54 protein-coding genes, 1 pseudogene, 1 riboswitch and 2 other annotated features (1 of these 58 running past the window's edge) are annotated in these 57,671 nt (G+C 27.6%); of the genes and pseudogenes, 7 read left to right on the plus strand and 48 right to left on the minus strand.

Features of this window, described 5'->3' with window-relative positions; genetic code table 11:
* Window positions 1-91: 91 nt before the first annotated feature.
* The 6 genes from EIH23_RS10845 to trkA form a co-directional block, all read right to left on the minus strand.
* Entirely contained in the window at window positions 92-622 is a 531-nt protein-coding gene (locus EIH23_RS10845; RefSeq protein WP_122640316.1) for a hypothetical protein, read from the minus strand.
* Between the two features lie 77 nt (window positions 623-699).
* A complete protein-coding gene (locus tag EIH23_RS10850) occupies window positions 700-1,362 on the minus strand; it encodes an amino acid ABC transporter ATP-binding protein (RefSeq protein WP_122640317.1) in 663 nt (220 codons plus the stop codon).
* A gap of 9 nt (window positions 1,363-1,371) precedes the next feature.
* Entirely contained in the window at window positions 1,372-1,983 is a 612-nt protein-coding gene (locus EIH23_RS10855; protein WP_122640318.1) for an amino acid ABC transporter permease, read from the minus strand.
* 34 nt (window positions 1,984-2,017) lie between these two features.
* Window positions 2,018-2,797, minus strand: coding sequence for an amino acid ABC transporter substrate-binding protein (locus EIH23_RS10860; RefSeq protein ID WP_122640319.1), 780 nt, complete (start codon window positions 2,795-2,797; stop codon window positions 2,018-2,020).
* A gap of 146 nt (window positions 2,798-2,943) precedes the next feature.
* Window positions 2,944-3,206, minus strand: a binding site (T-box leader).
* Between the two features lie 88 nt (window positions 3,207-3,294).
* Complete coding sequence (locus EIH23_RS10865; protein ID WP_122640320.1) at window positions 3,295-4,737, minus strand: TrkH family potassium uptake protein; 1,443 nt, start codon at window positions 4,735-4,737, stop codon at window positions 3,295-3,297.
* Window positions 4,738-4,746: 9 nt separating this feature from the next.
* Window positions 4,747-6,096, minus strand: coding sequence for a Trk system potassium transporter TrkA (gene trkA, locus EIH23_RS10870; protein WP_122640321.1), 1,350 nt, complete (start codon window positions 6,094-6,096; stop codon window positions 4,747-4,749).
* A 227-nt stretch (window positions 6,097-6,323) separates the two neighbouring features.
* On the opposite strand from trkA, the gene EIH23_RS10875 reads away from it, so the two are divergent.
* A complete protein-coding gene (locus tag EIH23_RS10875) occupies window positions 6,324-6,713 on the plus strand; it encodes a 4Fe-4S binding protein (protein ID WP_122640322.1) in 390 nt (129 codons plus the stop codon).
* Between the two features lie 122 nt (window positions 6,714-6,835).
* Here the strand turns inward: EIH23_RS10875 and EIH23_RS10880 are convergent, their stop codons facing one another.
* From EIH23_RS10880 to nifV, 4 genes are all read right to left on the minus strand, one after another.
* Window positions 6,836-7,459, minus strand: coding sequence for a hypothetical protein (locus EIH23_RS10880; RefSeq protein ID WP_122640323.1), 624 nt, complete (start codon window positions 7,457-7,459; stop codon window positions 6,836-6,838).
* Window positions 7,460-7,701: 242 nt separating this feature from the next.
* Complete coding sequence (locus tag EIH23_RS10885) at window positions 7,702-7,914, minus strand: hypothetical protein (protein ID WP_122640324.1); 213 nt, start codon at window positions 7,912-7,914, stop codon at window positions 7,702-7,704.
* A gap of 199 nt (window positions 7,915-8,113) precedes the next feature.
* Window positions 8,114-9,109 (minus strand): isocitrate/isopropylmalate dehydrogenase family protein, encoded by a 996-nt coding sequence (locus EIH23_RS10890; RefSeq protein ID WP_122640325.1) that lies wholly within the window; start codon window positions 9,107-9,109, stop codon window positions 8,114-8,116.
* Between the two features lie 15 nt (window positions 9,110-9,124).
* Window positions 9,125-10,282: a homocitrate synthase gene (gene nifV / locus EIH23_RS10895; RefSeq protein WP_122640326.1), complete on the minus strand. Its 1,158-nt coding sequence runs from the start codon at window positions 10,280-10,282 to the stop codon at window positions 9,125-9,127.
* A gap of 326 nt (window positions 10,283-10,608) precedes the next feature.
* A riboswitch (SAM riboswitch) is annotated at window positions 10,609-10,714 on the plus strand.
* Between the two features lie 85 nt (window positions 10,715-10,799).
* On the opposite strand from nifV, the gene EIH23_RS10900 reads away from it, so the two are divergent.
* Complete coding sequence (locus tag EIH23_RS10900) at window positions 10,800-11,627, plus strand: MetQ/NlpA family ABC transporter substrate-binding protein (protein ID WP_122640327.1); 828 nt, start codon at window positions 10,800-10,802, stop codon at window positions 11,625-11,627.
* Between the two features lie 62 nt (window positions 11,628-11,689).
* On the opposite strand, the gene EIH23_RS10905 is transcribed toward EIH23_RS10900, so the two are convergent.
* Window positions 11,690-12,973: a methionine gamma-lyase family protein gene (locus tag EIH23_RS10905; RefSeq protein ID WP_122640328.1), complete on the minus strand. Its 1,284-nt coding sequence runs from the start codon at window positions 12,971-12,973 to the stop codon at window positions 11,690-11,692.
* 205 nt (window positions 12,974-13,178) lie between these two features.
* On the opposite strand from EIH23_RS10905, the gene EIH23_RS10910 reads away from it, so the two are divergent.
* On the plus strand, window positions 13,179-14,558 hold the full coding sequence (locus EIH23_RS10910; RefSeq protein WP_122640329.1) for a GntP family permease: 1,380 nt from the start codon (window positions 13,179-13,181) through the stop codon (window positions 14,556-14,558).
* Between the two features lie 60 nt (window positions 14,559-14,618).
* On the opposite strand, the gene hfq is transcribed toward EIH23_RS10910, so the two are convergent.
* The 6 genes from hfq to EIH23_RS10940 all read right to left on the minus strand — a co-directional run bounded on the left by hfq (window position 14,619) and on the right by EIH23_RS10940 (window position 21,984).
* Window positions 14,619-14,879 (minus strand): RNA chaperone Hfq, encoded by a 261-nt coding sequence (hfq, locus tag EIH23_RS10915; protein WP_122640330.1) that lies wholly within the window; start codon window positions 14,877-14,879, stop codon window positions 14,619-14,621.
* 84 nt (window positions 14,880-14,963) lie between these two features.
* Window positions 14,964-15,905, minus strand: coding sequence for a tRNA (adenosine(37)-N6)-dimethylallyltransferase MiaA (gene miaA / locus EIH23_RS10920; RefSeq protein ID WP_122640331.1), 942 nt, complete (start codon window positions 15,903-15,905; stop codon window positions 14,964-14,966).
* A gap of 16 nt (window positions 15,906-15,921) precedes the next feature.
* Window positions 15,922-18,042, minus strand: a complete 2,121-nt coding sequence (gene mutL / locus EIH23_RS10925) for a DNA mismatch repair endonuclease MutL (RefSeq protein ID WP_122640332.1) — start codon at window positions 18,040-18,042, stop codon at window positions 15,922-15,924.
* 17 nt (window positions 18,043-18,059) lie between these two features.
* Window positions 18,060-20,897, minus strand: a complete 2,838-nt coding sequence (gene mutS, locus EIH23_RS10930; protein ID WP_122640333.1) for a DNA mismatch repair protein MutS — start codon at window positions 20,895-20,897, stop codon at window positions 18,060-18,062.
* Between the two features lie 105 nt (window positions 20,898-21,002).
* Complete coding sequence (locus EIH23_RS10935; RefSeq protein WP_122640334.1) at window positions 21,003-21,707, minus strand: hypothetical protein; 705 nt, start codon at window positions 21,705-21,707, stop codon at window positions 21,003-21,005.
* 16 nt (window positions 21,708-21,723) lie between these two features.
* The gene (locus EIH23_RS10940) at window positions 21,724-21,984 is read right to left on the minus strand and encodes a hypothetical protein (protein WP_122640335.1); all 261 of its coding nucleotides are present in this window, start codon (window positions 21,982-21,984) and stop codon (window positions 21,724-21,726) included.
* A gap of 483 nt (window positions 21,985-22,467) precedes the next feature.
* On the opposite strand from EIH23_RS10940, the gene EIH23_RS10945 reads away from it, so the two are divergent.
* Complete coding sequence (locus EIH23_RS10945) at window positions 22,468-23,523, plus strand: NAD(P)H-dependent flavin oxidoreductase (RefSeq protein ID WP_122640336.1); 1,056 nt, start codon at window positions 22,468-22,470, stop codon at window positions 23,521-23,523.
* A gap of 97 nt (window positions 23,524-23,620) precedes the next feature.
* Here EIH23_RS10945 and EIH23_RS10950 read toward each other — a convergent pair whose 3' ends face one another.
* The 22 genes and pseudogenes from EIH23_RS10950 to EIH23_RS11055 form a co-directional block, all read right to left on the minus strand.
* Entirely contained in the window at window positions 23,621-24,076 is a 456-nt protein-coding gene (locus EIH23_RS10950) for a MarR family winged helix-turn-helix transcriptional regulator (protein WP_122640337.1), read from the minus strand.
* 108 nt (window positions 24,077-24,184) lie between these two features.
* On the minus strand, window positions 24,185-24,994 hold the full coding sequence (locus EIH23_RS10955; protein WP_122640338.1) for an acetyl-CoA carboxylase carboxyltransferase subunit alpha: 810 nt from the start codon (window positions 24,992-24,994) through the stop codon (window positions 24,185-24,187).
* A complete protein-coding gene (accD, locus tag EIH23_RS10960) occupies window positions 24,984-25,856 on the minus strand; it encodes an acetyl-CoA carboxylase, carboxyltransferase subunit beta (protein ID WP_122640339.1) in 873 nt (290 codons plus the stop codon). Before accD ends, EIH23_RS10955 begins: the two co-directional genes overlap by 11 nt.
* On the minus strand, window positions 25,849-27,201 hold the full coding sequence (locus tag EIH23_RS10965; protein WP_122640340.1) for an acetyl-CoA carboxylase biotin carboxylase subunit: 1,353 nt from the start codon (window positions 27,199-27,201) through the stop codon (window positions 25,849-25,851). The genes accD and EIH23_RS10965 overlap by 8 nt, the downstream gene beginning before the upstream one ends.
* A gap of 9 nt (window positions 27,202-27,210) precedes the next feature.
* The gene (fabZ, locus tag EIH23_RS10970; protein ID WP_122640341.1) at window positions 27,211-27,633 is read right to left on the minus strand and encodes a 3-hydroxyacyl-ACP dehydratase FabZ; all 423 of its coding nucleotides are present in this window, start codon (window positions 27,631-27,633) and stop codon (window positions 27,211-27,213) included.
* Entirely contained in the window at window positions 27,634-28,152 is a 519-nt protein-coding gene (gene accB / locus EIH23_RS10975) for an acetyl-CoA carboxylase biotin carboxyl carrier protein (protein WP_122640342.1), read from the minus strand.
* 12 nt (window positions 28,153-28,164) lie between these two features.
* A complete protein-coding gene (gene fabF / locus EIH23_RS10980) occupies window positions 28,165-29,400 on the minus strand; it encodes a beta-ketoacyl-ACP synthase II (protein ID WP_122640343.1) in 1,236 nt (411 codons plus the stop codon).
* A gap of 9 nt (window positions 29,401-29,409) precedes the next feature.
* Window positions 29,410-30,150 carry a 3-oxoacyl-[acyl-carrier-protein] reductase gene (fabG, locus tag EIH23_RS10985; RefSeq protein ID WP_122640344.1) on the minus strand — a complete coding sequence of 247 codons (741 nt, stop codon included), beginning with the start codon at window positions 30,148-30,150 and terminating at the stop codon, window positions 29,410-29,412.
* 23 nt (window positions 30,151-30,173) lie between these two features.
* Window positions 30,174-31,124, minus strand: coding sequence for an ACP S-malonyltransferase (fabD, locus tag EIH23_RS10990; RefSeq protein WP_122640345.1), 951 nt, complete (start codon window positions 31,122-31,124; stop codon window positions 30,174-30,176).
* Complete coding sequence (fabK, locus tag EIH23_RS10995) at window positions 31,121-32,050, minus strand: enoyl-[acyl-carrier-protein] reductase FabK (RefSeq protein WP_122640346.1); 930 nt, start codon at window positions 32,048-32,050, stop codon at window positions 31,121-31,123. Before fabK ends, fabD begins: the two co-directional genes overlap by 4 nt.
* A 24-nt stretch (window positions 32,051-32,074) precedes the next feature.
* Window positions 32,075-32,311, minus strand: a complete 237-nt coding sequence (locus tag EIH23_RS11000; RefSeq protein ID WP_122640347.1) for an acyl carrier protein — start codon at window positions 32,309-32,311, stop codon at window positions 32,075-32,077.
* A 94-nt stretch (window positions 32,312-32,405) separates the two neighbouring features.
* Entirely contained in the window at window positions 32,406-33,383 is a 978-nt protein-coding gene (locus EIH23_RS11005) for a beta-ketoacyl-ACP synthase III (protein WP_122640348.1), read from the minus strand.
* Window positions 33,384-34,080: 697 nt separating this feature from the next.
* Window positions 34,081-38,223, minus strand: coding sequence for a bifunctional 2',3'-cyclic-nucleotide 2'-phosphodiesterase/3'-nucleotidase (locus tag EIH23_RS11010; RefSeq protein ID WP_122640349.1), 4,143 nt, complete (start codon window positions 38,221-38,223; stop codon window positions 34,081-34,083).
* Between the two features lie 301 nt (window positions 38,224-38,524).
* Window positions 38,525-40,171 carry a peptide ABC transporter substrate-binding protein gene (locus EIH23_RS11015; protein WP_122640350.1) on the minus strand — a complete coding sequence of 549 codons (1,647 nt, stop codon included), beginning with the start codon at window positions 40,169-40,171 and terminating at the stop codon, window positions 38,525-38,527.
* A 66-nt stretch (window positions 40,172-40,237) separates the two neighbouring features.
* A pseudogene (locus EIH23_RS17120) lies at window positions 40,238-41,208 on the minus strand (ABC transporter ATP-binding protein).
* 1 nt (window position 41,209) lies between these two features.
* A complete protein-coding gene (locus tag EIH23_RS11025) occupies window positions 41,210-42,223 on the minus strand; it encodes an ABC transporter ATP-binding protein (RefSeq protein ID WP_122640351.1) in 1,014 nt (337 codons plus the stop codon).
* A 13-nt stretch (window positions 42,224-42,236) separates the two neighbouring features.
* Window positions 42,237-43,247 (minus strand): ABC transporter permease, encoded by a 1,011-nt coding sequence (locus tag EIH23_RS11030; RefSeq protein WP_122640352.1) that lies wholly within the window; start codon window positions 43,245-43,247, stop codon window positions 42,237-42,239.
* A 14-nt stretch (window positions 43,248-43,261) separates the two neighbouring features.
* Entirely contained in the window at window positions 43,262-44,188 is a 927-nt protein-coding gene (locus tag EIH23_RS11035; protein WP_122640353.1) for an ABC transporter permease, read from the minus strand.
* Window positions 44,189-44,536: 348 nt separating this feature from the next.
* Complete coding sequence (locus EIH23_RS11040) at window positions 44,537-45,808, minus strand: lactate racemase domain-containing protein (RefSeq protein ID WP_206425657.1); 1,272 nt, start codon at window positions 45,806-45,808, stop codon at window positions 44,537-44,539.
* Window positions 45,808-46,173 (minus strand): DUF1667 domain-containing protein, encoded by a 366-nt coding sequence (locus tag EIH23_RS11045; RefSeq protein ID WP_122640354.1) that lies wholly within the window; start codon window positions 46,171-46,173, stop codon window positions 45,808-45,810. The genes EIH23_RS11040 and EIH23_RS11045 overlap by 1 nt, the downstream gene beginning before the upstream one ends.
* Window positions 46,170-47,405 carry an NAD(P)/FAD-dependent oxidoreductase gene (locus EIH23_RS11050; protein ID WP_330566239.1) on the minus strand — a complete coding sequence of 412 codons (1,236 nt, stop codon included), beginning with the start codon at window positions 47,403-47,405 and terminating at the stop codon, window positions 46,170-46,172. The genes EIH23_RS11045 and EIH23_RS11050 overlap by 4 nt, the downstream gene beginning before the upstream one ends.
* The gene (locus tag EIH23_RS11055; RefSeq protein WP_122640355.1) at window positions 47,405-48,862 is read right to left on the minus strand and encodes an NAD(P)/FAD-dependent oxidoreductase; all 1,458 of its coding nucleotides are present in this window, start codon (window positions 48,860-48,862) and stop codon (window positions 47,405-47,407) included. Before EIH23_RS11055 ends, EIH23_RS11050 begins: the two co-directional genes overlap by 1 nt.
* A gap of 119 nt (window positions 48,863-48,981) precedes the next feature.
* Between EIH23_RS11055 and EIH23_RS11060 the strand changes: the two genes are divergently transcribed.
* The gene (locus EIH23_RS11060) at window positions 48,982-49,593 is read left to right on the plus strand and encodes an NUDIX hydrolase (RefSeq protein ID WP_122640356.1); all 612 of its coding nucleotides are present in this window, start codon (window positions 48,982-48,984) and stop codon (window positions 49,591-49,593) included.
* Between the two features lie 26 nt (window positions 49,594-49,619).
* On the opposite strand, the gene EIH23_RS11065 is transcribed toward EIH23_RS11060, so the two are convergent.
* A complete protein-coding gene (locus EIH23_RS11065) occupies window positions 49,620-50,399 on the minus strand; it encodes a glycosyltransferase (protein ID WP_122640357.1) in 780 nt (259 codons plus the stop codon).
* A gap of 151 nt (window positions 50,400-50,550) precedes the next feature.
* On the minus strand, window positions 50,551-51,981 hold the full coding sequence (gene miaB / locus EIH23_RS11070) for a tRNA (N6-isopentenyl adenosine(37)-C2)-methylthiotransferase MiaB (protein ID WP_122640358.1): 1,431 nt from the start codon (window positions 51,979-51,981) through the stop codon (window positions 50,551-50,553).
* A gap of 193 nt (window positions 51,982-52,174) precedes the next feature.
* On the opposite strand from miaB, the gene EIH23_RS11075 reads away from it, so the two are divergent.
* Window positions 52,175-52,825, plus strand: a complete 651-nt coding sequence (locus EIH23_RS11075; RefSeq protein ID WP_122640359.1) for a DUF421 domain-containing protein — start codon at window positions 52,175-52,177, stop codon at window positions 52,823-52,825.
* A 28-nt stretch (window positions 52,826-52,853) separates the two neighbouring features.
* On the plus strand, window positions 52,854-53,234 hold the full coding sequence (locus tag EIH23_RS11080) for a DUF4363 family protein (RefSeq protein WP_122640360.1): 381 nt from the start codon (window positions 52,854-52,856) through the stop codon (window positions 53,232-53,234).
* Window positions 53,235-53,445: 211 nt separating this feature from the next.
* Here the strand turns inward: EIH23_RS11080 and EIH23_RS17220 are convergent, their stop codons facing one another.
* The 7 genes from EIH23_RS17220 to EIH23_RS11105 form a co-directional block, all read right to left on the minus strand.
* Window positions 53,446-53,541, minus strand: coding sequence for a hypothetical protein (locus tag EIH23_RS17220; RefSeq protein WP_334298825.1), 96 nt, complete (start codon window positions 53,539-53,541; stop codon window positions 53,446-53,448).
* Window positions 53,531-53,695 (minus strand): hypothetical protein, encoded by a 165-nt coding sequence (locus EIH23_RS17125; RefSeq protein WP_334294990.1) that lies wholly within the window; start codon window positions 53,693-53,695, stop codon window positions 53,531-53,533. The genes EIH23_RS17220 and EIH23_RS17125 overlap by 11 nt, the downstream gene beginning before the upstream one ends.
* Window positions 53,696-53,716: 21 nt before the next feature.
* Window positions 53,717-53,925: a binding site (T-box leader), on the minus strand.
* A 73-nt stretch (window positions 53,926-53,998) separates the two neighbouring features.
* A complete protein-coding gene (truA, locus tag EIH23_RS11090; RefSeq protein ID WP_122640361.1) occupies window positions 53,999-54,736 on the minus strand; it encodes a tRNA pseudouridine(38-40) synthase TruA in 738 nt (245 codons plus the stop codon).
* A gap of 25 nt (window positions 54,737-54,761) precedes the next feature.
* Entirely contained in the window at window positions 54,762-55,775 is a 1,014-nt protein-coding gene (locus EIH23_RS11095) for a HAMP domain-containing sensor histidine kinase (protein ID WP_330566242.1), read from the minus strand.
* 197 nt (window positions 55,776-55,972) lie between these two features.
* Window positions 55,973-56,185 (minus strand): hypothetical protein, encoded by a 213-nt coding sequence (locus tag EIH23_RS17225; protein ID WP_330566243.1) that lies wholly within the window; start codon window positions 56,183-56,185, stop codon window positions 55,973-55,975.
* A gap of 2 nt (window positions 56,186-56,187) precedes the next feature.
* Window positions 56,188-56,886 (minus strand): cell wall metabolism DNA-binding response regulator WalR, encoded by a 699-nt coding sequence (gene walR, locus EIH23_RS11100; RefSeq protein WP_164489057.1) that lies wholly within the window; start codon window positions 56,884-56,886, stop codon window positions 56,188-56,190.
* Between the two features lie 16 nt (window positions 56,887-56,902).
* On the minus strand, window positions 56,903-57,671 hold the 3' portion of the coding sequence (locus tag EIH23_RS11105) for a hypothetical protein (protein ID WP_122640363.1). 635 nt of this gene lie beyond the right edge of the window; 769 of the gene's 1,404 nt are visible here — the last part of the coding sequence; the start codon falls outside the window, past its right edge — the gene reads right to left on this strand; it ends in the stop codon at window positions 56,903-56,905.

The following is a 57,671-nucleotide window of genomic DNA, read 5'->3' on the forward strand; positions in this document are numbered from 1 at the left end:
ATATAGGTCAAATCTTAATAGCGTCTAGTGTACTTTTCATATAAATAAAAAAAGAATGGTAATATATTATCCATTCTCTTTTTTTATTTAACTATCTAAATTCTGATATGTTATTATCTATACTTAAAAACTTAAGTATACTTGGTAATGGAAGTTTTTTAGCTTCTATTCCTTTTCCAAACTCTTCATAACATTCCTTTAATTCTTTATCATAAGTATGAATTATTCCATATTCTAATTCCGATAGATGAGTATATAAGTATTCCTTAACATCTTCTAAATTCTTTAAATTATCTATTTCACTTTCATTTAATATATGTTTAAATATTTCGAAGCCCTCTCCTCTTGAAGTCCATATAAATATTCTAAATGTGATCAACGCTCTTTCTATAAATAATCCTGTACTTATCGAATTCATATGATTTATATCATCGTATAAATGTTGATTAAAATCGATAAAACCACTTGGAAGTAAGTCATATGACTTTTCCTCATTAAATTCAATCTTACTTTCTATTATCTGTTTATATAGGCTTTCATATCCAGTTGCGTTTATTAGCATATCAGAAAACTTTGTAGGTTGTATGAATATATTTTCTTTAGTTATAAATTTACCTTTCATAAGTACCTCTCTTAATGTCTAATTAGTTTTTACAATATATTTTATCATATAAAGATATTTATTCAAGAATAAAGTTTTTAACTAACCTCTTTACTATATTCAATTATTCCATTACTTATATTTATTGTATTATCTGCAACTTCATCAGCAAAATTAGTATCATGAGTTATAATAAGTATAGTCATTCCTTGTGATTTAAGCGTCTTCATTATATTAACAATATTTTTTGTAGTTTCTTTATCTAAAGCTGAAGTTGGCTCATCAAAGCAAAGTATCTTTGGCATTAAGGCACATGCTCTAGCTATAGCTACTCTTTGCTGCTGACCACCAGATAATTGATATGGATAAAAATCACCTCTATCCTCTAACCCAACTAATTGTAATAATTCATTAGCTTTATTTATAGCTTCTTTTTTAGGTACTTTTAAAATACCAATTGGAGCTTCTATAATATTTTGTAATACACTCATATGAGGAAATAAATTAAAGTTTTGAAATACCATTCCTATTTTGCCTTTTTGATTATGAATGTCCTTACTATCGTTCATAACTTCTCCATCTATTATAATTTTACCAGAATCAAATTCCTCTAATCCGTTTATACATCTAAGTAAAGTGGTTTTACCTGCACCTGACTTTCCAAGTAATACACCTACCTCACCTTTTTCTAATCTAAATGAAATATCTCTAAGTACATTATTATTTTCAAATGATTTATTTAAATTCTTTATTTCTAACATAGTTTCCTCCTATTTATAATACGAATATTTTCTTTCTAGTAATTTAAAGCCTTGAGTAATAATCATTACTAAAGCTAAATAAATAATTCCTACTTGTATTAATGGTAATAAACTAACTTCTCTTATAGATTCTATTTGAGCCAATCTTAAAATATCATTTAACCCTAAAATATATACTAGTGAAGTGTCTTTTATTAATGTAATTACCTCATTTGACATTGGTGCTAGTATTCGTTTTATAACTTGAGGTAACAATATACGTTTATACATTGTAATCTTATCAAAGCCTAATACTACAGCAGCTTCTCTTTGTCCTTTATCTATAGATTCTATTCCGCCTCTAAATATTTCTGCAAAATAAGCCGCATAATTTAAAAAGAATGCAATTATACCCGATGTAAATCTATCAAATGTAACACCTAATAGTGGTAATCCATAAAATATGACTATTAACTGTAGAAGCAAAGGAGTACCTCTCATAACTAATATATATAGTTTTGCTACTAATTGTATTATTTTAAATTTAGACCTCTTTAAAATCGCTACTACGAGCCCTAATGGTATTGATAATATTAAAGTCACTATAAAAACTGATATTACAATGCCTAATCCTTTTAACATAAATTTGCCCCCTTAATTAAAACTTAATTACTTATTACTTAAACCATTTAGAATATATGTCATCAAATGTATTATCTTTTTTAATTTCATTTAGTGCTGTATTAACTTTATCTCTAAGTTCTGTATTATCCTTTTTAAATCCAACTACAAATACTTCTGTTCCGAAATCATCATTTAAAATAGAATAAATATCTTGATCTTTTTGGCTTATATAATATCTAGCAAGAACTTCATCTGCAACTAAAGCATCTATTCTCCCTATTTCTAAATCTCTAAAAGCATTATCGAAGGTATCATACAAGACTGGTTCTTTATTATTTATACTATCAACAAATGAAGTATCTTTTAAGACAGCTTCCATGCCAGCTGAATCACTTTGAGTTCCGACTGTTTTATTTTTTAAATCAGATTTACTATTTATATTAAAACTCTTTAATGTAACTATTATTTGCTTATTATCTAAATAAGAATCTGTGTAAGCTACTTTTGACTTTCTTTCTTCTGTTAATGTATATCCATTCCAAATTGCATCTATATTACCAGAATTAAGCTCAGCTTCTTTCATAGACCAATCTATTGATTGAAATTTAATATTCATATTTAATCTTTTTCCTACTTCATTTGCTAAGTCAACATCAAATCCAACTGTATTTCCTTTGCCATCTAAAAATCCCATTGGAACAAATGTATTATCATAACCTATTACCATTTCATTATTAGATTTCTCATTGATATTTGAACATCCTACTAAAACACTTGTATATATTATTGATAAAGTTGTAATTACTATTTTTTTTAATATATTTTTCTTCATAAATTCATTCTCCTCTTATTTATTTTCTAAATATTCTGAATAACAAAAGTATAATCATATCTTGATATACGATGTACGGTAATTAATATAAAATAATTAGGGCCCTTAAATTTTCATATTAAAAAACTCCCGTCTATAGCTTATAGCTATAGGACGGGAGTTAACTCACGTGGTTCCACCTATATTCATTAATGCCTCACGACACTAACCTCATCAAGTACTGCAATTAACTTGCTAATACTTTAGCACTATAACGGGTGCAAGGAATCCGGTACAGCCTACTAAAACAGTATTCTTTCGGTGTACTGCTCAAAGATGTGTTTCAATATAATATCAATATTTCCTTTCACCAAACGGAAACTCTCTGAAAAAGATGCTTATATCTACTCTTTCTTATCATCGCATTTGTAATTTCTTTATTTAATTATGTTTAAATCTTATATTATTATTTTATTCATGTCAATCATTTTATTATTTTTTCTTATAAAATTATATATTTATTTATGAAGCTTAAACGATGTAAATAGAAAAATCATTGGAAATATCTCTAATCTTCCAGCTAACATATCAAATATAAGTGTTAATTTAGATAGGTCAGAAAACGATGAAAAATTTCCAACAGGTCCTACTATAGAACCAAGACCTGGTCCTACATTACTTAAACATGTAACTACAGAGGTAACCATGCCAATTAAGTCTATATAATCTAGTGACAATAATATCATAGATACTATTATTATTATTATATATATAAAAAAATAAGTTTGAATTACATTTATAGTCTCATTTTCAACGTATTCATCATCAACCTTTATAGCATGTATAGAATGTGGTGAAAATATACATTTTAAATTGTTTATAGATACTTTAAATAAAGTTAATACTCTATATACCTTTATTCCACCCCCTGTTGATCCAGCACATGCACCAACTAGCATTAGAAGTATGATTAAAACTTGAGATAGTTTAGGCCAAAGAGAAAAATCTGCAGTTATAAAACCTGTTGTTGTTATAATTGAACTTACTTGAAAGAATGCATCTCTAAATGCTCGTCCTATGTTCATATATGATGGAATTATATTAAGAGTAATAATAATTGTAAAAAAAGTTACTATCTTTAAGTAACACTTTAATTCCTCACTTTTCAAAGCTTCTCTTATATTGCCTAAATAAACTAAATAATAGATATTAAAGTTTACTCCAAATATAAGCATAAATATGCCTACCACATAATCTATGTACGCACTATTATAAGATGCTATACTTGCGTTTGTTATAGAGTAGCCACCTGTGCCTGCAGTTGAAAAGGTTATAACTATGCTATCAAATAAAGGCATCTTACCTAATAGTAAGAATCCAACTTGAAATAAACTTAATGCAAAATATATCAAACATAAAATACGAGCATTCATTTTCACCTTAGAAACAAACTTAGTAACTATAGGACCTGGTACTTCTGCACGCATTAAATATATATTTTGACCTTTAGATTGTGGCAAAAATGATAATAAAAATACTAATATCCCTATACCGCCAATCCAATGAGTTAAACTTCTCCAAAATAACATGGCATAACTTAGCTTCTCAACATCAGTTAAAATAGTAGATCCTGTGGTAGTAAATCCTGAAACAGTTTCAAAGAATGCATCTATAAATTTAGGTATTTCTCCACTTAGATAAAACGGAAGTGAACCTAGTAATGATACAAGTATCCAAGATAAAGAAACTATTATAAATCCTTCTTTTGTATAGATTTTATGCTCCTTAGTTGGTATAATCGCTAATATAGAGCCTATAGCAATACATATTAATATAGACTGTATAAAGTAAGTATAGGCATCTTCATTATAAATAAAAGATACACCTAGAGGTAAACATAATAAAAGAGCTTCAAATAATACAATTTTTCCTGTTGTTTTTAAAACTACATTTAAATTCATTTGTTCCTCCTAATATATGATATTATCTAATCTTCTTAAAAACTTATTAGTAGTGATTAAGATAACATTATCGTTATTTCTTATATAATCATCATTTGTAGGTACTATAATTGAGCTATTTCTAATAATTGCTAAAATTATGATATTAGGTTTAATATTAAGGTTTTTTAATAATAATCCTGTTACTTTATCTTTTTTTGTTGCTTCAAATTCTAAAACTGTTACTTTATAACTTACTTTTTTTGTCATATATTCCTTTAAAAAAGTACATTCTTTTTCCTGGATACATTTAATTATATAACTTGATATAATCTCTTTAGGAGAGATAAATGCCGTTAAATCGCTGGACTCTAGTAAATTTGTAGTTGATACGTCATTTATTTTAGTGATTACTTTTTCTACATTACAATGAGATGCATACATTGATACAATTATATTTTTTTCATCTACATCAGTCATAGATACAAAAACGTCAGTACTTCTTATTCCCTCTTCAAGTAAAACATCTGGGATTGTTCCGTCTTCATTTATTATCTTAGATCTAGGAGCTAAGTGAGTTATTAACCTACATTTTTCTATATCTTTTTCTATAATTTTAACTTTAATTCCTAAATCACTAAGTTTATTAGCTAAACATATACTTACATTACCCCCACCAACTATAATCACAGATTTTATATTATCATGCAATATACCTGTATTTAAAAATAGAGACTGTATATTGTTATATTTACCTATTATATATACCTTATCATTTTCCTCTAATATAAAATCATAATTAGGAATAAATATTTCTTTATTCCTATATACAGCATAAACTAATACACTAGTTTTAAATTTTTTATTTATATCTATTATCTTAGTGTTAATCATCCTATTATTTTTTTTAAGTATTATTTCAATTAACTTAATACTTTCATCTTTAAATGAAGTAATACTTAAACAGTTTGGATATCTTAAAACATTTATAATTTCTTCTGAAACTATTTTTTCAGGACTAACTATTTTATCTAAATCAAAACTCTTCATCATAAAATCTAATTGATACAAGTACTCTATATTGCTAACTCTTGCAATAGTAGCTTTAGCACCTAATTTTTTAGCTATTATACAAGCCAGTAAATTAATCTCATCTGATGATGTAACTGCTATAGTTATATCTGATTTATTTACATCCGCTTTTACTTGAGTATCATAAATAACTCCATTTCCACATATAGCTTTAACATCATAATTATTCATGATTTTATGTATTTTAGTATAGTCTACATCTACTACAACTATATCGTGATTTTTTTTTGATAAGTTTTCAGTTAAAGACCTACCAACTTTTCCATTTCCGATTATCACTATATTCATAGTCGACCTCCAGTATGTATATTGAAATTAGATACAATTTAATTATTTTATTTATTCCTATGATAGATATATGCATTTTAGACTATATTATTATAAGTCTATGATATGTTTAAAGTTTAACATTATGAGTGGTTTTAATTGCTTTTTTATACATTGTATTCTACACTTTAAGTATCAACAAGGGTTCATACATAAAACTGTTAACTTAAACTTTGGAGGAGTATAGTATGAAAAAATTAGTTGTTACTGACAGATTAAAATGTCAATCTTGTTTATCTTGTGAAATAGCTTGTTCTGAAGCTTTTTACAAAAATTACACTGAGGAAACTTCGTGTATAAGAATAGGTAATAAAAAAGATGATTCTATAGATGTAAAAGTCTGTAATCAGTGTGGTGTATGTGCAAAGAAATGCCCTGAAGGCGCTATAAAAGAAAATTCAAAAGGAGTGTACATGATAAATAAAAAATTATGTACAGGGTGTATGACTTGTGTTCAAGTCTGTCCTAAAGGTATAATAGCTAAAGTTGAAGAAAAGGAAACTCCAAGTAAATGTATCGCTTGTGGTAAATGTGTTGATGTCTGTCCCGAGGAGATATTATCTATACAAGAGGTGTAATATAAAATGGATGTGTAATAATTTATTTAATTAAGTACACATCCATTTCTTAATCTATTTCTATTATTTTTACATTATATTTTTTATATATTACAAGTATATTTTTTAATTGCTTAAAATTACTATTTAGTTGCAATATCTTTGTTCTTAAAAGTCTTATAACTATGCATAAATGCTCTACTATTAAAAATATATTTTCCACCAATTTGAGTGTAATATTCTCCTGTTGAATCATAAATATCTTTAACTCTTTGAGTTAGATTTTTATGATAATATCTAAGTTCTTTAAATTCAGCTTTTAATTTATCAGCTGTCATCCAAACTTTGTTAGATGTTATATCAGCTAACTTAATATTTTCAAACTTTATATCATTTCTTTGTCCATATACATAAATTTCAGCTAATATCTCTTGTAAATTTTCATTAGTAAGATTATGCTTAAGCTTTAAATATGTTATAGCACCCATTGAATCTATACCTTTATCTTCAAGCTTTTCTTGATTTATTAGAGCATCTAAAGGCTGTCTTTTTATATATATATAATTTGCATCATCAAGTATATATTTACCTCTTAGATACTTAGCAGGCTTATATATTACAAGTATAGGACTATATTCTCCATTAATTTCCTCATTATTATAATCTAATATATCTTCTCTGCTATTAAGATTGTACTCACTAGAAATCATACCATATCTTGATTTTTCTTTTAAGGAATACATATTTTCACTTTTTATGTAATCCATTATGTCCTTTACGTAATCTTTATCAACTATATGAGTTCTATCATAAGTGTTATTAATATAATTACTTATTTGTTCTTCTTTAATTTTATTTATTTCATCTATATTTATTAAAAGTGCCGCACAAAGAGTTCTAAATTTAGCTTCTATATTAGTTATATCTGATTTTATATAAGCCTGAACATGATTTAAATTTTCCTCACTCTTTATACTTATAATATCCTTGCAAATCTGATCAATTGATATTAAGCAATTTTCATCAAATATATATTTGTTAATATTCTCTTTAATTGTTCAATATTAGAGTATATTCTTATATAATCACTTAATAAGTGTAATTTACTTTCTAATATTTCTTTTGGTATATTTATATTTAATTCATTTTCTTTAACACATAATCTTAAATCCCTATCATTGATTATATCTACTATATTATTTACTTTAACCTCTTCTGTCATTTTACCTCACCTTACTGCTCTAATTTAAAACTATGTATAATTATAACATGAATTTTATTCACATATAGATATTAATTGATTAAAAGCATTTTATTTTTATATAATTTTCATTTAACAGAAGGTTTTATTAACTATAATTTTATTATGTAAACAAATCAAAAAGAGCTAACTCTTTCTTGATATAGCTCTTAATATAATTCTATTTGATGTGTTTACAAATTTCCTCTACAAACTCTTGTGTAGTTGCGCTTCCCCCTAAATCAGAAGTCATTACTTTTCCTTCCATAAATACATGCTTAAGTGCATTTTCAATTTTTATAGCTTTATCTTGTTCGCCTAAGTATTTAAGCATCATAACTGCGGATTGAATAATTGCTGTAGGATTTGCTTTATTTTGATTCGCAATATCTGGTGCACTTCCATGAACTGCTTCAAATACAGCATAATCTTTTCCTATATTTGCGCCAGGTATTATTCCTAATCCACCTACTAATCCTGCACATAAATCAGATAGTATATCTCCATACAAATTAGGCATTACCATCACATCATATTTTTCAGGATTTAATACTAAATTCATAGCAGCAGCATCTACTATTAAATCGTTATATTCAAAATCATGTTTTTCACATATACTTCTAAATATATTTAAAAATAGACCATCTGTTAACTTCATTATATTGGCTTTATGAACACAAGTTAATTTATTTCTATTATTATCATTAACATAATCACAAGCAAATTGAATTATTCTTTTAGAAGCTTCTTTAGTTATTATTTTTATGCTTTCAGCACCATACTCCCCTAATTTGTGTTCTATTCCTGTATATAAGTCTTCTGTATTTTCTCTAACTATAACTAAATCTACATCTTCGTATCTTGATTTAATACCTTTAAATGTTTTTATCGGTCTTAAATTCGCATATAAGTCTAATTCCTGTCTTAAAGTTACATTGACACTTCTAAATCCTTTACCTATAGGAGTGGTTATTGGTCCCTTTATTGCAACCTTATTTTTCTTTACAGTATCTATTACATGTTTCGGTATAGGTGTATTGTATTTTTCTATTGCATTTTTACCTGCAATAACTTCTTCCCATTCTATATTTACACCTGTAGATTCTACTACCTTAACCATAGCCTTACATATTTCTGGTCCTATACCATCTCCTGGTATTAAAGTAATTTTATACATTTTAATTTCCTCCAATTAGTTTTTATTTATATATTTTTTAATATCTTGATATATTTGTACTAACTCCTTATCGAATAAAGTTCTTTTTGCTCTTATAGATAATGCTCTTACAGCTTCTAACATCATACTAGCTTCTTTTTCATTTAAATTTATTCCATATTCCTTAAATTTATTTACAATAGCTGCTTTTCCAGAATGTTTACCTATTACTATTTGTCTTTCAAGACCAACTTCTTTTGGATCGAATGCTTCATAATTAGTTGGGTTTTTTATCGCTCCGTCTGCATGAATACCAGATTCATGTTTAAACATGTTATCTCCTACTATAGCTTTCCACTTTGGTAATTCTCTTCCTGATGCATTAGAAACATACTCTGATATATATTTAAACTTTGTTGTATCTACATTTACTTCATATTTATAAACGTATTTTAAAGCCATTAAGACCTCTTCTAATGCAGCATTCCCAGCTCTCTCTCCTAAGCCATTTACAGTAACACCAATATGATTAGCACCTCCAAGAACACCCGCTATTGCATTAGCCGTAGCCATTCCAAAATCATTATGTGTATGCATTTCTATATCAAACTTAGTTTTATTGTATAATCCAAATATAATATCTTTTATGGCAAATGGTTCCATTACACCTACAGTATCACAATATCTAAATCTATTAGCTCCAGCTTGCTTTGCTAATTCTATAAATTTAACTAAAAAATCAAAATCTGCTCTAGATGCATCTTCACCATTAACAGAAACATATAATCCATTTTGCTTTGCAAATTCTACTGCTTTTACCATATTTTCTAAAACCCATTCTCTCGAAGTTTTTAACTTATGTTGTATGTGTATATCAGATACTGATACAGAAATAGCAACTGCATCTACACCACAATCTATAGAATTTTCTAGATCTGTAATCACTGCTCTATTCCATGCCATAATACTGGGTTTTAAGTTTCTTTTACATATAGACTTTATCACTTCTTTCTCATCTCCACCCATAGCAGGTATTCCTACTTCTAATTGATTTATACCTAAATCACTTAACATTTCTGCAATTGCTATTTTTTCATGATTAGCAAAAACTACACCTGCTGTTTGCTCTCCATCTCTTAATGTTGTATCAACTATACTTACTCCCTTAGAATGTTTTTTGTCAATAACACACATAAAATCCCCCCTTATTTATATCATTAAATTTTATACTAGCTGCATAATTTATTTAATAAATTTCATTTTATTATTTTTATAAGTTAGATTTTAAATCTTTTTATATATTATATTCGTTATTTTTCAATGTTGCATTAATTTTATAATATTTATTAAATTAATCAAAAATGAAAGTTTTTATATACATATTTCATATTCAATAAAATTTTATTTATTAATATGTCTTATAGCTCAAAATTTCATCAAATTTAATTTATATTCAGAAAAATCTAAAAAGTTATTTACAATTTGATTAATTTATATTAATATAAATATAAATTAAATAAGCCTTATCAAGAGAGGTGGAGGGACTGGCCCTTTGAAACCCGGCAACCAGTATATTTCTTATATACATGGTGCTAAATCCTGCAGCACATAGCTGGAAGATAAGTATAAACTGAAGTTAACCTGAGTTTATACTCAGGATTTTTTTATATTTTTTAGGCTTATTTCATAATAAACTTAAGGGGGATCTTATATGAAACTTAAAAAATTATTTAACAAGAAATTATTAGGAGTCGTGTTATCTTTAACACTAGGTATCTCAGCTGTAGGGTGTTCAACTAAAAGTAATGTATCAAGTAAAAATGATAAAACAATAGCTGTTGGCGCTATGCAAGTTCCAGGTACAGAATTATTTGAACATCTAAAATCTGAAGTAGAAAAAGAAGGTTATGAACTTGAAATAGTAACATTTAATGACTATACTACTCCAAATACAGCATTAGCTGATAGTGAGATTGACGCTAATTTATTCCAACATAGACCATATTTAAATGAATCTATAGAAAAGCAAGGATATGATTTAACAGATGTGGTAAGACTATATGAAGTTCCTCTACAAGCATACTCAAATAAAATAAAATCTTTTGATGAATTAAAATCTGGAGATAAGTTTGCAATACCTAATGATCCAACAAATGGATCTAGAGCCTTAAAAATATTAGAAGATGAAGGAGTAATAAAATTAAAGGAAGGTGTAGAACTATCTTCTGCAAAAGATATAATTGAGAATAAAAGAAATATAGAATTTATAGAAGCTGACGCTAGTCAATTGCCTTCATTATTACAAGATGTAGATGCTGCATTCATAAATGGTAATTTTGCTGCTGCTGCCGGATTAGATGCAAATAAACAAAGTATATACTCTCCAGAAATAGACGGTACATACGAAAATGTATTAGCATGCAGAACTGAAGACTTAAATAGTGAAAAAATAGAAATATTAAAAAAGATTTTAACATCTGATGAGTCTAGAAGCTTCTTAAAAGAACATTATAAAGGTATAATAATTCCTACATTTTAAATATAACTAAAAATAGCTCCTACATGTTATTTAACATAATAGGAGCTATTTTATATAATTTATTATTTATTTTTCGCTTTTTTCATAGACTGAATTGCTTTTAATGTACCCATCTTAGAATGATCAAATGTAAGTCCACCTTGGAAGTATACATTATATGGAGGTCTTATAGGAGCATCTGCACTTAATTCTATTGAAGATCCTTGTATGAATGCACCTGCTGCCATTATTACTTCACTGTCATAACCTGGCATTGCCCATGGCTCTGGTCTAACGTAAGAATCAACTGGAGCTGCAGCTTGTACTCCTTGACAGAAGCTTATAACTTCATCAGCATTATTAAGCCTAACAACTTGAATTATATCACTTCTTAAATCATCATATTTTGGAAGTACGTCATATCCTAATTTTTCAAATGCTCTTGCACAGAATATAGCACCCATTACAGCTTGAGAGGTAACATATGGTGCCATGAAAAATCCTTGAAGAACTGTTCTTGTAGTTCCAAATGTAAGTCCACATTCTTTACCTATTCCTGGAGTTGTTAATCTATATGATATCATTTCAACTAATTCTTTCTTACCAGCGATATACCCACCTGTTAATGCAAGACCACCACCTGGGTTTTTAATTAAAGAACCAGCCATTATATCTACGCCAACTTCTGTAGGCTCTTTTGTATCTAAAAATTCTCCATAACAGTTGTCAACCATAACTATTATATCTTTATTGATTGATTTTACAGTTTCTACAGCTTCTTTTATATCTTCTATTGTAAGAGATTTTCTCCAAGCGTATCCCTTAGACCTTTGTATCATTACAAGCTTAGTTCTATCATTTATTTTATTTTTTATACCTTCTAAATCTATATTTCCATCCTCTAAAAAGTCAACTTGATCATATGTAACTCCAAACTCTTTTAAAGATCCTTTTTCTTCCCTTATACCTATAACTCCTTGTAGGGTATCATAAGGTGCACCAGTAACTGAAAGTATTTCATCACCTGGTCTTACAATACCTTGTACACATAGACTTAATGCATGAGTTCCATTTACTATTATCGGTCTAACTAGTGCATCTTCTGCTCCAAATACATTTGCAAATATTTCTTCTACTTTTTCACGACCTATGTCATTATATCCGTAACCAGTAGTCCAGTTAAAGTGATTATCACTTAAATGAGCTTCCTGCATTGCCTTTAATACTTTATATTGATTAAATTCTCTTATTTGTTTTAGTTTTTCAAACTGAGGTTCTATGTCCTTCATTACTTCTTCTGCTAATTCAAAAGTTTCATTATCAAGTCCATAAAATCCTTTTAGTAGATCTTTAGTTTCATTAAGCATTTTATTCCACCTGTCTTTTTGTTTAATTTTAACATTAGAATTTTACCATATCACATATATTACTGCAAGTTTATACTTAATATAGTATTTTAAGTATAATAATATATTAATACTATTTGTAATTACAATACTTTAAATTTTTATTTTTGGATATATTAATATATACAATAATCTAAATATTAATATAGAAAGAGGACAACTTAATATGATAGGTATGATTGGATTAATTTTATCATTATCTTTGATAATAATATTAGCTTATAATGGATATTCAACAATTATAACTGCTCCACTAATAGCATTATTGACTGTATTAATTATAGGTGGAGAATCTAGTACACATTTAATGGTTCATTACACAGAAATATATATGGGTGGTTTTTCTAACTTTGTAAAAAACTATTTTCCAATCTTTCTAACAGGTGCTATTTTTGCAAAGTTAATGGAAGAAGTTATGTATGCTAAGTCTATAGCAAACTTTATTACGAATAATTTAGGAAAAGACAAAACTATATTAGCTTTAGTACTTGCTGGTGCACTTTTAACCTATGGAGGTGTATCTTTGTTTACTGTTGCATTTGTCTTGTATCCAATAGCAAATGTACTTTTTAAAGAGTCCAATATCCCTAAGAGATTAATTCCAGGGACTATTGCATTAGGTGCATTTACATTTACTATGACTGCTCTTCCTGGAACTCCAGAAATTCAAAACGTTATACCTATGAGATACTTTGGAACAGATACATTTTCCGCTCCATTAATAGGAATAGTGGCTAGTTTGCTAATGCTAACACTTGGTATGACATGGCTTACATACCGTGTAAAAAAAGCTGAATTAAATTTAGAAGGCTACGGTAACCATTTTATAGAAAATAGTAACATTGATTCTAAAGATCCTCCAAATATATTTGTAGCACTTGCACCAATATTGATTATATTTACAAGTAATTTATTCTTTTCTAAGGTATTTTATAAACTTATTGATGGTTCATATCTAAATAAGTATAATCTTACTTTAGATAATGTATCTGGAACATGGAGTGTTATTATTTCTATTGTCATAGCTATATCATTTATAATATTGCTTAACTCCAAAAAAATATCTAACTTAAATAATGTTATTAACGGAGGTATTTCAAATTCATTTTTACCTTTACTTAGTTCAAGTGCCATTGTTGGTTATGGAAGTGTTATAAAGTCTTTACCTGTATTTATTACATTACAATCAATAATACTTCATATATCTTCTAACCCTATAGTATCAGAAGCTTTATCGGTAAATATAATATGTGGTATTACTGCTTCTGCTTCAGGAGGTCTTACTATAACATTAGATTCACTAGCACATACTTTTATAGCTATGAGTAATACTCTTAACATATCACCACAAATCATGCATAGAATCGCTTCTCTTGCTTCAGGTGGACTAGATACACTTCCACATAACGGTGCTGTAATTACAACACTGGCTATTTGTGGATTAACTCATAAAGATTCATATAAAGATATATTTATTACCTCTGTACTTATACCAATATTTGTGACTACTATAATAGTTATAGTAACTTCAATATATTACACTTAAAATATAAAAAGACTCAAACTAGAAATAAGATCAGTTTGAGTCTTTTTATATTTTAAATTATTAATATCTATTATTAGTAGTAGCTTGAACTTGATTATTTTGTAGATTTATATTTTTATCAGGTATCATAGTTGATACTGCATGTTTATATATCATATTTTGTTGTCTGTTATCCCCTTCTACTAAGATTATGTAACTATCAAATCCTTTTACAACACCTTTAACTTTAACTCCATTCATTAAGTATATAGTTACAGGTATTCTTTCTTTTCTTGCATTATTTAAAAATAAATCCTGTAAATTTAAAACTGAATTTTTCATTGCCTAATACCCTCCCGAGATAAATTAAATTTTAAAATTATGTATATATTTTATTTAATATTTTACACTATTCTATATTATATTTTATACAAGTTTAATACTATTTTCAATAAAACTTAATACATCTTTTTCTAATATGTCGAAATCTTCATATTCATCTAGATTAAACCATTTAGCTTCTTTATACCTTTTAAACCATGTAATTTGCCTTTTAGCATATCTTCTAGAATCTCTTTTTATTATTTCTATAGCTTCATCATATGCATACTCACTATCTAGATATTTAATAATTTCTTTATATCCTATACCTTGCATAGATATTAAATCTCTAGAGTATCCCATATTAAGTAAGTTTTTAACTTCATCTACTAGACCTTTTTCCAACATTATGTCTACTCTTTTATTAATTCTTTCATATAAGTGAGCTCTGTCTCTATTTAAGACTATAATTATCGGTTCATATTTATCATTAAATTGTAAATCTTTTGAGAAATCATTCATTTTTTCTCCACTAAGACACACTTCTAAAGCCCTTATAACTCTTTTAGTATTATTTTTGTGTATCCTACTTGCTGCATCTTCATCAAGTTCTTTAAGCTTATTGTGTATATAATCTATACCATTTTCTTCAAGTTCTAATTTAAGCGTCTCTCTTAACTCATCATTAGCATTTGACTTTGCAAAATCCATATTATAAATTAATGAATTTAAATATAATCCTGTTCCACCTGTAACTAATGGCAACTTTCCTTTATTAATAATTTCTTCTATATAATTATCAGCTCTTTTTTGGAATTCTGAAACAGAGAAGTTATAGTCTGGCTTTACTTCATCTATCATATAATGAGTAACTCCACTCATCTCTTCCTTAGTTACTTTAGCACTTCCTACATCCATATACTCATATATTTGCATAGAGTCTGCTGATATTATTTCTGCATCCAAATTTTTAGCTATTTTAATAGACAAATCAGTTTTTCCAACTGCAGTTGGTCCTGTAAGTATAATAAGTGGTACTTTCTTCATAATAACCTTCCTTAAATTACATGATTCTTTTAAACATTTTTTCAATTTCTTTTTTTGTTATTTCAACTATTATAGGTCTACCATGTGGACAAGTAAAAGGATTTGTACATAAGCTTAATTGATTGATTAAACTATCAATTTCAATATTATGTATTTTATCATTTGCTTTTATAGCTGCTTTACAGGCCATTGATGCAAACTTTTCACCCTTTAACTCATAATTATTTTTTATTTCATCTATATTATCTATTATTTGAAGTATAAATTTTTCAGACTCCGGAACTCCAAATGTAGTTGGTACACATCTTATCATAATATGATTATTACCAAAGATCTCTATTTCAAAACCAAACTTCATAAATAAATCTAGGTTCTTTTCCACTTGTAACATATCAACACTAGATAACTCTAAAATTATAGGATCAAGCAACATCTGCATACTTATATCATGGTTATAAAACTTCTCCATATATTTTTCGTATAAAACCCTTTCATGTGCTACATGCTGATCTAGTAAATACATAGAATTTCCTTTTTGCAATACTATATAAGTGTTAAATATAGTACCTACTACATTATAACCACTTAGTGAAAATTTATTATCATCCTCCACAAAGAATCCTTCTTGAAAACTTTCAATAGGTTCATCATTTTTATCTTCAAAAATAGTATCTATATAGTCCGTTTCTTCTATCTTATCTAAACTTTCTAAATCTTCCATACTGAAAGATTTGCTTATATCTATGTTACCATCTATAATGAACTCGTTTTTATTATCTAACTTGCTTATAGTTATGTTTTTAGTTGGTAATTCTATTTTATCTTTATTAATTATAGATCTTTCTAAGCTTTTAGTTATATTATTATTTTCTTTTAAGCTATTGTCTATTTCATTTATTAAATTATAATTATCATTTATACTTATATGTTCATTTTTATCATTGTTTATACTAATATTTGATTTATTATCTTCTTTATTTTCATTAAGTATTTCATTTACAGACTTAAAGCTATTTATATTTAAGTCCTTAGATATATCAATTACTTCTATTGGAGCTTCACTTTCTTTTACTTTATCTATATTTTGTATAGACTTTATAGTAGGATTACTAGTTTTTTCATAAATCTCGTATTTTCCTAGTAAATTAGAACTCAATAATCTTCTTCTTAAATAGTCTCTAAGCTCTATATATAGATCTTTCTCATCTTCAAACTTAACTTCAAGTTTTGTAGGATGTATATTAACATCTATTTTAGATGGATTTATTTTAATATTTAAAAAGCATACTGCATGTTTTCCAATTGGAATTATAGATTTATAAGCTTCTGCTATTGCATCTAATATAACCTTACTTTTTACAAATCTTTTATCTATATATGTATGTTGTAAGTTTTTATTTGATCTGTAAGCATTATTATTGCCTATATATCCACTCATTTTAAAATACTCGCACTCAAAATCTACATCAATTAAATTTTCAGTAATGTCTTTTCCATAAATACTTCTAATTACATTAATAAGTTTTCCATCACCTGGTGTATTTAGCATTTGCTTTCCATTATTTATATACTTGAACTGAACATTTGGATTTCCTATTGCAAGCTTATTAATTAAATCACTTATATTAATAGTTTCAGCATGAGTTGATTTTAAAAACTTTTGTCTAACCGGTGTATTAAAGAATATATCTCTTATTATCATAGTTGTACCATTATTAGTTCCAACGGGCTCCTTAGATATTATCTTACCACCTTCAACTATAACTTTAGTTCCTACAGCTTCTTCTTTTGATTTAGTTATCATTTCCAGTTTTGATATAGCAGATATAGATGCTAATGCCTCACCTCTAAAACCTAAAGAATATAAATCATATAAATCATCTATTTTTTTTATTTTACTAGTTGCATGTCTTAAAAATGATTTATCTACTTCGCTGGATAATATTCCATATCCATTATCGGTTATTCTTATGGACTTTTTACCACCATCTACTATATCTATAATTACTTTAGTAGAATTTGCATCTATACAATTTTCTACTAATTCTTTTACTACAGAAGAAGGTCTTTCGACAACTTCCCCTGCAGCTATTTTATTTATTGTTAAATCGTCTAATATATTAATTCTATTTGACATAATCTACCTCCAGGAGGTTATTTTTTCTCTTTTGCTTTTTTCTGAAGATTAAATAAAGCATTCATAGCATCTATTGGAGTCATAGATAATATATCTAAGCTAAGTATTTCATCTGATAAGTTATTATCATTTATAGTATCAAATGATATTTGAGTTACTGCACTTTCTTTTACAACTTCACTTTCTATAGAATTACTTAACTCTTTGTAGTCCTTATTTAACTTATCAAAATCTTTTTTTACATTCTTATAATCCTTAACTAACTCAATATGTTCCTTCTTTAATGTTTCATACTCATTCTTAAAGTTATTTGAAGTTAACTTTTCTATCTCTTCTTGTAATTGGTTTATTCTGCTAGTATCAGTATCTTTAATAGAATTATATTTGTTGATAATATCTAAGTTTTCACTTTTGTTTAAAGCTACACTATTATTTATATGATTTTTTTCTAAATCACTTAGTATTTCTTTAGACCTATTTATAACTTCCTTAGGAAGCTTAGCAAGCTGCGCTACATAAATACCATAACTTTTATCTGCACCTTGTGGTATTATTTTTCTTAAAAATACTATTCCTTCATTATCTTCTTTAACTGCTATAGAGTAATTTTTAACTTCACTGAATTCATTTTCTAAATCAGTTAACTCATGATAATGAGTTGCAAAAAGTGTTTTACACTTAATTTCCTTTTGAATATATTCAACTATTGACCATGCTAAACTTATACCATCATAAGTACTAGTCCCTCTACCTATTTCATCAAGGATTACTAAACTCTTATCAGTAGCATTTTTTAATATATGTGATACCTCACTCATTTCAACCATAAATGTAGATTGACCTTGAGACAAATCATCACTAGCTCCAACTCTTGTAAATATTCTATCACAAATAGGTATATTAGCATATTCAGCAGGGACAAATGAACCTATATGAGCCATTAATGTAATTATTGCAGTTTGTCTCATATAAGTAGATTTACCAGCCATATTGGGTCCAGTTATAATATTTATTATATTTTCTCCACTATTTAAATAAGTATCATTAGGAACAAAGTTTTCTTCTCCTACTATACTTTCTATAACAGGATGGCGCCCATTTTTTATATCTAATTTATTATCTTCATTTATACATGGTTTTACATAGTTATTCATATAGGCTACTGTAGCAAAAGATACAAACACATCTATATTTGCTATTATTTTTGCTACTTTTTGTATTCTATCTATATTTTTATATATAGTTTCTCTTATATTAACAAATATTTCATATTCTAATGTTTTTATTTTTTCTTCTGCATTAAGTATTTTATCTTCTATTTCTTTTAATTCTGATGTTATAAATCTCTCTGCATTACTTAAAGTTTGCTTTCTTATATATCCATCATCGATATTTGCAGTACTTAGATTTGCTTTAGTTATTTCTATAAAATATCCAAATACTTTATTAAATCCTATTTTTAAAGACTTAACACCTGTTTTTTCTCTTTCACGATTTTCTATTTCTTTTATCATGAAAGCTCCATTTTTAGAAATATCTCTAAGTTCCTTTAATTCATCATTAAATTCAGATTTTATTATATTTCCATCTTTTATAGTTATACTTGGATCTTCTTTTATAGCATCTTCTATTAAACTATAAATATCATTTAAATCATCCATACTGTCTATATATTTTTTTAGTATTTCTGCACTTGATGATTTTATTATATTGTTTAATTCAGGTAGTTTTTCTATAGAATTTTTTAAATGTATCATTTCCTTTGGAGTTACTTTTTCAAATGCAATTTTTCCGCATATTCTTTCTATGTCATATACATTTTTAAGTATCTCGTTTAAGTCTTCTCTTAACATAAAGTCATCTTTTATTTCTTCTATAACATTAAGACGTCTTTCTATTCTTTTTTTGTTTACTAATGGCTCTTCTACATATTTTCTAAGAAGTCTTCCTCCCATAGCAGTAGAGGTCTTATCTAATACATGAAGTAATGACCCTTTTTTCTTGCTTCCTCTTATGGTTTGAGTAAGTTCTAGGTTATTTCTAGTAAACATATCAAGCACCATATACTCACTTGAATTATATATATTAATATTATTAATATTTGAAGTAACTTGTTTTTGCGTATTATAAATATAATTTAAAAGTATACATAAACTTGTTTTTATTAAACTGTTATCATCAAATTTTAATTTACTTAAATATTCTTCACTAAAATACTGATTTAGTATATTTGTGTCTAAATATTTTTCCTCAAAATTCTCATTTATATATATATTGCCTATAGTAGCTATATTCTTTAATTCATCCATAAAACTTAAATCATTTAGTATTATTTCTGTTGGGTGAATTTTTGCTATTTCTTCTACTACTTTATCTTTACTTAAATAAGTGGCATTTGTTTCTCCTGTACTTATATCAACATAAGTTAAACCTATGTTATGATTTACCTTATATAATGAAAGTAAATAGTTATTCTTTTTATTTTCTAGTAAGCTTCCTTCAAGTACTGTACCAGGAGTTACTACTCTTATTACATCTCTTTTTACTATTCCTTTTACTGTAGCAGGATCTTCAAGCTGTTCACCTATAGCTACCTTGTAACCATTTTCTACTAACTTAGATATATATGAATTTGCAGAATGGAAAGGTATACCGCACATAGGTGCTCTTTCTTCTAATCCGCAAGACTTTCCTGTTAATGCTATTTCTAATGTTTTTGAAGCCACTATAGCATCTTCAAAAAACATTTCATAGAAATCTCCTAGTCTGAAGAATAATATACAATCGGGGTATTTATCCTTACATTCAAAGTATTGTTTCATCATAGGAGTTAATTTACTTCTGTCTATTTGCATGTTTTGACCTCCTTTGTATCTAAATTATTATTATATCATAATGAAGAATTATTATTAAGATGTTTAATATTAAAAAGCCCACTATATGTGAGCTTTAAAACTACTTTATTTTTTTAATAAATTGTCTATTGGCATGCATTTATCTAAATAATACCACTTACATTGTGTATCTATAAGCTTTGCATACTCTTTTTTCTTATCATATCCATCTGACTTTTTAGTATAGAATCTAAATTCTTTTTTGCCATTTTTATTTATAATAGTTTCATATCTAAGATCTTTAATAAACTTAGATTCTAAATAACCAAATATTTGAACTTCTTCTATATTATATAGGTCTTTAACTAAATGTCTATTTATATTATCTCTCTTATTAACCATTTCCATATTTAAATGAACACCTATATAGTAATCTTTATGATTATTAGAAAACTCACTCTTATCTATTATAAGTCTTGTGTGAATTTCTTTTGCTATTGCAGTTTTTATACCTATATTATTAGATGATAATAATTTGTAGTCTATCCCTTTATAAATTAAATAGTTTATAACTCCACACTCAGCTATCTTTTCTATAAATAATCTTTGCTTTCCAACTTCTTTTTTTAGCTGGTCATCTTTTATATCTTTAGGAACTAATTTTTTATAATAATCTGATGAGTTCACACTTTCCTCAGCAAATTTAATACACTCTTCTACTTGGTGTTTTGTTACTGTAACAGATTTAGTAATTTGCTTATCAAATTTTTGCTTTATTGCTATATCTTTTACAAATATTTCATACTTATTATTTGGCGTTATATAATTCATTGTCTAATTTCTCCTATTACTTTATAACTTTTTTAGGTCTTAAATCTGATTGACTTAAGTGCCTTCTTATTATATATGAAGTCCCATCTTTTTTAAATTCAGCTTCATATGAATATCCATACTTTTCTATTTCATAAAAGTCGAGTATCTTAACAGCATATCCAGACTTTAAAGATATGTTTTTAGTATAAGTATCACTACCATCAACATGTACTTTTATTCTTCTATCTTTAGCAAGGTATGCTATATCATTTATATCAAATTCTCTTTTTATCATGATTTCTCCTTATGTTTTACAACAAGTTGTGTCATTATATTATACATCTAAATTAATATAAAAGCTAATAATTATATTTTTCGATTTTTTACCTAAAAAAGAAGTATCCTATAAATTTGTAGGATACTTCTTTTTTTATACTATTCATCTGATTTAATCGATTGTTTTCTTTACTGTTATTATACATACTAATGTAAGAGAAATACACGATACCCCCATAAAAATCCATGCTATTGTTGTCATAACTACATCTCCTTTTTAATTAAAATTTGTCTAATATTTTATATTTAAGAAAACATTCGCTATATTTATCTTATGTCATAATTAATATATTCATTTTTATGTAAGATATTGTTTAATTTATAAATTATTATATATTTTGATTATTATATATTTACTGAAAATATATTGAATTTGTAGTATAATAATACTTATCTTAGTTAATTTTAAATTTTAATTTCTTTCATTCTTAGGAGGAAATTTATGAAACAATTAGTTATTGGAGATTTAATTGCAAATGTACCTGTAATACAAGGTGGTATGGGTATAGGAATATCACGCTCATCTTTAGCTTCAGCAGTTAGTAATGCCGGTGGTATAGGAGTTATATCTGGCGTAAATATTGGATATGATGAATATGATTTTGAAAATAATACTTTAAAGGCTAACCTAAGAGCTTTAAAAAAACATATTCAAATCGCTAAGGAAAAATCTAATAATAGTATTATTGGAGTTAATTTAATGGTTGCCATGAGCTACTATGAAGAGCATGTAAAATCCGCTGTAGAATCTAAATGTGATTTAATAATTTCTGGAGCTGGTCTTCCTTTAAAGTTGCCTAGCTTAGTAAAAAATTCTAAAACAAAAATAGCTCCAATAGTGTCATCATCAAAAGCTGCTAATCTAATATTAAAAATATGGGATAAAAAAGACAATACTACAGCTGACTTAATAATAGTTGAAGGACCTAAAGCTGGAGGTCATCTAGGCTTTAGTAATGATGAATTAAATGATATAAATTCTATTAATTATGATGATGATTTTAAAAATATTTTAAATATCGTAAAAAATTATGAGAAAAAATATAATAAAAAAATACCAGTAATAGCAGCAGGAGGAATTTCTTCTAGCCATGATGTGAAAAAATATTTAGATTTAGGAGCTAGTGGTGTTCAAGTTGGAACTAGATTTGTTCCCACATATGAATGTGATGCACACGAAAACTTTAAAAGTATATATATCAATTCAAAAAAAGAAGATATAAAAATCGTTAAAAGTCCAGTGGGTCTTCCAGGGAGAGCTATAAAAAACAAATTCTTAGATTCTATAACTTTATCAAGACCTAATATTCGTAAATGCTATAATTGTTTAGTTCCTTGTAACCCTAAAAGTACACCTTACTGTATTTCAGCAGCTTTAATTAATGCAGTAAAAGGAGATATAGACAATGCTTTACTATTTTGTGGTGCTGATGCTTATAAAATAAATGAAGTAAAATCTGTAAAAGAAGTCATAAATGAATTGGTTTCTGAATTATAGATTATAAAAGTAAAAGCTATCTTACTTATATTATTTAAATAATCAATTAGTAAGATAGCTTTTATTTTATTATAATTTTTTATAATAAAAAAGCCTCCTATTGGAAGCTCTCATATTTTCTCTCAAAAAATCTAGTTGCTTTGCCTAAAGCTTTAGTTAAAACACCTAACTCAGATTCATCAAAATTTTCAAGTATTTCATCAATCATTTCCTTATGGAAAACACCATGAGCATCAAAAACCATTTTACCTGCATCTGTTAAACTTACAAGAACAACTCTTCTATCTTCTTCTATTCTTTTTCTTTCTACATAACCTTTTTTTATTAATCTATTTATAGCCGTAGTAAGTGTACCCACAGTTATTCTTAAATCGTGTGCTATTTCACCCATAGTTCTATTACCTTCAGTTCCAATAGCTTCTATTGTATGAATTTCTGTTATTGATAAATTTGTAAACTCTGTTCTTTTCATAGCTTTTTCTTCGATATGTAATATATCATTAAATAATTGTACCAATAATGTGTTTAAAATTTCTTCTGTTGTATTATTCATAGTATCCGCTCTCCATATTTCTTATTCTAAATGTATTATAATAAATTTTTTATATAAATTCAATTGGTACTATGGTAACATTTTCAAATTATAGTCATTATTATAATATCATAATTTATAATCTCCTATTTTTCTAAACTTATTATACCTATTTAGGACTAATTCATCAACATCAGTATTTAAAAGCTCTTCTAAATCTTTAATTATATAATCTTTTATATAATATGCAGATTTTTTTGGATCTTCTTGTGCTCCATTTTCTGGTTCCTTAATAATATCATCTATAATATCAAATGCTTTCAAATCATCAGAGGTTATTTTCATTGTCAGTGCAGCTTTTTTCGATTTAGTAACGTCTTTCCAAAGTATAGAAGCAAATCCTTCTGGTGATAAAATTGAATATATAGCATTTTCCATCATATATACTTTATCTCCTAATGCAAGAGCTAATGCTCCACCGCTTCCTCCTTCACCTATTATAATAGATATTATAGGCGTTTTCAAATTGCTCATTTCCATTAAGTTTTGAGCAATAGCATACCCTTGACCTCTTTCTTCTGCTTCTATTCCACAAAACGCTCCTGGAGTATCAACAAAGCAAATTACAGGCCTTTTAAATTTTTCAGCTTGTTTCATTAATCTAAGGGCTTTTTTGTATCCTTCGGGATGTACCATTCCAAAATTAGTATCTATATTTTCTTTTGTAGTTTTACCTTTATTTATACCAATTACAGTAACATTTATACTATTTATGCTTCCTATACCTGCAACTATTGCTTTATCATCTCTAAATGATCTATCTCCATGAAGTTCTATAAATTCATCAAATATATTTTCTATATAGAATCTAGAGTTTGGTCTATCCTTATGCCTAGCAATATTAACCTTATCCCATATTATATTTTCACTATTTTGCATACTCAGCCACCTCATGTAAATTTAATATTCTAGATAAATAGTTTCTTAAATCTTTTCTTTTAACAATTGAATCTATAAAGCCTTTTTCTAATGCAAATTCTGCACTTTGAAAAATCTCAGGTAATTTTTCATTTATTGTATTTTCTATTACCCTTCTTCCGGCAAAACCTATCACTGCATTTGGCTCACTTAGAATTATATCTCCCTGCATAGCAAAACTTGCACTAACTCCACCTGTTGTTGGATTTGTTATTATACTAATATACAATAAACCCTCTTTATCATGTCTTGCTATTGCAGCTGAAGTTTTAGCCATTTGCATAAGAGAAAATATGCCTTCTTGCATTCTAGCTCCACCTGATGTTGTAAATATAATAAGAGGTAGTTTATTTTCATTAGAATATTCTATAATCCTAGTTATTTTTTCTCCTACTGCACATCCCATGCTTCCCATCATAAAATTATTATCCATAACTGCAGTTGCAACTTTAATATCATCTATCTCTCCTACTCCAGTTATTACAGCTTCATTTAAATCAGATTTTTCTTTATTTAACTTTAGTTTTTCTTCATATCCTTCGAAATTCAAAGGATTTTTAGATTCTATATCATAAAAAAATTCTACAAAGCTATCTTCATCAAAAATTTGATTTATTCTTGTTCTTGCAGAGATATTAAAATGATGACCACATCCTATACATACATTATGATTTTTTTCTAAATCTTCTTTATATAATATATTTTTACATTTAGGACAATTAGTCCATTTTCCATTAGGTATGTTAGGAAGAGAAGATGATTCATCTAAATTTCTAGTATTAACTGTAACATATTCTCTTTTTCTAAATAAATTCTTAAGCATTGCTATTCACCAACTTATCTTCTATAAATGATGTATTATAATTTCCATCTATAAAATCATCATGTTCAAGTATTTCATATTGGAAATCAATATTTGTTGTAACACCACCTATTGCAAATTCATCTAAGGCTCTTTTCATCTTTATTATTGCATCTTCTCTATTATCTGAAAAAGTAATAAGCTTACCTATCATAGAGTCATAATATGGAGGTATTTCATATCCACAATATATAGCACTATCAACTCTTACACCAAGACCTGAAGGTATATATAGTTCTGTGATTTTGCCTGGACATGGTCTAAAGTTATTATTAGGGTCCTCAGCATTAATTCTACATTCTATTGCATGACCAGATATTTTAATATCTTCTTGTTTTATATCTAAATTCATACCAGAGGCTATCTTTAACTGTTCTTTTACTATATCTATATTTGTTACCATTTCAGTTATTGGATGTTCTACTTGAATTCTTGTATTCATTTCCATAAAATAAAATTCACCATTATTATCTACTAAGAATTCAATAGTCCCTGCATTTTTATAATTTACAGTTCTAGCAGCTTTAATAGCAACCTCACCCATTTTTTCTCTTAAGTTTTCATCTAAAAAACATGATGGAGCTTCCTCTAGTACTTTTTGGTTGTTTCTTTGAAGTGAACACTCTCTTTCCCCTAAATGTACTATATTACCATATTCATCAGCCAGTATTTGAAACTCTATATGCCTTGGATTTTCTATATACTTTTCAATATAAACTTTATCTTCACCAAAGCATGCTTTTGATTCTAACTTAGCAGCTTCAAAATTATGTTTAAACTCTTTAGAGTCTCTAACTATCCTTATACCTTTTCCACCACCTCCAGCAGCCGCTTTTATCATTAAAGGAAACCCTATATTATTAGCTAAGTCTATTGCATGTTCATACGAAGTTATTTCACCTTCATATCCTGGTACAACTGGAATATTTGAATTTTTCATAATCTCTCTAGCTCTTGCCTTATCACCCATCAATTCAATAACCTCATAATCTGGTCCAATAAATTTTATGTTACATTCTTTACACATTTTAGCGAATTTTGGATTTTCTGATAAAAATCCAAAACCGGGATGTATACCTTCACATCCCGTCAAAACACATGCGCTTAATATATTTGTCATATTTAAATAGCTATCCTTACTAAGAGGTCCTCCTACACAAACAGCTTCATCTGCCATTTGAGCATGAAGTGCATCTTTATCCCCTTCAGAATAAATTGCTACAGTACTTATATTAAGCTCTCTACAAGCTCTAATTATTCTAACTGCAATTTCACCTCTGTTAGCTATAAGTATTTTCTTTAACATAAATATCACCTACCCAATAGCAAACATTATCTCGCCTTCGCAAACTAAATTACCATTTACAGTTGCTTTACCTTTTCCAACACCTATATTACCTTTTAATCTTATTATTTCTATTTCTAAATCAAGTTTATCACCAGGTATTACCTGCCTTTTCCATCGTACTTTATCAGCTCCAACTAAAAATCCTATTTTTCCTTTAAAACTATCCATAGAAAGTATACATATAGCTCCCATTTGAGCCAATGCCTCTAATATTAGTACACCAGGCATTACTGGATATTCAGGGAAATGACCATTAAAAAAATTTTCATTTATAGTTACATTTTTGTATCCTTTTGCACTTTTACCTTCAACTACTTCTTCAACTCGATCTATCATAAAAAAAGGATATCTATGTGGCAAAATATCTTTTATTTCTTTTATATTTAGCATTTATACTCTCCTTACCTTAAACAATGAATCTCCATACTGTACCATTTCTCCATTTTTACCTAGTACACTTACTATCTCGCAATCATATTCTGCACTAATTTCATTCATTAACTTCATAGCTTCAACTATACAAATAACATCACCTTTATTTACTCTTTGCCCAACACTTACAAATGGATTATCTTCTGGAGACATGGCCTCATAAAATGTACCTACTATTGGTGACTTTATAAATTCAAAACTTTCCTTAGAGTCTGTAATTTTAAGACTATCTTTATTAGAAATATTTAACCCATCATCAATAAGTCCCATTTCTCTAATTTCTATTCCTTCACTTAAATCTGTTATAGCTAATCTATTTATGCTTTTAGCATCTATTCCATCTATACTATTTTGTATATAATTTCTAGTAATAGATTTATCTATCTTTATAAATTCTTTATCATCTTGCATTTCAAAATAAGATAAATCAGAATTATTTATTATATTAATAAGTTCTTTTACTTCATTAAAATTCATATTAGCCTCCAACTACTCCCATCTCTTAAATAATAAAGATGCATTATGACCTCCAAATCCTAAGGAGTTGTTTATTGTATACTTAACATCACATTCTCTTCCAACATTAGGTACATAGTCTAAATCTAGTTCCTCTTCGCTTTCAGTATAACCAATTGTTGGTGGTATAAATCCTTCTTGTAATGTTTTTATACAAGCTATTGACTCTACAGCTCCTGCAGCTCCAAGTAAGTGACCAGTCATAGATTTTATTGAAGATATAGGTATATTTTTTGCATCCACTCCGAATACTTTTTTTATTGCTCTAGTTTCGAATAAATCATTATATGGAGTAGATGTACCATGTGCATTTATATAAGAAACATCACTTGGACTTATTTTTCCTTCATTAATTGCATCCATCATAGCTCTTGATGCACTCTCTCCATTTGGATCTGGAGATGTTATATGATATGCATCACAAGTTGAACCATACCCAACTATTTCACATAATATATTTGCATTTCTTTTTAATGCATGATCTAAACTTTCCATTACTAATATACCTGCACCCTCTCCCATTACAAATCCACTTCTATTTTTATCAAATGGTGTTGATGCCTTTTCTGGTATATTACTAGAATTTAGAGCTCTCATATTATTGAAACCAGCTATAGCTATAGGAGTTATAGATGACTCACATCCTCCAGTTATCATTACATCAGCATAACCATATTTTATATGTCTAAATGCATCTCCTATATTATTAGTTCCTGTTGCACAAGCAGTTACTGCTGATGTACAAGTACCTTTTGCTTCATATTTAATTGCAATATTAGCAGCTGCAGCATTTATTATTGTCATGGGTATATACATAGGTGATACTCTTTTCGGTCCTCTATTATATAATGCACTAAATTCATTCTCATGAGTATGGAACCCTCCAATACCAGAACCTACCATAACTCCAAGTCGATTTTTATCAATTTCATCTATATTAAGACCTGATTGTTTTATAGCCTCCTCACTTGCTATAAGTGCATACTGAGTAAACTTATCAAGTCGCCTACTTTCTTTTTTATCTAAATAATCTTCTACTTTTAAATTTTTAACTTCGCCAGCTATTTTCACATCTAAATTTTCAGTTTCTATAGACTTTATAAAATCTATACCTAATTTTCCATTTTTAGCATTTGACCAAAATTCACTTACATTGTTACCAATAGGAGTTATCGCACCTATTCCTGTTATTACTACTCTTTTACACATAATTTCCTCCTACATTGCCATTCCGCCATCAACGTGGATAACTTGACCTGTTATATAATTAGATTTGTCACTTCCTAAAAATACAGCTAAATTTGCAATATCTTCTACTTGACCTAATCTTTTAAGAGGTACTTGAGATATTATATTTTTCTTTTGATCATCACTTAGTACTCTAGTCATATCTGTGTCTATAAAACCTGGAGCTATAGCATTTACATTTATATTTTTACTTCCAATTTCACGAGCTAAAGATTTTGTCATACCGATAAGTCCAGCTTTTGAAGCTGAGTAATTTACTTGACCAGCATTTCCTATAACACCTACAACGGATGACATGTTTATTATTTTTCCTTCTTTTTGCTTTATCATTATTGGAGATACTGCTCTTAAACAGTTAAATGCTCCTTTTAAATTTACTTCTATTACACTATCAAAATCTTCTTCTTTCATTCTAATTAATAATGTATCTTTTGTTATACCTGCATTATTAACTAATATATCTATTTTTCCAAAAGCTCCTCTAGCTTCTTTTATTAATTTCTCTGCTTCTTCAAATTTACTAATATCTGCTTTGATTATCAAAGTATTAGATCCTAATTTATCTAATTCTTCTTTTAATTCAAGGGCTTCTTTATTACTATTTTTATAATTAAGTACTATGTTAGCACCTTCTTTAGCATACTTTAATGCTATGCTTCTACCAATACCTCTAGAAGCACCAGTTATTATTGCACATTTTCCTTTTAACATCTTACTCCTCCTATTAATGAACACTATAGATTTACTGTTTGTAATTTTAATTTATCTAGTGTTTCATTTAAAGACTGTATATCTTCTACATTATAAACATTAACACTTTTATCTATCTTTTTTACAAATCCACTTAGTATTTTACCTGGTCCCAGCTCTATAAAAGTATCTACTCCTTTATCTATTAAATCCCTTATACTTTTTTCAAAAAGTACTGAAGACATTATTTGCTTTCTTAATAATTCTTTTATATCATCACTTTTTTTATAAGGACATCCTTTTACATTAGAATAAACAACTTTTTTTAATTCTTTTATATCAACTTTTTTTAATTCTTCATAGAACTTATAACTAGCTTCTTTATAAATAGAACTATGAAATGGTCCACTTACCTTTAGTGGCATTGCAATACCTTTTAATTCTTTTGCTATTTTTACACTCGCTTTTATAGCATCATGTTCTCCTGAGATAACTACTTGCCCTGGACAATTATAATTAGCACCTTCTACTAAACCATACTCGCTAGCTTTCTTTATTAGCTCTTCAACTTTTTCTTCACTTAGCTTAAGTATAGCTGCCATTGTTCCTTTATCAGAACTAACTGATAAATCCATTATTTCAGCTCTTTTTTTAATAAGATTCATACCATCCTCAAAAGACAAGCATTCACCATAAATTAAGGCCCCGTACTCTCCTAATGATAAACCTAATGTATAATCAGCCTCCACTCCATTAAGTTCTAAAGCTTTTTGGCAAGCTAATGATGTAAGTAAAATTGCTGGCTGACTATTCTTAGTTTTTGTTAATTCATTTATAGGACCTTTAAAGATTAGCTCTTTAATAGGCATATCTAAAATTTCTTCACCTTTATCAAATATATATTTACATTCATCTATGTTATCGTATAAATCTTTCCCCATATTTATATACTGAGATCCTTGACCTGGAAAAAGAAATGCCGTCTTTTTTCTCATTGTACCCTCCTAAGGACTTCATCAAGTTCATTCATTAATTCATTTATAATTTCTTCACAACTTTGTTTTTTATTTATCATTCCAGCAATTTGTCCTGCCATTACGCTACCATTATCAACATCTCCATGTATAACTGCTTTTTGAAGAGCTCCTTTACCTAAAGCTTCTATTTCACTTATATCAGCATTAGATTTTTCCAGTTTACTATATTCTCTAGTAAGCTTATTTCTTAAAACTCTAACAGGATGAGATGTTGAGGTACCTGTAACCTCACTATCTATATCCCTTGCATTTAATACCTTTTCTTTATAATTATCATGAACTCTACATTCATCTGATACTAAAAATCTAGTCCCCATTTGAACTCCACTAGCCCCAAGCATAAAAGATGCTGCTATTCCTCTACCATCACCTATCCCTCCTGCTGCTATAACAGGAATATCTATAGCATCCACAACCTGTGGAACTAAACTCATAGTAGTTAGTTGGCCTATATGTCCGCCTGCTTCCATCCCTTCTACAATAACTGCATCTGCTTTGAATTTTTCCATTCTTTTAGCAATTGCTACAGAAGGGACAACAGGTATTACTTTTATATTATTTTTTTTCCAATCATCCATATACTTTCCAGGGCTTCCAGCACCAGTAGTTACAACGGCTACCTTTTCATCACATACGAGTTTAGCTATTTCATCAACATTCTTGCCCATTAACATTATATTCACACCAAATGGTTTATCAGTAAGTGATTTTGCTTTTTGAATTTCAGATCTTACATCTTCTACATTTCCAACGCCACTTATAATACCAAGTCCACCTGCTTCACTTACGGCTGCTGCTAGTGTAGCATCTGAAATCCATGCCATACCACCTTGAATTATTGGATATTTTATATTAAGTAATTCTGTTATCCTAGTATATTTCATAGGTCCTCCTGTAACTTTACTATCTTACGAATTTACTTTTTCTTTTTGCTTATCTTCTATGTAATTTACTACATCTTGAATACTTTTCATATTTTCTGGTGATTCAACTTCTATTCCAAACTGCTCTTCTATTTCTATTACTAATTGGAATGTATCTAATGAATCTATACCTAATGATTCAAATGTACTTTCTAAAGTTATTTCATCTCTTTCTATTGATAAGTTCTCTTCTATTATTGTTTGTAATTTTTCAAATATCATTTTATTATCCTCCATTGATTTAATTTAATTTTTACTTGATCTTAGTTATCTTAGTTAATTTTATAAATTTTAAATTTCCTTATTTTATTTTAAATTATATAGCCCAGTTTATTAGAGTTGCACCATATGTAAGCCCAGCTCCAAATCCAACTAATATAATTTTGTTACCTTTTTTTATTAGTTTTTTTTTCCACATTTCACTTAATGCAATTGGTATGGATGCTGCTGAAGTATTTCCATACTCTTCTATATTCATATAAAACTTATCTACTGAAACTTTTAATTTTTTAGCAGCATAATCAATAATTCTTACATTAGCTTGATGTGGTATTATATAATCAATATCATCTAAGTTTAAATTATTTTCATTTAAAACTTTATTAATTGAATTTACTATAGTAGATGTAGCAAATTTAAATACTTCATTTCCATTCATTTTTAATTTGGAACTTTTTATAACCTTATTTTCCACAAATGGACTATCTACATCATTACCTTCAATAGTTATACACTTATACTTTTCTCCTTCTGATTTACAAAAGGAACTGATTAAACCAACATTATCGCTTTTTGATAAAACCACGGCACCTGCTCCATCACCAAATAATACACATGTAGATCTATCTTCCCAGTCAACTGATTTTGAAAGATTTTCTGCACCTATAACAAGTGCATTATTATATCCATTTGATTTCATAAGAGATTTTGCAACATCTAATCCGTATATAAATCCAGAACATGCAGCACTTATATCAAAGGCTACTGAGTTATTAGCACCTATTATACTTTGTACTATACAAGCAGTAGATGGAGTATACATATCTGGAGTACAAGTTGCTACTACTATTAAATCAATGTCTATTGATCTTATATTTGCATTTTCTAAAGCCATTTTAGCTGCTTCAGATGCCATATATGATGTATCCTCACCTATAGATACGTGCCTTTGCTTTATACCAGTACGTGAGTATATCCATTCATCACTAGTTTCTATAATTTCACTAAGTTGGTCATTAGTGATTATTTTAGAAGGAGCATACTTTCCAACACCTCCTATTATTACCTCTTTCATAAAACTCTCCTTGTTATTTTGATTTGTATATATTTTGAAATTCAAGATATCTTATCAAAAAAAATAATCCAAAGTATTTTTAATAAATCGTTTTATTTCCTTTGATAATCAAACTATATTATATTCGAAATAAAAAGTCAACTACTTTTTCTATATAAATATTTTTAAATGGCATTTTTATAAAATATTTATAATCATTCTATATTCTTAATCCATTGCAAACACTATTTTATATAAAAATATATTAAACTATTTATGAAAAATTTAAAAATAATATTTGAGGGTACATATTTTTAATGTAACCTTACTTTTAAATAAAGACTATATATTAATTTTTTAGTAAAACTTATATATATCAATTATTATAAAATCAGCATATTTGCCTACTTCAATGATTCCAATTTCATTTTCTCTAAAAATCTGATAAGCCTGTCTATAAACCCTGGTAATATTACTTTTTCACCAGTATCTATTATCTTAATGTACTTATTTATATATTTTTATTTTTTTATTATTTATTCATAATATTATTAAACCTACTAGGTATATATATATTTTTTTTTATAAATAGATCTTTACTTATAACTTCATATAAATAGCATTACTATACTTATTTTCACGATAAAATTATAAAAATAGACATAGAGATTAGTATATACTATTCTCTATGTCTATTTAATTATATTTTAATTTTATTTTATTTTTTTCTTCTATTATTTGTAAGTATACCAGCTACAGCCGTAACCCCCATACCAATGTACCCTAATATGCTTATATCTCCTGTTTGAGGATTTGATGGTTTGTTTCCATTTTGGTTTCCGTTACTACTTCCACCATTCCCGTTATTATTATTGTTATCTCCATTTTGGTTTCCGCTATTACTTCCACCATTTCCGTTATTATTATTGTTATCTCCATTTTGGTTTCCGCTATTACTTCCACCATTTCCTGGCTTACCAGCTTCAACTTCATCTATTACAGCATTTACCATAGCTTTTACGTCTTCAATTGACATATCTTTTACTTCTAATATAGCTATAAGTTCTTTATTTTTTATTTTTGAATTATATACTTTAATTAGGGACTTTCCGTTTTCTTGTACAGATTCTACTGTATATCCGTTTTTAACAGCCTCTAATAATATATCTTTTAAGTACTCACTTTCAACTTCAACTTTTATAGCATTACCAATCATTGTACCCGCTAAAATTCTACCCTGCTTAGTATAATTAACAGTACCTAAAGTTTTTATAAAGTTAACTAATGATTCTTCTAATGAAGAGTATTCATTTAATGTAGGAACATCACCAAAGCATGGATAGTCATCTCCACCAGCTGCCATAAAATCATTTGTTGCTACTGTATAAGTTTTGTTCATATCTAAATCTTTACCATTTATAGTTAAAGATATTATTCTATCTCCTACCTTTTTACTTGGATCAACTACAAATTTTATACCTGCTACATGTGGGAATCCACCTAAAGATTCACCGTAACTTCTAACACCAAATTCAAGGATTTGTTTTATTTGAGCTCCTGTAAGCTGTTTTGTAACTATATAGTTTCCAAAAGGTAAAACACTTACTATATCACCTTTAGTAATATCTCCAGCTTTTATACTAGCACGGATTCCTCCTCCATTAGTTATAGCTATATCTGCTCCAGTTTCACTTATCATAGCATCTGTTATTAAGTTTCCTAAGTTTGTTTCACCAAATCTTACGCTATTTCTATCTCCATCTAAGTCTATAGTAGTTTTTCCGACTACTTCAGATAATACGTCTCCTTGTTTAGCATCTATTTCAGCTATTTTAGCCTTAACATTGGCATCAGGAGTTACTTTTAAAGCTTCTTCCTTAGTTATAAGACTTGCAGTAGCATCTAATACTTCATTATTTTCATCTAATTCTAACTCTACTTTGCCAAGATTTGATAAATACTCTCCTGTACTTACTAATAAAGTATCATTTACTTTATCTCCATTTTTAAATGTTGTATGGCTATGACCATCTACGTATACATCTATGCCATCAACTGCATTTATAACATCGTATGCTGTAGGATTGCTACTTTCATCAGTCCCAACATGTGATAGAGCTACTATTACATCTGCGCCTTGTTTTTCTAATTCAGCAACTTGTTCTTTTGCTGCATCAATCGGACTAGTAAATTCTATTCCTTTAACATTGTTAGGATTAGTTTTATAAGCTGTTTCTTGTGTAGCTATACCAAAGAATCCAACCTTTACAGTTTTTCCGTTGACTTCCATCTCCTTTATATTATTAGATTCAAACACAGATTGACCATCTTTCTTTACATTAGAAGCTAATAATCTAAGTTTATTTTCCCCATTTTTTAATGATACACTATTTTTAAATAACTCCATTAATCTTGAATATCCGTAGTTAAAATCATGGTTACCAGGAACAATATATTCATATCCAGCTGCATTTAATAAATCTACTGCATCTTGACCTTTACTTAATGTTACAAATGGTAAACCATGTATAGTATCTCCTGCATCAACTAGTATTGAATTTTCAGTATTATTTTTTATAGCTGCAACGGTATCTATACCTATTACACTACTGTCTGCCTTTAATCTACCATGAGTATCATTAGTATGGAGTATTGTTATTTTATTTGTATCTTCTTTTTCTTGTGTAGCTGATAAATCGTAGTAGTATTTATATAATTGCTCTCCTGCTACTTCTTTATTTGTAGATATTGCAGGATAATTTGCTAAGTAATTCACTCCATTTTCGTGAGAAGTAAAGTATACTTTTGTATCTGTATCTATAGTTTTAAACTTCCAGTTATTATCTACTGAAGGTTCTAATTTTCCAGCATCTTCTATATATTTCTTTAATACATCTCTACTTTCATCTGTTGTAGTGTATACTGGTACTTGTCTACCATTCCATGGGAAACTATCTCCCCCAGCTCTATAGTTATTAGTAGCTATTAAGAACTCTTGTTCTAAATCTATAGGTTTACCATTGTAAGTTAAATTATATATTCTTGAAGAATTTTCATTTATTACATTTCCTTTTTTATCATACTTAGGCTCTTGAGTTACATCTATTTCATATTCTACACCATCTATTACATCAAAGTTGAATGTAGGAAAATCTCTATTTATTAAATCTTGCTCCTTGGTAGAATTAGGGTCTATTGTGTTAAACATGTTAGCACAAAACTCTAACCATTCTTTCACATCTGCCCCAGTTAATTTTATAACTGCCATTGTATTATCGTATTTATATAAATTAGATAAATCTCTTATAGCAAGTCCTCCTGCTTTTATATCCACATAGTTTCCTGCGCTGCTTCCAGCTTTAAATGGCGCTGCTGCTGATAATATTGGAAGATCAGAATACTTAACTAGACTTGGGTCATTATCTTCTATTAATTTTTCAACATAAGCTTTTTGAGCATCAGATACTATTTGTATTGATGGATCATCTGCTACTAACGTGAAAAAACTATTTAAATCTTTTGTAACTTCTCCTGATTTTTCATTTACATATGCATCTGTTGCTTCATGATATTCTTTAACAACAGCTTCTGTTGCTTCATCATTTTCTTTTCCTTTTGTACTTATATTATTTATTTTAGTTTCTGAATCATTTATTGCATATGTAACATCATCGCCATCTTCTATTACATCTATTTTAAGATCTACTACACCAACTTCTTTAGCATTGTTTAATGGTTGAACATATTGAGTTATATCTCCATTAGATTTTTTTACATTATATTTAGCACTTCTATGTACATGTCCACCAACAACTACATCTACATCATCTATCATTGATATAGCATACCCTGCATTTTCTGCACCTTTCACATCTGTAGTTTCATCACCATATCCTGTATGAGCAAGTACTACAACTATATCTGCACCCTTATCTTTCATTTCCTTTGTGTAAGTTTTTACAGCTTCATCCATTTCATCTACTGTAACTTCACCATTTAATATAACTTTATCCCAATTTAATATTTGAGTTGGCACAACTCCTGTTACACCTATCTTTAATTCTCTTTCTACTCCATTAGAATCTACTACTTTTTCTGTTACTATTTTATATGGATCAAATACTAATTCTTTAGTCTTTGCATCTCTAAGGTTTGCACAAACCATTCCCATACTAGTGTTCGCCTTTGTTATTTGCTTTATGAAATCCATACCATAGTTAACCTCATGATTTCCTATAGTTGTCATATCATAACCTAAAGATTCTAAAGCTTCGTACACAGGATATTTTTGCCCTGGTTTTACTGGTTGCTTTATTGCATATAAGTTTGCTAATGGTGTTCCTTGTATTGTATCCCCGTTATCTACTAGGAGTACATTATCTACATTTGCATTTTTTGATTTATTAGCTTTTGCTTTTTCTTCCTTTATAACTGTTGCAGCTTTAACTAAACCCGAATTATTTGTTGTTGAACCTGTATAATAATCATAATTCATTAAGTTGGCATGTAAATCACTCGTGGCCATTACTTTAAAATCTATAGTTGTCTTACTTTCTTTTTCATTATTATCACTATTATCACTAACTTGATCATCTACTGAATCTTCAGTAGGTGTTGTACCTTCTTCTATTTCATTATTTACTTCTGAATCTTCTTTTAATTCTTCAGATTCTTCTTCAACTGCGTCTTGAGAATCACTTAAAGAATCCTCGTCACCATTTTCTGTATTTAATACAGTTTCTAGTTCTACCAATTCTGTAGCATTTAATTCTCCAAGAGCCAAAACTGGTTGTATATTTTGACCTAATAATGCTGCTGCCATAGCTATTGCTGCTATACGTTTCCCATTTCTTTTTATCATTTGTAATCTCCCTCATTATTAATAATTAATTTGCAAACTTTTTTGATTTTATAGAATTAAATAATTCGTATTTTAGTTAAATGCATTATAACACATTTCTACAAATATAGTATACTATTTTTCTACATTTTTTTACTTTTTTACTCTATTTTTTACTTTTTATGTTCTATTTTTTTTTAATCATATGTATATTTTATAATTTTTCATTAGTTAGAAATATAATTAATGTATACTAATAAATAAAAAAAGATGATTTGTGTATCACAAATCATCTTTTTTATTTGAATTTATTATTTTTTTATTATTCAGATATAGAAGTATACATGAAATATTTATATCCAAGTGGAGATGTATAGAATCCTTCTAACTTATCTGATACTAACATTAAGTCAGTATAATAATAAAGTGGTATTATTGGAGACTCTTCACCTAGTATCTTTTCTGCTTCGTGCATTTTTTCATATCTTTCATTATTATCTGTTGAAGCTTTTACCTCATTTATTAACTTATCATAATCTGCATTAGACCATTGAGCATCATTATTACCACCATCAGTTACCCACATATCTAAAAATGATATTGGGTCATTATAGTCAGCTAACCAACCATGACGTGCTACTTGATAATCGCCATCTTTTCTTGTTTGTATAAATACGTTCCAGTCTTGAGAAGATATAGTAACATTTATACCCAATTCCTCTTTCCACATACTTTGAACAGCTTCCATTATTGGTTCATGACCTGGGTTACACATTAACTCAATACTTGGAAGACCTTCTCCATTTTCATATCCTGCTTCTTTAAGAAGCTCTTTTGCTTTTTTAACATTTTCTTCATAGTCTTTTTCATCTGCACTGTACCAAGCTTCTGCATTATCATGGAACTCAGTTTCTCCATCTGCATCAGTTAAACCTGTTGGTACAAAAGTATCTGCAGGTATTTGTCCACCTTGAGCAACTTTTTCAACTAAATATTTTCTATCTATCGCAAGAGAAAGAGCTTGTCTAACCTTATCATTATCTAAACCTTCTTTTTCAACATTTACACATAAGAAATACGTTCCTAATTGGCTTTTTATTTCAAGTCCATTGTCTTTCATAGATTCAATTTCATCACTTGGTAAATCATCACCAAATAATATTTCACCATTTTTAAATGCTGATAGTATAGTATTTTGATCTTCCATAAGTTCAAAATTTATTTTATCTGGTCCTAAATTTTCTAAATCATAATAATTCTCATTCTTTGCATAAACCATTTTAGCTTGGTGATCCCATGATTCTAATACGTAAGGTCCATTACCTATATAAGTTTCTGGATCAGTAGACCATGTATCAGGATTAGCTTCTATTATATCTTGTCTAACAGGATATGTTGCTGGAAATGCACATATTTCTAAGAAATATGCAGTAGGTGTTGCAAGTGTTATTTCTACTGTTTTTTCATCAACTGCTTTTATCCCCAATTCACTTACTTGTTTTTCTCCAGCCATTATTTCATTTGCATTTTCTACCATATCTATCATATAGTTATAATCTGATGCCGTGTCTGGATCTACTAATCTTTGCCATGAATATACAAAATCGCTAGCTTTTACAGCTTCTCCATCTGACCACTTTGCATCATCACGAAGTGTAAATGTATATACTTTTCCATCTTCACTTACTTCATATTTTGCCGCTTGACCTTCAACTATTTTATTTTCAGAGTTTAACTTCATTAATCCTTCAAAAGCATGATTTATTAAAGTCGAACCATCTGATGCTGTATTTTTTTGAGGATCTATTGTTTCAGGCTCTGGACCAACATTTACGTTAAGTTCGAATCCATCTGAAGAACCTCCTGCTGAGTCTGTACCTGAACTACTACATCCAGATAATACTGTTGATAGTGCTAAAGTCGACACTAATAGTGCTGCTACTTTTTTCTTTAGCTTTGATATTTTCATACTATATTCCTCCCCCTATTTATTATCTATATAATACCTTTGGTAATATATACTACTTTATATATTTTATAAGTTATGGCATGCTACAAAATGACCTTCACCATATTCTTTTAATGTAGGTGCTGCACTTTCACATTTACTTGTAGCATGTGGACATCTAGTTCTAAAAGTACATCCACTTGGTGGATTTAGCGGACTAGGGATATCTCCTTCTAATACTATACGTTTTCTAGATCTACTACTTTTAGGATCAGCTATAGGAATAGCTGAAAGCAATGTTTGTGTATAAGGATGCATTGGTTTTTTATACAATTCTTCACTTGTTGTTAATTCAACTAAATGTCCTAAATACATAACTCCTATCCTATTACTAATATGCTTAACTACAGATAGATCATGAGCTATAAATAAATATGTAAATCCCCTTTGAGCTTGTAAATCTTCTAGCATATTTACAACTTGTGCTTGAATAGAAACATCTAATGCAGAAATAGGTTCATCACATACAATAAATTCTGGATCTACTGCTAAAGCCCTTGCTATACCGATTCTTTGTCTTTGTCCCCCTGAAAATTCATGTGCAAAACGATTAGCATGTTCTTTGTTTAAACCAACAGTTTCAAGTAAGTTATATATTTTTTCTTGTCTTTCCCCTTTATTTTTATATAATTTATGTATATCTAATGGTTCCCCAATTATATCCCCTACTGTCATCCTTGGATCTAAAGAAGCATATGGATCTTGGAAAATTATTTGCATCTTTCTTCTATATGAATGCATATCTACTTTTGTTATATCTTTGCCATCATATATAATCTTACCTTCACTAGGCTCATGTAGTCTTAAAATCGTTCTTCCTAAAGTAGTTTTTCCACAACCACTTTCTCCAACTAAACCTAATGTTTCACTTTTTTTATATGTAAACTTACATCATCAACTGCTTTTACATAATTTGTTTTTAAGAATCCCTCTTTAACAGGGAAGTATTTTTTTAATCCAACTATCTCAATTAAATTGTCATTTTTATTATCACTCATATTATAAAGCTACTCCTTCCCTTTCGAATTCTTCTTTTACTAATAACCAACAGCTAGCGTGATGATTTTCATCTATTGAGTATGCCGGTGGTACTTTATCCATACATATGCTCATACAAGAATCACATCTTGGAGCAAATGCACATCCTTTAGGTGGATTTATTAAATCTACTGGATTTCCTTCAATAGGAATTAATCTTTCGTGCTCATCTATATTTATCTTTGGTATTGATTTTAAAAGACCTAAAGTATACGGATGCTTAGGATTGTAAAATATATCGTCTATACTTCCTCTTTCGATAATGTTTCCAGCATACATAACAGCAACCTTATCACATATTTCAGATATAACACCTAAATCATGTGTTATAAATATAATGGACATATTAATTTTTTCTTTTAATTCTTTTAATAACTCTATTATTTGAGCTTGTATTGTAACATCAAGTGCTGTTGTTGGCTCATCTGCTATTAATAGTTTTGGATTACATGCAAGAGCCATAGCAATCATAACACGCTGTCTCATTCCACCAGAAAATTCATGAGGATATTGTTTCAATCTTTTTTCAGGTTGATTAATACCAACTAATTCAAATAACTCAATTATTCTTTTTTCTCTTTGTTTTTTATCTAAATTAGTATGCTTTTTTAAACTTTCATCAATTTGACTTCCAACAGTAAAAACTGGATTTAAAGATGTCATAGGATCTTGGAATATCATCCCAACTTCTTTGCCTCTTAATTTAAGTAACTCTGCTTCAGATAAACTTGTTATTTCTTTATCTTCAAAGTTTATACTTCCACCTAATACTTTACCTGGTTCTGGGATAATTCCCATTAAAGCATATGATGATACAGATTTACCACTACCAGATTCTCCAACTATCCCCATAGCTTCTCCATATTTTAAGTCATAAGATACCTTACGAACTGCCTTAACTTCTCCTGCGTGAGTAAAGAAAGACACTTCTAAGTTATCAACATTTAATAATAAATCATTTTTAGTTATTTCCATGAAATTGTCCTCCTTATTTCTTTAATCTTGGATCAAGAGCATCTCTTAAACCATCACCAAATAAGTTAAAAGCAAGTATAATTATACTTATTGCTACTGCTGGAAACATTAATCTATAAGGATATGATGATATTCCAGATAATGCATCTGATGCCAATGAACCTAAACTTGCTAGCGGCTTACTTACACCTATACCTAAGAAACTTAAGAATGCTTCTGTAAATATTGCTGAAGGTATTTGTAACATAGTTGTTACTACTAACTGACCAACACAGTTTGGAAGTAAATGTTTAAATATTAATCTTTTATTATTAGCTCCTAATGCACGTGCTGCACTTATATACTCCATCTCTTTTAATTGTAGAACTTGACCACGAACTATTCTTGCCATACCAACCCAATATAAAAGACCATAAACTATAAACATAGCTATAATACCAGGTCCTAAAGTTTGAAGAGCTCCAAATGCATTTCCTGAGTCAAATGCTTTAGTTAAAGGTTCATGAAGTACTATTCTAAGAAGTATAATAACTAACATATCTGGTAATGAATAAATAATTTCAACAATTCTCATCATTACTGAATCTATCTTACCACCTGCAAGTCCAGATATGGCTCCATATATAGAACCTATAACCAATACTATAAAAGCTGATCCTATCCCTATTAATAAAGATATTCTTGCTCCTACCATAGTTCTTACTAATAAATCTCTACCTAGTTTATCTGTGCCAAATGGATGAGCTAAACAAGGTGTTAAATTTTCAGCACCTCTTATTTGTTGGTCATATGTATAAGGACTTAAATACGGTCCTATAAATGCAAAACCTATAATTAGAATAATTACTATTAGAGATACCATAGCAATTTTATTTTCCTTTAACCTTCTCCATGCATCCTTCCAATAACTTGTATTTTCACCCATAGTTACTAAACTTTGTTGTGCTTCCTTAGTAACTGGTTTAAAATCTTCTGCACATAAATCAACTTCACAACTAAATTTTGAACTATTTTCTAATATCATAAAAGCTCCACCTCCTATTCATCTAACTTAATTCTTGGATCTACTAGTTTATATAAAATATCACAAAGTAAATTCATTAATATTATAAATGATGCTAAGAAAACCGTAGTTCCCATTATAAGGTTATAGTCTCTTGCGTCTATAGCTTTTATGAAGTATCTACCAAGTCCTGGTATGTTAAATACCTTCTCTACAACAAATCCACCAGTTAGTGTAAATGCAACTAATGGACCCAAATATGTTATAACAGGTATAAGTGAATTTTTTAAAGCATGTTTGAATGTAACTACAAACTCGGACAAACCTTTCGCTCTAGCTGTTCTTATATAATCTTGACCAAGAGAGTCAAGCATACTAGATCTCATAAGTCTTGTTATATAACACATCGGATAAAATCCTAAAGTAAATACTGGTAATATGTAACTAGATGGTTTACTCAAACCATATGTAGGTAGCAAATTTAATTCAATTGCAAATATTAGCATAGACGCTGTTGCTATTACAAAGGATGGTACTGCAATCCCTAATGTTGATACAACACGGATTACACTATCTTCCCATTTTCCTCTTTTTAAAGCAGATAAACATCCTAATGGTATTCCTAGTATTAGTGCAAATCCAATTGCCATTGCACCTATTTTAGCTGATATAGGGAAAGATTCTTTGATAATTTTTACGACTGGAACATTTTTTTGAAGTTTATAACTTACGCCTAAATCTCCTTTTAGTAATTGTTGTAAATATATTTTATACTGTACTAATACAGGCTTATCAAGTCCATATTTTTCATTTAAGGCTTGTTGCGCAATTTCATTTGTTTTTTCTGAAGCAAATGGACTTCCTGGTACTAATTTCATTAAAAAGAATGTAATTGTAGCCGCTATAAATATAGTAAATATAGCCATTAAAATACGTTTTAGAATATATTTAGCTGTATCCATATATTAATATCCCCCTTTTATTTAATTTTTTACTCTAATATTTCCCCCTATTATTAATACTATAGATAATATCATTATAATTTTCTGACTTTTTTGAATTGTGATATTTTTTTGAAGTTATTTACATTTTAGTTTACATTTATTTAAAAGTCAACAATTGATTTTTTTTTATTTTATTTAAGTTTTAACGAATATTAACTACTTTTATATTAATTTAATTAAGTTATATACATAAAATATATAATATCCAAATAATAAACTTAGTTTTACTTTACTTATAAAAGTAAAATATTTTTTCATAATTTTTTATAAAATGCAATTTTTATAGAAAAAATAGTTATTATATCTTTATAACATACAATTTCCATCTTTATCAAATTCAATATTTATTAAATTACTTGTTATTTTAACCTTATTTTTATTTGAAATAGATTTAAATGCAGCTTCACTCATAAATACTTCATTTAGATTCTTCGTATTTTCTATAATTACCATTTTTATTTCGCTTATATCTAATTTTCCACAAAGTTTAATACAAGCTTGAAATACTTCTTTATCTGAATTTAAAACCATAGGAACTTTTACACTATTTGGTTCTGTAGAAGTTATAGCGTTTAGATATGTATATTGAAAGCCTATTTTGTTATATAGTTTTTTAGATATAAAATCAGCAAGTCCCATGCCATTAGCGTTCCCATCTGATTTTTCACTTATATCTAATAAACCTAATTTTATAATTTGGGGTCCTCCACTAGCTGCATTTGTATGAAATCTACCAACAATATTAGTATCCATACCTGTACCACTTATGTCTTTACCAATCTCTTTTACTATTAATACATCAATTTCATCTAGATAAATTTTAGCCATAATATGTTTAGATTTTTCTAATATCTTAGGTTCTTTTTCTAATATTTCATACTTATTTAATACAAATATATCAGATACTTGGTTGTATCCATTTTCTATTGTTGCCACTGCTCCTATTATATTTAATTTATCAATACATACTTTTCCAACAGATATTATATTTTCTGCCATATTTTCATATCTAAGTCTATGAGTCATATCTGCGCCCTTTCTTTTAGCTAGGCCTATAGCTAACATTTTAATAAGTCCACTTTCATATTTTCCCCTAAAAGAAGTATGCATTTTAATTCTATTTAGTAAAATAATTCCATCTGAATAATAAGCATTTTTATCTATATATACAGGAAGATTTTTTTCTGTCTTTCCAATTTCAATTACATCCATAGAGGATAGTATTTTAGCTCCAATATATTCTTCTGTTATTCCAAGGTCATTTAACACTTTAACTTGACCCATACCAGTTGCACCTCCATGGCTACCCATGGAAGGTACTAAAAAAGGTTCACCACCACACTCTTTCACAAAGTCTACGGTTACTTTCATAATTTCTTTATATTTACTTATTCCTCTACTTCCAGCTGTAATTGCTATCTTACGCCCTTTTTTTATATTACTTTTTATATTTTTTTCTAAAAATTGCTTATATAATTCTTTTTCTATATGATCTACCTTTTTATCATTAAACTCCTGCTTTATTTTCATAACTTTAGGTATTTCTATATCTTTCAATATATCACTTATAGTAGTCATCAAATCTTCCTTTCTATATTTTTAGTAATAATAATATTACTACCTGTATCTAACACATTATATATAACTATATCACCTATATTAACAGGAGCTCTTAAGGTTATATTTTTTATTAATTCCATGACATCAAATATCATTTCTTTTGGAATAGGTTTGCTTAATCTAACGCTAACTAATGGTAGGTTTCCATCTTCAATTTTTATTGAACTTGATATATTTCTTTTTGGTGTAAATACTTCTTGATATACATATTCTTTACCTTTTTTACACTTACTTCCTTTTATGTTTTCTATTTTGTTATTACATATATCTACCTCTATATCACATCCATTTGGGCATATTATGCAAGTATATATTTTTTTCACTTTAAAATCACCTTCAAATCACCCTTATATTTTAAATCTTCTTTATTCACACTTAGTTGTATCATTTTAGCAGGAAGAGCTTTTTTTATTTGTTTAGATTTTATAATATTTTCATTTTGTAAAATTTCTATAGTACAATTATCATATGTTTTTTTAACTCTCATAGATAAAATAAAGCTCTCTTTTCCGCTTATTTTTTGAGGTATTGTATAAACAATATTTTCATTAGTATTAATATTTATATTACATTTTTCTAGTTTATTATCCTCTAAATATTTAGTTAAATTATATGCTAATCTTTCTCCTTCTAAAGATACAAAGTCTACTAAATCATGTACATGTAGTACATTACCGCATGCAAATATTCCCTCTATATTAGTTTGGTAACTTTCATCAATTATAGCACCTTTGGTTCTATTGTCTAAATTTACACCTGCTTTTAAAGATAATTCATTTTCTGGTATAAGACCGACAGATAAAACTAATGTATCGCACTCATAATATTCATCTGTATTAGGAATAATTCTCATATTTTCATCTACTTTACTTACAGTTACACCCTTTAATCTAGATTTACCATGAATATTGGTTATTGTATAATTTAAATATAGAGGTATATTGAAATCATTTAAACATTGCTCAATATTTCTAGATAATCCATTTGCATATGATTGAATTTCAAATACACCTTCAACTTTTGCACCTTCTAAGGTAAATCTTCGAGCCATTATTAGTCCAATATCTCCAGAACCTAGTATTATAATTTTTCTACCAACCATTGTATTTTGTAAATTTATATATCTTTGAGCCACACCAGCATTATATATTCCTGAAGGTCTACTACCAGGTATGCTTATTGCACCTCTAGACCTTTCTCTACATCCCATAGCTAAAACAATAGCTTTTCCTTTATAAATTTTTAAACCTTCTTTTGAGGCTACTATTACTCTTTTGTCCGACGTTACATCTATTACAGTTGAATTCGTTATATATTCTATATCTTTATTTATAATTTCATCTATAAATCTTTGAGCATACTCTGGTCCGCTTAAAGTTTCTTTAAATCTTTCTAAACCAAATCCATCATGAATACATTGTTTTAATATTCCGCCTAAATTTTCTTCTCTTTCTATAATTATAGAATTGTGTATTCCATATTCTTTTAACTTACATGCTACAGCTAATCCAGCAGGTCCTCCACCAATTATTATCACATCTTTATTTATAATCACTATTTTTTCACCTTCCCTATAAACATCTGTGATCCTTTTTTTGAATATAAAATATCTTCTTCTTTTTTATTTTTTATTTCTTTTATTAATTCAACTATTCTACCTTCACAGTATCCTCCTTGACAACGCCCCATCATAGCACGAGTTCTATATTTTATACCTGTAACTATATCTACTCCTAGTATATTATTAATAGCTTCTACTATCTCAGCTTTTGTTATATTCTCACATCTACATATAACTTCTCCATAGTCAGGATTTTCTTTTATTAGTTTTTCTTTTAATTCTATCGATTTATCTGAAAATGATATGATACCTTTTCTCTTTGGATTAAAATTAAGATTTGCTTCTAAGTGTATATCTTCTTTTAATAATTCAGCTACATATTTTGCTATTGGAATTGCACTTGTTAGACCTGGTGACTCTATACCTACTAAATTTATAGTATTTGGATATTTCTTATCTTTTTTTATAATAAAATCTTTATACCCACCTATATCCTTACCTACTAATTTAGGTCTAATTCCTGCAAAGTTTCTTATAAAATATTCTTTTTTTATATGTGGAAATATTCGCATTCCATCTTCTATTAACATATCCATTACATTTTTAGTAACACTATAATCATCTTTGCTTTTTATATATTCAGAACTAGGACCTATGAACACATTTCCATCTATTGAAGGTGTTAAATGGATTCCAAGTCCTCCTTCTTTTTCATTTGGAATAGGGTATGCTGGCAGTCTAAGTAAGCTTCCAATTTTTTTATCTAATATAAAGTATTCACCCCTACATGGCTTAATTGTATATTCATTTATTCCTAGCATTTTACAAACTTTATCAGAATTTAATCCAGCTGCATTTATTATCCACTTTGTTTTATATCTATTTTTATTCGTTCTTATTTCATATATTTCATTTTTCCTCTTAATATCTACTACCTCATTATCAAAATAAAAACTTGCACCGTTTGAACATGCATTTTCAGCTAATGCTACCGTATATGTAAATGGATTTAAAATACCTGTAGATGGTGAATACATTGCAAAGTTTCCATTTATATTAGGCTCTATTTCTTTAATTTGTTTTTTATTAATAATTTCTAATCCAACTACTCCATTTTGTTCTCCTTGTAATTTAAGATTTAAAAGTTTTTCTCTATCTTCTAAGGTAAAACCTACAACTAGTTTTCCAGTTCTTTTAAATGGTATATCCAATTCTTTAGATACTTTCTCGAAGCTTTTATTACCTTCTACACAAAACTTTGCCATCAATGTACCTGGTTTATTATTAAATCCTGCATGCAATACTCCAGAATTTCTTCCACTAGTCTCACAGCATACATCTAACTCTTTTTCTAAAACGCCTATTCTAAGTTTATATCTAGATAACTCTCTTGCTATAGCACTTCCAATAACTCCAGCACCTATAACAATTACATCATATAAATTCTCCATAATACTCCTCCCTACTTTAAATAATAATAATATGTATTATTTTTCAATTTAGTCTAAGTATAATATATAATAGATATATATTTTAATTACTTTTTAGAATTTTAGATAAGGAGATTATTATGATAGAAAATATAAAAAATAAATTAGAAAATTATAAGCCTTATATAAATGGATTTAAATATATGAAAAGAGCATCTGTTTTACTTCCTATAGTAAAAAAAGATAACTCTTATTATATATTATTTGAAGTTAGATCTAAAAATTTAAAAACTCAACCAAATGAAGTATCTTTTCCTGGAGGAAAAATTGAATCTTACGAAAATCCTATGGATGCAGCTATTAGGGAAACTTGTGAGGAACTGGGTACTAATCCTAATAATATTCAAATTATTTCTCAACTTGATTTATTAGTAACACACATGAATATAATTATTCACCCTTATATAGGAATATTAAATGATATCGATAATCTTAATATAAATAGAGATGAAGTAGACCATACATTCTTAGTTCCAATAATTTATTTACTTAATAATGATCCAACTTATTATAAAAATAAAATTAAAGTTACACCAGATGATAATTTTCCATACGATATAATTCCAAATAAAGAAAATTATAAATTTCAAGAAAGTAATTATACTGTTATATTTTATAAATATGAAAATTATGTAATATGGGGGATGACTGCTAGAATATTGGAGAATTTTTTAAAAATAATTAAAGAATAAATAAGAGCCTCAAATTTATGAGGCTTTTATAATATATTTCTATATGGATTTATTTCTTTTTCTTTTGCATAAGCTATTTCTTTACCAAATATAGCTCTTAGCTTTATCTCTTCTTCATTATTTCCAGGTGAACTGGATATTCCTCCATATCTATGACATACAAGTACCTTATCTATAAAATGTATATTACAACCTTGTCTACTAAGCGATAGATATCTAGGATAATCTTCTAACAATGTATAATCTTCATCATAATATCCATATTTATTTATAAGCTCTCTTTGATAAGAAAATCCAGGTCCAACTAAAAAATTCCTATTACATAATAATTTAAATAAATTCAGTGGAGGATTATTATTAACATAATCCATAGTACACCTATCCGGATAATATTCTCCTGATTTTGTCATATCTATATTGCACCATTCTAAAAAACCAGTTATAGCTAACGCATTTGTTTTATTAAAACAATTAACAACTGAAGTGATTACCGTATTATCATGTAATTTATCATCGCATGCTAGATTCATCATATATTTACCACTAGATATACTTATTGCTTTATTTAAATTTTTTATTATGCCTAAGTTTTTCTCATTTCTATTTATGGTTACTTTGCTTATATTAATTCTTTTATTATCGTTTATATATTTGTTTATTAAATTTATATTAAAATCTTTTGAGCTATCATCAGTTATTAGTAGTTCTATATTTGAATAATCCTGCTCTAAAACAGAATCTACACACTCTTTTAAGTATTGTAAGTTATTGTATGCATATATTATTACTGTAAATAACTCATTCATATTTAATCTCCTTCAAATTTTAATTACAAAGTAGTATACTATATTTTATTAAAAAATACTTTTTTTGTTCTTTATCTATATAAATTTTTCAAATAAAAATAAGCTATAATAAAATTAATATCATAGCTTATCTTTTCATTTAAATATTAAATTATATTTCTCTTCCTATTAAAGAGAATCCTGTTACATCTACGATTTCAACGTTTATTAACTTTCCTACTAAATCTTCACTAGTAGCATCAAAGTTAACAAGTTTATTTTGTCTAGTTCTTCCCATAAATCTATTATCATCAGTTTTACTTTTACCTTCAACTAAAACTTCAACTACTTTACCTTTATAGCTTTGATTTATCTCTGCCACTATTTCATTGACCTTATTTAATACTCTATTAAATCTTTCATGTTTAATGTCTTCAGGTATTTGATTTTCCATTTCTGCAGCTGGAGTACCTTTTCTTTTAGAATATATAAATGTAAATGCAGAATCGTATCTTACTTTTTCTACTACATCTATTGTATCTAATAAGTCTTCTTCTGTCTCACCTGGGAATCCTATCATTAAATCAGTAGAAAATGCTATACCTGGAACTTCTTTTTTAGCTTTTTCTATTATATCTAAGTATTGCTCTTTAGTATAATGTCTGTTCATCTTTTTAAGTAATGAACTACTTCCACATTGTACTGGTAAATGTAAGAATTCACATACTTTATTACAATCTCTCATTGCATATATAACTTCATCAGATATATCTTTAGGGTGAGAAGTCATAAATCTTATTCTTTCTAATCCTTCTATTTCATTTACTATTCTTAGTAACTCTGCAAATGTCATAGGGTTTTCTAATGTTTTACCATAAGAGTCAACATTTTGTCCTAATAATGTAATTTCTTTTGTACCATTTTCAACTAATTCTTTTATCTCATTTATTATATCTTCTGGTGTTCTACTTCTTTCTCTTCCTCTAGTGTAAGGAACTATGCAGTAAGTACAGAAATTATTACATCCATACATTATATTAACAAATGCTTTTAACTCAAATTTTCTATTACTTTTAAGACCCTCTACAACTTCTCCATCAACATCCCATACATCAACTAATATTTTTTCAGATTCCATTGACTTAGTTAATAATTCTGGGAATTTATATAAGTTGTGCGTTCCAAACACTAGATCTACATGTTTATATTTAGATTTTATTTCTTTAACAACATGAGGCTGTTGCATCATACATCCACATACAGCTATTTTTAAATCAGGATTCTTTCTTTTAGCTAACTTTAAGTGACCTAAATTCCCGAATACTTTTAGTTCAGCATTTTCTCTTACTGCACATGTATTATATATTATTAAGTCACATTCATCTACCATCATACCTTGCTCATAACCCATACTATCTAACATAGCACATAATTTTTCTGAATCATGTTCATTCATTTGACATCCAAAGGTTTGAATTATATATTTAGGCTTTACTTGATGTATAGCGTAATATCTTGAATTTTGCTCTGCTATTGCTTCTATAAATCTATCTTGTTCCTCTATTTTTTCTATAGGAACTTGTACTTGTTTTCTCTTTGACAAAGTTGATTCCTCCTAACGGTATTGCTATTTATTATAGATAAAAATAATTATATCAAATTAAAATAAATTTTTAAAGATATTAGTTAAATATATCTTTTATATAAAAAAATAAACTTCTATTTTAAAGAATTATATTTTTTATTTTAGGAATAATAAATAAGATAATACGGTTATTTATAAAAGGAGATATATAATGTTAGTAGTTTTAGTAAGAAGTATTTTACTTTATATTGCTGTTTTAATTTCCTTAAGGGTTATGGGGAAGGGTGAAATAGCAGAAATGAATTCTTATGATCTTGTTATAACTCTACTTATAGCTGATGTAGTTTCAATGCCTATGGAGAATAATAGTATACCTTTAATTAATGGTATAGCTAGTTTGACAGGACTAGTGTTGATGCAAACAATTATCTCTTATCTTTCCTTAAAAAGTAGGAGATTTAATTCTTTTCTAAGTGGGAAACCATCAATTTTAATAAATAAAGGAAAAATAGATGTAAAAGAGTTAAAAAGGGAAAGAATAAGTATTGATGAACTTTTAGAACAACTAAGAATTCAAGGATATTTTAATTTAAAAGATGTTCAATATGCTATTTTAGAAACTGATGGTAATTTAAGTGTTGTGCCTACACCTACATATAACTCAACACCTTCAATTTCATTTAATCACTTGCCTCTTCCATTAATTATAGATGGGAAAATTATAAACAATAGTTTGAAGTCTATTAATAAAAATGAAAAATGGCTAAAAGGATTAGTTAAATCTAATCATATTGACAATATTTCAAATGTTCTTATATGTATTTTAGATGAGTATGATAAAATTTTCATTCAGACAAAATAAAAAATCAATCTTAATGGAGTTTATATAAATGAGATCTTTAATTTGTGTTTTAATTTGGACAATTTGTTTTGTATCCTTTGGTACATATACCAATAATGAAGTTAACCAATTTACAAATAAATATGAAGAAAATATTTCTGTAATAGAATCATTAATAGAAAATGATAATTGGAATGAAGCCAAAGAGGAGTTAACTTCTTTTTCTAAAAACTATCATAATGAAAAAGACATTTGGTATAAATTATTAGACCATACTTATTTTGATGATATTTGCTTGTATATGAATATATTAGATAAATCTATATTAGATCAAAATAAAGTTAAATCATTTGAAGAGATAGAAAAAATAAAAATAACATTAAATAATATATTAGAAAGTGGGGCATTTGATCTTAACCATATATTCTAATATATAAATAGGAGATGATATTTAATTCATCTCCTTTCTTTTGATTAATCGTCTATTATTATATTTTTTTATTTCATAGCATCTATTTTTAATGGTAATGTGAATAAATTTATAAATCCATCTGCATCTTTATGATCATAAAGCTCACTTTCTCCAAAAGATGAAATATCTTTATCATAAAGTGATAATTTTGCAAATATACCCGCTGGCTTTATATCTCAAGTATATTATGTGCTTCATATAAAATAGTTCCACCTGGTGTTTCATATATTCCTCTAGATTTCATAACTACCAATCTATTTTCCAATATATCTATAACCCCCGATTCCATGTTTAGATCCTACTTTATCTAAAGTATAAATTAACTCAACAGGACTTAGTTCTTCTTCATTTACTTTTTTAGGTATACCTTTTTCAAAATATATATCTATATATTCACTTTTATCACATTTAAAGTTAATAAAAAACTATTAGTTAAATAACTAAGAGGCGAATTTACGCGGTACCACTCTAATTAATAAGTTAAACTTATCCACTCTTTCTCTTAAGGCCAGATATTCCTACTAATTTACTAACTAATTCAAATAGTATCCTCCAAAGCTCTTTTCACATATACCCTTTTATTAGGCTTCCACCATCCCTAACTCTCTATAAATTAAATATAAGCTACTTTCTTTTTCATAGAATTTAATATATAAACTTTTATATGATTCAATAGTAAAACACATTAAATTCTATGTCAATTTTATAAATTACTTTATATATTAATACTTGACTTTATATAAAAATAATCCTTTTGAAGGAGCTGTATCTGAAGCAAAAGCTCTATTTTTTATATCTAACATTTCTTTAATATCTTGTGGTGTTTTTCTTTTTAATCCAACATCTATTAGCGCACCAGATATAATCCTTACCATATTATATAAGAATCCATTTCCTTCTATATAAATTTCTATTAATCTATTATTTTCTTGTATTTCTATAGAGTAAATCTCTCTTACATTACTTTTCTTTTTAGATTTTGAAGAAGCAAAACTAGTAAAGTCATGTTCACCTATTAAGAATTTACTTGCTTCTTTCATTAAATTTAAATCAAGCTCTTTATCTACATGGTAGGAATATTTTCTGTTAAATGTATTATGAAATTTATTATTATCTATTCTATATAAATACACTTTAGATTTTGCATTATATCTGGAGTGGAATCTTTCTCCAACTTCTTCTATATTTCTTATAACTATATCTTCCGGTAAATACTCATATAAATATTTTTGTATTTTTTCAATAGAGTCTGTTATATTTGTTTTAAAATTTACAACTTGTCCGTATGAATGAACTCCCATATCAGTTCTTCCAGAACCTATTATTTCAATTTCTTCATTGGCCATCTTAGAAAGTACTGATTCAATTTTCCCTTGTATAGTCATGTCATTATCTTTTAATCTTTGGAATCCTTTATATCTAGATCCATCATACTCTACTATCATTTTTATATTTCTCATATTAATCCTCTTTTATCTCAATCTATTAAATAGATTCAAGTATTTTATTTTTTAAAGTAAATGTAATTGTAGTACCTACGTCCTTTTTACTTTCTATATTTATCTTTCCACCATGAAGCTTTACTATCTCATTACTTATAGCTAATCCTAATCCACTTCCAGATTTATGGAAATCCTCTTGGAAAAACTTTTCTAAAACTTTTTCTAGATTTTCTTCTTTTATTCCAGATCCAGTATCCTTAACTTTTATAGTTGTAAATTCTTCATTTTGTGATACTATTATCTCTATATATCCATCCGGAGGTGTGAATTTAATTGCATTTTGAACTAAATTTATTAAAACTTGTCTTAGCCTATTCTTATCACCTTGAATATTTATAATTTCTTGAACTTCAAAACTTGCACTTAAGTTTATATTATTTTCTATAGCTTTAACTTTTAATTGATTTACTACACCTTTTGTTAAAGCCTCTATATCAACCATATCTATTTGTAACCTTATTCGATCTGATGATAATCGAGAAAAATCTAATAATTCTTCTACCAGTTTTATAAGTCTTTCTGTTTCATCTTGAATTATTCCAAGACCTAAGTCTAGCTCATCCTTACTTATATTTTCATATCCTAGCGTTTCACTCCATCCCTTTATAGATGTAAGTGGTGTTCTTAACTCATGAGATATAGAAGATATAAATTCTTCTTTAAGTCTTCTTGTTTTATCTATTTCACCAGCCATATGCTCAAAAGTTTGTGCCAAATCACCAATTTCGTCATTTCTAATTTTATTATTTTTTAACTTAATATTATAATTTCCATGAGCAAGTTCATTTGCAAATTCTTTTAATTCTCTAAGGGGTTGAGTTAAACTTTCGGCAAATCTAAGGCTTATTGATATTGTTATTAACAATATAAAAATTCCAGCTAAAATAAGCCCTAACGCTATTTTAAATATAGTTGTATCTATGGCATTTAATGAAACTGTAAATCTTGCAACACCTTCTATAACATTGTTAACTTTTAAGGGTACTGATACACTCATTAAATGCTCGTTAGTCTCAGGTATTCTATATGTATATGGAGTTAATGTACTAGCATCAGCTAAAGCTCTATTTACATCATCATAATTAACCTTTTATTAGTCTTTATTCCATATTGATCTATTATCATTATTTTATTTTTATCTATTATTTGAACAGCAAATTTAGAATTAGTCTTCATGTTCCTTTTCAATATTTATTATTTTATTTCAAAACTACTAGACTCATTTGATATACTTGAATAAGTTTCTCTTGTAAATGTTGAATAACTAGTTAATGATTGTTTTACAGAGTCGTAATAATAGTTTTGTATATTAAAAATAAATAACCCTTCGAATAAGACTATAGTTATAATAATTATAGTAAAGTAGTATTTAATTATTCTTCTTCTAAGCCCCTCAAAATGTAACACTACTATTCTTCCTTTCTAAAACTATATCCATATCCCCAAACAGTTTGTATATATTTAGGTTTTGATGGATCATCTTCTATTTTATTTCTAATCCTTCTTATATTTACATCTACTATCTTAAAATCATATAAATAGTTACTACCCCAAACCTCATTTAATATTTGATCTCTACTTAATGATTGACTGCCATTTGTCATTAAATACTTAACAATTGAAAACTCTGTTGGTGTAAGTTCTATTTCAACATTATTTTTATATAACTTTCTTTTATCTATATCAAGTCTAAATGGATTAGATATTATTTCATTTGTTTTTAATTTCGTTTCATCTTTTTTAATTCTTCTAAGTAATGCTGATACTCTTACTAATAATTCTTTTATACTAAATGGTTTAATTATATAATCATCAGCACCAGATATAAATCCTTCTATTTTATCTTCTTCTTGTGATTTTGCAGTTAACATTATAACCCCAACCTGATCAAAGTTCTGTCTTATAAATTTACAAATTTCTATACCACTCATATCTGGCAGCATTACATCTAAAAGTGCTATAGATATATCCTCTTCTTTCGATAACTTTTCAATAGCCTCATTTCCAGTTCCAGCCTCTATAACTTCATATCCTTCTCTTTTTAAATTTATACTCACAAAGCTTCTTATTCCTATCTCATCTTCTAATATTAGTATTTTCTCCTTCATAAAAGTCCTCCCATTATTATTCATATATTAAAGAAAAATAACCTTTAAGTATATCTATAGTAATATCTAATTTTTCCAATTCATCCTTATCATCTATTACCAATCCGAAACTATACTTTTCAGTCTCTTTAAGTGCTCCTGATGGTTGAGTTACCAAGTTTACATTTTTACTTTCATCAACTATAGCTTTACTTGATACAATTATTGTAAATAGATTTTTAGGATTACTATCTAAATTGTCATAATAATAAAACTTAAATAATGTATTATCGCTGCTATATTGCTGTTCTATATAAATTTTATTTGCTAAGTTATTTGGTATAAGAAGTTTATAATTATATTCGTAATTATAATATACTTGAATGGTAAATAATAATCTAGAGTTTTCACCACTTTTACCGTTCCATCTATACCAACTTATATTTGCCGATGACTTTGATGTATAAGTATTCTCATTTAAACTACCATTTAATATAGGTATATCTATAACCTTATCATTATTAACATCTTCTACTGGTATATAATAGGATTTCATTAGATTTTTATCATCATCGCTAAATGCTTTCTTCAAACTTTTATTATCAAAATATAATATTTGTGTAAAATAGCTACTATCTTTTATAACTGGTATATCTAACACAATACCTTTTATAGTTGAGCCCTTTACTTGTGATGATACGGTTCCAAGTGTTATATATAATTCACTTACATTCTTTACATTATCAAACTTTACATAATCTAATAAATCTAAACACTTATCAATATTATTAAAATTAGCAACACTT

Source organism: Romboutsia sp. Marseille-P6047 (assembly GCF_900604535.1).
Lineage (GTDB): Bacteria > Bacillota > Clostridia > Peptostreptococcales > Peptostreptococcaceae > Romboutsia_E.

What these genes read in the sequence shown, in the direction of transcription:
- EIH23_RS10845 (WP_122640316.1), bottom strand. Translation starts at nt 622, where the DNA reads ATGAAAGGTAAATTTATAACTAAAGAAAATATATTCATACAACCTACA.
- EIH23_RS10850 (WP_122640317.1), bottom strand. Translation starts at nt 1,362, where the DNA reads ATGTTAGAAATAAAGAATTTAAATAAATCATTTGAAAATAATAATGTA.
- EIH23_RS10855 (WP_122640318.1), bottom strand. Translation starts at nt 1,983, where the DNA reads ATGTTAAAAGGATTAGGCATTGTAATATCAGTTTTTATAGTGACTTTA.
- EIH23_RS10860 (WP_122640319.1), bottom strand. Translation starts at nt 2,797, where the DNA reads ATGAAGAAAAATATATTAAAAAAAATAGTAATTACAACTTTATCAATA.
- EIH23_RS10865 (WP_122640320.1), bottom strand. Translation starts at nt 4,737, where the DNA reads ATGAATTTAAATGTAGTTTTAAAAACAACAGGAAAAATTGTATTATTT.
- trkA (WP_122640321.1), bottom strand. Translation starts at nt 6,096, where the DNA reads ATGAATATAGTGATAATCGGAAATGGAAAAGTTGGTAGGTCTTTAACT.
- EIH23_RS10875 (WP_122640322.1), top strand. Translation starts at nt 6,324, where the DNA reads ATGAAAAAATTAGTTGTTACTGACAGATTAAAATGTCAATCTTGTTTA.
- EIH23_RS10880 (WP_122640323.1), bottom strand. Translation starts at nt 7,459, where the DNA reads ATGGATTACATAAAAAGTGAAAATATGTATTCCTTAAAAGAAAAATCA.
- EIH23_RS10885 (WP_122640324.1), bottom strand. Translation starts at nt 7,914, where the DNA reads ATGACAGAAGAGGTTAAAGTAAATAATATAGTAGATATAATCAATGAT.
- EIH23_RS10890 (WP_122640325.1), bottom strand. Translation starts at nt 9,109, where the DNA reads ATGTATAAAATTACTTTAATACCAGGAGATGGTATAGGACCAGAAATA.
- nifV (WP_122640326.1), bottom strand. Translation starts at nt 10,282, where the DNA reads ATGTGTGTTATTGACAAAAAACATTCTAAGGGAGTAAGTATAGTTGAT.
- EIH23_RS10900 (WP_122640327.1), top strand. Translation starts at nt 10,800, where the DNA reads ATGAAACTTAAAAAATTATTTAACAAGAAATTATTAGGAGTCGTGTTA.
- EIH23_RS10905 (WP_122640328.1), bottom strand. Translation starts at nt 12,973, where the DNA reads ATGCTTAATGAAACTAAAGATCTACTAAAAGGATTTTATGGACTTGAT.
- EIH23_RS10910 (WP_122640329.1), top strand. Translation starts at nt 13,179, where the DNA reads ATGATAGGTATGATTGGATTAATTTTATCATTATCTTTGATAATAATA.
- hfq (WP_122640330.1), bottom strand. Translation starts at nt 14,879, where the DNA reads ATGAAAAATTCAGTTTTAAATTTACAGGATTTATTTTTAAATAATGCA.
- miaA (WP_122640331.1), bottom strand. Translation starts at nt 15,905, where the DNA reads ATGAAGAAAGTACCACTTATTATACTTACAGGACCAACTGCAGTTGGA.
- mutL (WP_122640332.1), bottom strand. Translation starts at nt 18,042, where the DNA reads ATGTCAAATAGAATTAATATATTAGACGATTTAACAATAAATAAAATA.
- mutS (WP_122640333.1), bottom strand. Translation starts at nt 20,897, where the DNA reads ATGCAAATAGACAGAAGTAAATTAACTCCTATGATGAAACAATACTTT.
- EIH23_RS10935 (WP_122640334.1), bottom strand. Translation starts at nt 21,707, where the DNA reads ATGAATTATATAACGCCAAATAATAAGTATGAAATATTTGTAAAAGAT.
- EIH23_RS10940 (WP_122640335.1), bottom strand. Translation starts at nt 21,984, where the DNA reads ATGATAAAAAGAGAATTTGATATAAATGATATAGCATACCTTGCTAAA.
- EIH23_RS10945 (WP_122640336.1), top strand. Translation starts at nt 22,468, where the DNA reads ATGAAACAATTAGTTATTGGAGATTTAATTGCAAATGTACCTGTAATA.
- EIH23_RS10950 (WP_122640337.1), bottom strand. Translation starts at nt 24,076, where the DNA reads ATGAATAATACAACAGAAGAAATTTTAAACACATTATTGGTACAATTA.
- EIH23_RS10955 (WP_122640338.1), bottom strand. Translation starts at nt 24,994, where the DNA reads ATGCAAAATAGTGAAAATATAATATGGGATAAGGTTAATATTGCTAGG.
- accD (WP_122640339.1), bottom strand. Translation starts at nt 25,856, where the DNA reads ATGCTTAAGAATTTATTTAGAAAAAGAGAATATGTTACAGTTAATACT.
- EIH23_RS10965 (WP_122640340.1), bottom strand. Translation starts at nt 27,201, where the DNA reads ATGTTAAAGAAAATACTTATAGCTAACAGAGGTGAAATTGCAGTTAGA.
- fabZ (WP_122640341.1), bottom strand. Translation starts at nt 27,633, where the DNA reads ATGCTAAATATAAAAGAAATAAAAGATATTTTGCCACATAGATATCCT.
- accB (WP_122640342.1), bottom strand. Translation starts at nt 28,152, where the DNA reads ATGAATTTTAATGAAGTAAAAGAACTTATTAATATAATAAATAATTCT.
- fabF (WP_122640343.1), bottom strand. Translation starts at nt 29,400, where the DNA reads ATGTGTAAAAGAGTAGTAATAACAGGAATAGGTGCGATAACTCCTATT.
- fabG (WP_122640344.1), bottom strand. Translation starts at nt 30,150, where the DNA reads ATGTTAAAAGGAAAATGTGCAATAATAACTGGTGCTTCTAGAGGTATT.
- fabD (WP_122640345.1), bottom strand. Translation starts at nt 31,124, where the DNA reads ATGAGAAAAAAGACGGCATTTCTTTTTCCAGGTCAAGGATCTCAGTAT.
- fabK (WP_122640346.1), bottom strand. Translation starts at nt 32,050, where the DNA reads ATGAAATATACTAGGATAACAGAATTACTTAATATAAAATATCCAATA.
- EIH23_RS11000 (WP_122640347.1), bottom strand. Translation starts at nt 32,311, where the DNA reads ATGATATTTGAAAAATTACAAACAATAATAGAAGAGAACTTATCAATA.
- EIH23_RS11005 (WP_122640348.1), bottom strand. Translation starts at nt 33,383, where the DNA reads ATGAAAGAGGTAATAATAGGAGGTGTTGGAAAGTATGCTCCTTCTAAA.
- EIH23_RS11010 (WP_122640349.1), bottom strand. Translation starts at nt 38,223, where the DNA reads ATGATAAAAAGAAATGGGAAACGTATAGCAGCAATAGCTATGGCAGCA.
- EIH23_RS11015 (WP_122640350.1), bottom strand. Translation starts at nt 40,171, where the DNA reads ATGAAAATATCAAAGCTAAAGAAAAAAGTAGCAGCACTATTAGTGTCG.
- EIH23_RS11025 (WP_122640351.1), bottom strand. Translation starts at nt 42,223, where the DNA reads ATGGAAATAACTAAAAATGATTTATTATTAAATGTTGATAACTTAGAA.
- EIH23_RS11030 (WP_122640352.1), bottom strand. Translation starts at nt 43,247, where the DNA reads ATGATATTAGAAAATAGTTCAAAATTTAGTTGTGAAGTTGATTTATGT.
- EIH23_RS11035 (WP_122640353.1), bottom strand. Translation starts at nt 44,188, where the DNA reads ATGGATACAGCTAAATATATTCTAAAACGTATTTTAATGGCTATATTT.
- EIH23_RS11040 (WP_206425657.1), bottom strand. Translation starts at nt 45,808, where the DNA reads ATGACTACTATAAGTGATATATTGAAAGATATAGAAATACCTAAAGTT.
- EIH23_RS11055 (WP_122640355.1), bottom strand. Translation starts at nt 48,862, where the DNA reads ATGGAGAATTTATATGATGTAATTGTTATAGGTGCTGGAGTTATTGGA.
- EIH23_RS11060 (WP_122640356.1), top strand. Translation starts at nt 48,982, where the DNA reads ATGATAGAAAATATAAAAAATAAATTAGAAAATTATAAGCCTTATATA.
- EIH23_RS11065 (WP_122640357.1), bottom strand. Translation starts at nt 50,399, where the DNA reads ATGAATGAGTTATTTACAGTAATAATATATGCATACAATAACTTACAA.
- EIH23_RS11075 (WP_122640359.1), top strand. Translation starts at nt 52,175, where the DNA reads ATGTTAGTAGTTTTAGTAAGAAGTATTTTACTTTATATTGCTGTTTTA.
- EIH23_RS11080 (WP_122640360.1), top strand. Translation starts at nt 52,854, where the DNA reads ATGAGATCTTTAATTTGTGTTTTAATTTGGACAATTTGTTTTGTATCC.
- truA (WP_122640361.1), bottom strand. Translation starts at nt 54,736, where the DNA reads ATGAGAAATATAAAAATGATAGTAGAGTATGATGGATCTAGATATAAA.
- EIH23_RS11095 (WP_330566242.1), bottom strand. Translation starts at nt 55,775, where the DNA reads ATGAGTGTATCAGTACCCTTAAAAGTTAACAATGTTATAGAAGGTGTT.
- walR (WP_164489057.1), bottom strand. Translation starts at nt 56,886, where the DNA reads ATGAAGGAGAAAATACTAATATTAGAAGATGAGATAGGAATAAGAAGC.